Annotated in this window: 53 protein-coding genes and 1 riboswitch (2 of these 54 cut by a window edge); of the genes, 33 read left to right on the forward strand and 20 right to left on the reverse strand. The window is 61.9% G+C overall.

Annotation, left to right across the window (positions count from 1 at the left end):
• Positions 1-1,612: the 5' portion of a phosphomethylpyrimidine synthase ThiC gene (gene thiC, locus KKQ75_RS03030; RefSeq protein WP_250130981.1), read on the reverse strand. Its footprint begins 281 nt before the window's first position; the window shows 1,612 of its 1,893 coding nt (coding positions 1-1,612); it begins with the start codon at positions 1,610-1,612; the stop codon falls past the left edge of the window.
• Positions 1,613-1,684: 72 nt separating this feature from the next.
• Positions 1,685-1,798, reverse strand: a riboswitch (TPP riboswitch).
• Between the two features lie 144 nt (positions 1,799-1,942).
• Here thiC and thiS point away from each other — a divergent pair.
• The 3 genes from thiS (at position 1,943) to greB (ending at position 3,625) form a co-directional block, all read left to right on the forward strand.
• On the forward strand, positions 1,943-2,194 hold the full coding sequence (thiS, locus tag KKQ75_RS03035; RefSeq protein ID WP_213360184.1) for a sulfur carrier protein ThiS: 252 nt from the start codon (positions 1,943-1,945) through the stop codon (positions 2,192-2,194).
• A 4-nt stretch (positions 2,195-2,198) separates the two neighbouring features.
• Entirely contained in the window at positions 2,199-2,984 is a 786-nt protein-coding gene (locus KKQ75_RS03040) for a thiazole synthase (RefSeq protein WP_213360186.1), read from the forward strand.
• A gap of 86 nt (positions 2,985-3,070) precedes the next feature.
• Positions 3,071-3,625: a transcription elongation factor GreB gene (gene greB / locus KKQ75_RS03045; RefSeq protein ID WP_213360187.1), complete on the forward strand. Its 555-nt coding sequence runs from the start codon at positions 3,071-3,073 to the stop codon at positions 3,623-3,625.
• Positions 3,626-3,634: 9 nt separating this feature from the next.
• On the opposite strand, the gene KKQ75_RS03050 is transcribed toward greB, so the two are convergent.
• The 7 genes from KKQ75_RS03050 to KKQ75_RS03080 all read right to left on the reverse strand — a co-directional run bounded on the left by KKQ75_RS03050 (position 3,635) and on the right by KKQ75_RS03080 (position 9,628).
• Complete coding sequence (locus KKQ75_RS03050; RefSeq protein WP_213360188.1) at positions 3,635-4,033, reverse strand: nuclear transport factor 2 family protein; 399 nt, start codon at positions 4,031-4,033, stop codon at positions 3,635-3,637.
• A 110-nt stretch (positions 4,034-4,143) separates the two neighbouring features.
• A complete protein-coding gene (locus KKQ75_RS03055; protein WP_213360189.1) occupies positions 4,144-4,581 on the reverse strand; it encodes a CopD family protein in 438 nt (145 codons plus the stop codon).
• Positions 4,582-4,674: 93 nt separating this feature from the next.
• Positions 4,675-5,322, reverse strand: coding sequence for an FMN-binding negative transcriptional regulator (locus KKQ75_RS03060; protein WP_213360190.1), 648 nt, complete (start codon positions 5,320-5,322; stop codon positions 4,675-4,677).
• A gap of 65 nt (positions 5,323-5,387) precedes the next feature.
• Complete coding sequence (locus tag KKQ75_RS03065) at positions 5,388-7,601, reverse strand: RelA/SpoT family protein (RefSeq protein WP_250130982.1); 2,214 nt, start codon at positions 7,599-7,601, stop codon at positions 5,388-5,390.
• A gap of 184 nt (positions 7,602-7,785) precedes the next feature.
• Positions 7,786-7,989, reverse strand: a complete 204-nt coding sequence (gene rpoZ, locus KKQ75_RS03070) for a DNA-directed RNA polymerase subunit omega (RefSeq protein WP_213360194.1) — start codon at positions 7,987-7,989, stop codon at positions 7,786-7,788.
• Between the two features lie 21 nt (positions 7,990-8,010).
• Positions 8,011-8,649 carry a guanylate kinase gene (gene gmk, locus KKQ75_RS03075; protein WP_213360197.1) on the reverse strand — a complete coding sequence of 213 codons (639 nt, stop codon included), beginning with the start codon at positions 8,647-8,649 and terminating at the stop codon, positions 8,011-8,013.
• A gap of 19 nt (positions 8,650-8,668) precedes the next feature.
• Positions 8,669-9,628 carry a YicC/YloC family endoribonuclease gene (locus KKQ75_RS03080; RefSeq protein ID WP_213360199.1) on the reverse strand — a complete coding sequence of 320 codons (960 nt, stop codon included), beginning with the start codon at positions 9,626-9,628 and terminating at the stop codon, positions 8,669-8,671.
• Between the two features lie 210 nt (positions 9,629-9,838).
• On the opposite strand from KKQ75_RS03080, the gene rph reads away from it, so the two are divergent.
• The 4 genes from rph to KKQ75_RS03100 all read left to right on the forward strand — a co-directional run bounded on the left by rph (position 9,839) and on the right by KKQ75_RS03100 (position 13,513).
• Entirely contained in the window at positions 9,839-10,573 is a 735-nt protein-coding gene (gene rph / locus KKQ75_RS03085) for a ribonuclease PH (RefSeq protein ID WP_213360201.1), read from the forward strand.
• 9 nt (positions 10,574-10,582) lie between these two features.
• Positions 10,583-11,197: an RdgB/HAM1 family non-canonical purine NTP pyrophosphatase gene (rdgB, locus tag KKQ75_RS03090; protein ID WP_213360203.1), complete on the forward strand. Its 615-nt coding sequence runs from the start codon at positions 10,583-10,585 to the stop codon at positions 11,195-11,197.
• A gap of 12 nt (positions 11,198-11,209) precedes the next feature.
• A complete protein-coding gene (gene hemW / locus KKQ75_RS03095; RefSeq protein WP_213360205.1) occupies positions 11,210-12,412 on the forward strand; it encodes a radical SAM family heme chaperone HemW in 1,203 nt (400 codons plus the stop codon).
• 186 nt (positions 12,413-12,598) lie between these two features.
• Positions 12,599-13,513: a PP2C family protein-serine/threonine phosphatase gene (locus KKQ75_RS03100; RefSeq protein WP_213360207.1), complete on the forward strand. Its 915-nt coding sequence runs from the start codon at positions 12,599-12,601 to the stop codon at positions 13,511-13,513.
• Between the two features lie 24 nt (positions 13,514-13,537).
• Here the strand turns inward: KKQ75_RS03100 and KKQ75_RS03105 are convergent, their stop codons facing one another.
• The 7 genes from KKQ75_RS03105 to KKQ75_RS03135 form a co-directional block, all read right to left on the reverse strand.
• Positions 13,538-14,494 carry a hypothetical protein gene (locus tag KKQ75_RS03105; RefSeq protein ID WP_213360209.1) on the reverse strand — a complete coding sequence of 319 codons (957 nt, stop codon included), beginning with the start codon at positions 14,492-14,494 and terminating at the stop codon, positions 13,538-13,540.
• Entirely contained in the window at positions 14,495-16,795 is a 2,301-nt protein-coding gene (locus KKQ75_RS03110) for a DUF262 domain-containing protein (protein WP_213360212.1), read from the reverse strand.
• A 43-nt stretch (positions 16,796-16,838) separates the two neighbouring features.
• Positions 16,839-17,798 (reverse strand): helix-turn-helix transcriptional regulator, encoded by a 960-nt coding sequence (locus tag KKQ75_RS03115; protein ID WP_213360214.1) that lies wholly within the window; start codon positions 17,796-17,798, stop codon positions 16,839-16,841.
• On the reverse strand, positions 17,791-19,302 hold the full coding sequence (locus KKQ75_RS03120) for a DUF2779 domain-containing protein (protein ID WP_213360216.1): 1,512 nt from the start codon (positions 19,300-19,302) through the stop codon (positions 17,791-17,793). The genes KKQ75_RS03115 and KKQ75_RS03120 overlap by 8 nt, the downstream gene beginning before the upstream one ends.
• A 44-nt stretch (positions 19,303-19,346) precedes the next feature.
• On the reverse strand, positions 19,347-21,443 hold the full coding sequence (locus KKQ75_RS03125; RefSeq protein ID WP_213360218.1) for an AAA family ATPase: 2,097 nt from the start codon (positions 21,441-21,443) through the stop codon (positions 19,347-19,349).
• A gap of 128 nt (positions 21,444-21,571) precedes the next feature.
• Positions 21,572-22,063: a Fur family transcriptional regulator gene (locus KKQ75_RS03130; protein WP_213360221.1), complete on the reverse strand. Its 492-nt coding sequence runs from the start codon at positions 22,061-22,063 to the stop codon at positions 21,572-21,574.
• 101 nt (positions 22,064-22,164) lie between these two features.
• Complete coding sequence (locus tag KKQ75_RS03135; protein WP_213360223.1) at positions 22,165-23,532, reverse strand: GNAT family N-acetyltransferase; 1,368 nt, start codon at positions 23,530-23,532, stop codon at positions 22,165-22,167.
• A gap of 84 nt (positions 23,533-23,616) precedes the next feature.
• Between KKQ75_RS03135 and KKQ75_RS03140 the strand changes: the two genes are divergently transcribed.
• From KKQ75_RS03140 to KKQ75_RS03155, 4 genes are all read left to right on the forward strand, one after another.
• Entirely contained in the window at positions 23,617-25,080 is a 1,464-nt protein-coding gene (locus KKQ75_RS03140; protein ID WP_213360227.1) for a DUF2868 domain-containing protein, read from the forward strand.
• A complete protein-coding gene (locus KKQ75_RS03145) occupies positions 25,073-26,497 on the forward strand; it encodes a GTPase/DUF3482 domain-containing protein (RefSeq protein WP_213360230.1) in 1,425 nt (474 codons plus the stop codon). Before KKQ75_RS03140 ends, KKQ75_RS03145 begins: the two co-directional genes overlap by 8 nt.
• A gap of 163 nt (positions 26,498-26,660) precedes the next feature.
• Positions 26,661-28,379, forward strand: a complete 1,719-nt coding sequence (locus tag KKQ75_RS03150) for an NAD+ synthase (protein ID WP_213360232.1) — start codon at positions 26,661-26,663, stop codon at positions 28,377-28,379.
• Positions 28,380-28,453: 74 nt separating this feature from the next.
• On the forward strand, positions 28,454-28,792 hold the full coding sequence (locus tag KKQ75_RS03155; protein ID WP_213360234.1) for a P-II family nitrogen regulator: 339 nt from the start codon (positions 28,454-28,456) through the stop codon (positions 28,790-28,792).
• Between the two features lie 42 nt (positions 28,793-28,834).
• On the opposite strand, the gene KKQ75_RS03160 is transcribed toward KKQ75_RS03155, so the two are convergent.
• The 3 genes from KKQ75_RS03160 to KKQ75_RS03170 form a co-directional block, all read right to left on the reverse strand.
• Positions 28,835-29,404: a TIGR00730 family Rossman fold protein gene (locus tag KKQ75_RS03160; protein ID WP_213362650.1), complete on the reverse strand. Its 570-nt coding sequence runs from the start codon at positions 29,402-29,404 to the stop codon at positions 28,835-28,837.
• Between the two features lie 151 nt (positions 29,405-29,555).
• The gene (locus KKQ75_RS03165) at positions 29,556-29,984 is read right to left on the reverse strand and encodes a diacylglycerol kinase (protein ID WP_213360235.1); all 429 of its coding nucleotides are present in this window, start codon (positions 29,982-29,984) and stop codon (positions 29,556-29,558) included.
• Positions 29,969-30,541 carry an RDD family protein gene (locus tag KKQ75_RS03170; RefSeq protein WP_213360236.1) on the reverse strand — a complete coding sequence of 191 codons (573 nt, stop codon included), beginning with the start codon at positions 30,539-30,541 and terminating at the stop codon, positions 29,969-29,971. Before KKQ75_RS03170 ends, KKQ75_RS03165 begins: the two co-directional genes overlap by 16 nt.
• 480 nt (positions 30,542-31,021) lie before the next feature.
• Between KKQ75_RS03170 and KKQ75_RS03175 the strand changes: the two genes are divergently transcribed.
• The 6 genes from KKQ75_RS03175 (at position 31,022) to KKQ75_RS03200 (ending at position 38,087) form a co-directional block, all read left to right on the forward strand.
• Entirely contained in the window at positions 31,022-32,794 is a 1,773-nt protein-coding gene (locus tag KKQ75_RS03175) for an acetolactate synthase 3 catalytic subunit (protein WP_213360237.1), read from the forward strand.
• A gap of 155 nt (positions 32,795-32,949) precedes the next feature.
• On the forward strand, positions 32,950-33,441 hold the full coding sequence (ilvN, locus tag KKQ75_RS03180) for an acetolactate synthase small subunit (RefSeq protein ID WP_213360238.1): 492 nt from the start codon (positions 32,950-32,952) through the stop codon (positions 33,439-33,441).
• A 141-nt stretch (positions 33,442-33,582) separates the two neighbouring features.
• Positions 33,583-34,599 (forward strand): ketol-acid reductoisomerase, encoded by a 1,017-nt coding sequence (gene ilvC / locus KKQ75_RS03185; protein ID WP_213360240.1) that lies wholly within the window; start codon positions 33,583-33,585, stop codon positions 34,597-34,599.
• A gap of 157 nt (positions 34,600-34,756) precedes the next feature.
• Positions 34,757-35,401 (forward strand): phosphatidylserine decarboxylase, encoded by a 645-nt coding sequence (locus tag KKQ75_RS03190; RefSeq protein WP_213360243.1) that lies wholly within the window; start codon positions 34,757-34,759, stop codon positions 35,399-35,401.
• Between the two features lie 94 nt (positions 35,402-35,495).
• On the forward strand, positions 35,496-36,338 hold the full coding sequence (gene pssA, locus KKQ75_RS03195) for a CDP-diacylglycerol--serine O-phosphatidyltransferase (RefSeq protein WP_213362651.1): 843 nt from the start codon (positions 35,496-35,498) through the stop codon (positions 36,336-36,338).
• A gap of 207 nt (positions 36,339-36,545) precedes the next feature.
• Positions 36,546-38,087 (forward strand): 2-isopropylmalate synthase, encoded by a 1,542-nt coding sequence (locus KKQ75_RS03200; protein WP_213360246.1) that lies wholly within the window; start codon positions 36,546-36,548, stop codon positions 38,085-38,087.
• Between the two features lie 41 nt (positions 38,088-38,128).
• On the opposite strand, the gene KKQ75_RS03205 is transcribed toward KKQ75_RS03200, so the two are convergent.
• The gene (locus tag KKQ75_RS03205) at positions 38,129-38,884 is read right to left on the reverse strand and encodes a GntR family transcriptional regulator (protein WP_213360249.1); all 756 of its coding nucleotides are present in this window, start codon (positions 38,882-38,884) and stop codon (positions 38,129-38,131) included.
• Positions 38,885-38,901: 17 nt separating this feature from the next.
• Positions 38,902-40,656: a sigma-54-dependent Fis family transcriptional regulator gene (locus KKQ75_RS03210; RefSeq protein ID WP_213360251.1), complete on the reverse strand. Its 1,755-nt coding sequence runs from the start codon at positions 40,654-40,656 to the stop codon at positions 38,902-38,904.
• A 281-nt stretch (positions 40,657-40,937) separates the two neighbouring features.
• Between KKQ75_RS03210 and KKQ75_RS03215 the strand changes: the two genes are divergently transcribed.
• The 16 genes from KKQ75_RS03215 to KKQ75_RS13170 all read left to right on the forward strand — a co-directional run.
• Positions 40,938-41,225, forward strand: coding sequence for a phenol hydroxylase subunit (locus tag KKQ75_RS03215; RefSeq protein ID WP_213360253.1), 288 nt, complete (start codon positions 40,938-40,940; stop codon positions 41,223-41,225).
• Positions 41,226-41,256: 31 nt separating this feature from the next.
• Positions 41,257-42,249, forward strand: a complete 993-nt coding sequence (locus KKQ75_RS03220) for an aromatic/alkene monooxygenase hydroxylase subunit beta (protein WP_213360254.1) — start codon at positions 41,257-41,259, stop codon at positions 42,247-42,249.
• Between the two features lie 25 nt (positions 42,250-42,274).
• Positions 42,275-42,544, forward strand: a complete 270-nt coding sequence (locus KKQ75_RS03225; RefSeq protein WP_213360256.1) for an MmoB/DmpM family protein — start codon at positions 42,275-42,277, stop codon at positions 42,542-42,544.
• Positions 42,545-42,583: 39 nt separating this feature from the next.
• The gene (locus KKQ75_RS03230) at positions 42,584-44,131 is read left to right on the forward strand and encodes an aromatic/alkene/methane monooxygenase hydroxylase/oxygenase subunit alpha (protein ID WP_213360258.1); all 1,548 of its coding nucleotides are present in this window, start codon (positions 42,584-42,586) and stop codon (positions 44,129-44,131) included.
• A gap of 71 nt (positions 44,132-44,202) precedes the next feature.
• Positions 44,203-44,559 carry a phenol hydroxylase subunit P4 gene (locus tag KKQ75_RS03235; RefSeq protein WP_213360261.1) on the forward strand — a complete coding sequence of 119 codons (357 nt, stop codon included), beginning with the start codon at positions 44,203-44,205 and terminating at the stop codon, positions 44,557-44,559.
• 109 nt (positions 44,560-44,668) lie between these two features.
• Positions 44,669-45,730, forward strand: a complete 1,062-nt coding sequence (locus tag KKQ75_RS03240) for an NADH:ubiquinone reductase (Na(+)-transporting) subunit F (RefSeq protein WP_213360263.1) — start codon at positions 44,669-44,671, stop codon at positions 45,728-45,730.
• A 326-nt stretch (positions 45,731-46,056) separates the two neighbouring features.
• On the forward strand, positions 46,057-46,380 hold the full coding sequence (locus tag KKQ75_RS03245; protein ID WP_213360265.1) for a 2Fe-2S iron-sulfur cluster-binding protein: 324 nt from the start codon (positions 46,057-46,059) through the stop codon (positions 46,378-46,380).
• A gap of 45 nt (positions 46,381-46,425) precedes the next feature.
• Positions 46,426-47,352: a catechol 2,3-dioxygenase gene (locus KKQ75_RS03250; RefSeq protein ID WP_213360266.1), complete on the forward strand. Its 927-nt coding sequence runs from the start codon at positions 46,426-46,428 to the stop codon at positions 47,350-47,352.
• Positions 47,352-47,777 carry a GlcG/HbpS family heme-binding protein gene (locus KKQ75_RS03255; RefSeq protein WP_213360267.1) on the forward strand — a complete coding sequence of 142 codons (426 nt, stop codon included), beginning with the start codon at positions 47,352-47,354 and terminating at the stop codon, positions 47,775-47,777. Before KKQ75_RS03250 ends, KKQ75_RS03255 begins: the two co-directional genes overlap by 1 nt.
• Before the next feature lie 251 nt (positions 47,778-48,028).
• Positions 48,029-49,489, forward strand: a complete 1,461-nt coding sequence (locus KKQ75_RS03260) for a 2-hydroxymuconic semialdehyde dehydrogenase (protein ID WP_213360268.1) — start codon at positions 48,029-48,031, stop codon at positions 49,487-49,489.
• Between the two features lie 31 nt (positions 49,490-49,520).
• Complete coding sequence (gene dmpE / locus KKQ75_RS03265; protein WP_091816357.1) at positions 49,521-50,303, forward strand: 2-oxopent-4-enoate hydratase; 783 nt, start codon at positions 49,521-49,523, stop codon at positions 50,301-50,303.
• Between the two features lie 76 nt (positions 50,304-50,379).
• Positions 50,380-51,294 carry an acetaldehyde dehydrogenase (acetylating) gene (locus KKQ75_RS03270; protein WP_213360271.1) on the forward strand — a complete coding sequence of 305 codons (915 nt, stop codon included), beginning with the start codon at positions 50,380-50,382 and terminating at the stop codon, positions 51,292-51,294.
• Positions 51,295-51,316: 22 nt separating this feature from the next.
• Positions 51,317-52,354 carry a 4-hydroxy-2-oxovalerate aldolase gene (gene dmpG, locus KKQ75_RS03275; protein WP_213360272.1) on the forward strand — a complete coding sequence of 346 codons (1,038 nt, stop codon included), beginning with the start codon at positions 51,317-51,319 and terminating at the stop codon, positions 52,352-52,354.
• Entirely contained in the window at positions 52,351-53,139 is a 789-nt protein-coding gene (gene dmpH, locus KKQ75_RS03280) for a 2-oxo-3-hexenedioate decarboxylase (protein WP_213360274.1), read from the forward strand. Before dmpG ends, dmpH begins: the two co-directional genes overlap by 4 nt.
• Positions 53,140-53,152: 13 nt before the next feature.
• On the forward strand, positions 53,153-53,344 hold the full coding sequence (locus KKQ75_RS03285; RefSeq protein WP_091816366.1) for a 2-hydroxymuconate tautomerase: 192 nt from the start codon (positions 53,153-53,155) through the stop codon (positions 53,342-53,344).
• A 405-nt stretch (positions 53,345-53,749) separates the two neighbouring features.
• Positions 53,750-55,274 carry the 5' portion of a serine hydrolase gene (locus KKQ75_RS13170; protein ID WP_434087716.1) on the forward strand. 554 nt of this gene lie beyond the right edge of the window, so 1,525 of the gene's 2,079 nt are visible here — the first part of the coding sequence; its start codon is at positions 53,750-53,752; the stop codon falls past the right edge of the window.

The following is a 55,274-nucleotide window of genomic DNA, read 5'->3' on the forward strand; positions in this document are numbered from 1 at the left end:
TGCTGATGGCGGAATCGCGTGCGCGCGAACCGGGGTGGCCCTTGGCAATGTCTGCCGCGTGCGCCGCGATCTTGTAGGCAATGATGCCCTGCTTGACGTCGTTGCGGTCGGGCAGGCCCAGGTGCTCCTTGGGCGTCACGTAGCACAGCATGGCGGTGCCCATCCAGCCGATCATGGCAGCGCCGATGGCGCTACTGATATGGTCGTAGCCGGGGGCGATGTCGATGGTCAGCGGGCCCAGGGTGTAGAAGGGCGCCTCGTGGCAGTGCTTGAGCTGCTCGTCCATGTTGGCCTGGATCATGTGCATGGGCACGTGGCCGGGGCCTTCGATCATGGTCTGCACGTCGTGCTTCCAGGCGATCTGGGTCAACTCGCCCAGCGTGCGCAGTTCGGCGAACTGGGCTTCGTCGTTTGCGTCGTCGTTGGAGCCGGGGCGCAGGCCGTCGCCCAGGCTGAAGCTCACGTCATACGCCTTCATGATTTCGCAGATCTCTTCGAAGTGCGTGTACAGGAAGTTTTCCTTGTGGTGGGCGATGCACCACTTGGCCAGGATGGAGCCGCCACGGCTGACGATGCCGGTACGGCGATTCGCCGTCAGGTGGATGTAGGGCAGGCGCACACCGGCGTGGATGGTGAAGTAGTCCACGCCCTGTTCGGCCTGTTCGATCAGCACGTCACGGAAAATGTCCCAGGTCAGGTCTTCGGCAATGCCGCCCACCTTTTCCAGTGCCTGGTAGATCGGAACGGTACCGATCGGCACCGGGCTGTTGCGGATGATCCAGTCGCGTGTGGTGTGGATGTTCTTGCCGGTGGACAGGTCCATCACGGTGTCCGCACCCCAGCGGATCGACCACACCAGCTTCTCGACTTCTTCCTCGATGCTGGAAGTGACGGCCGAGTTGCCGATGTTGGCGTTGATCTTGGTGAGGAAGTTGCGGCCGATGATCATCGGCTCGATTTCCGGGTGGTTGATGTTGGCGGGGATGATGGCGCGGCCGCGGGCCACCTCGTCACGCACGAATTCGGGCGTGATGATCTTGGGGATGCTGGCGCCCAGGCCATTGCCCTTCAGGCGCATTTCGCGGTTCAGGTCGGACTGGTACTCGGCCATCCACTCACGCTTGCCGTTCTCGCGCAGGGCGATGTACTCCATTTCGGGCGTGATGATGCCCTGGCGTGCATAGTGCATCTGCGTGACGTTGCCGCCGGCCTTGGCGCGGCGCGGCTGGCGCTGCAGGGCAGCGGCTTCGCGGCGCAGCACTTCGATGCGTTCGGCATCGCGCTCGTCCAGCTTGCCGCCATCGTCCAGGATGTGGTGCAGACGGCCTTCGTAGGTTTCGCTGTCGCCACGTGCTTCGATCCACTGGCTGCGCACTGTAGGCAGGCCCTTGCGCACGTCGATCTCGGCCTTGGGATCGGTGTAGGGGCCCGAGGTGTCATACACGGTGACCTGCTCGCCGTTGGTCAGCGCGATCTCGCGCATGGGCACGGCCACGCCGGCCTGCTGGCCGGGCACGTAGACCTTGGTGGAGGCAGGCAGCGGATCGCGCGTGAGCGTGAGCAACTGGTTCAGGTCTGCGGGCGGGGCGGGGATATGGTCGGGCGCGTTCATGGGCTGTCTCCAGAAGAATCTCTATACAAGTGCTCCGGAGGCCTGATGCGCCAATGGCGGCCGCGAGGGCCGGGTAGGGCAGGCTGCTCTCCTTCCGCCGGTGTGAACCGGGTCAAGTTCGCGGGTTCGGCAAAAAGCCATCTCAGCCTGCGCGCCAATGCCGCGCAAACACCCCGGAGCATATGGACGCATTGTATGCAGATTCGGCAGGCCGTGGGGCTGGGTGCTGGTAATCCCGCGTTTCACCTGCATATGCGTTTGGACGGAACGCTGCAAGTGACATTGCTCTCGCAGCGCTATGATTCTGCTTTTGCACAAGGATGGATTCCCATGACTGGACAGACCGAGGCAGTCCCCGCGCCGGGCAGCGCAGGCGGACAGTTGCAGGTATCGCTCAATGGCGAGGCGTTGCAGATGCCGGCCGGCAGCATGCTGGAGGCGCTGCTAGAGGTGCGCGGGCTCGACCCGCTGACGCACGCCACCGCCGTCAACGGCCAGTTCGTGCCGCGTGATGCGCGTGCCGACCATGCGCTGCAGGACGGCGATACCGTGATGTGCTTCCAGGCGATTGTCGGAGGGTAAGGCGATGACGTGGCAGATTGCGGATGTGACGCTGGAGAGCCGTTTCTTTCTGGGCAGCGCGGGCTACCCTTCGCCCGAGGTGTTGCGCCAGGCCATCGTGGCCTCGGGCGCGCAGGTGGTGACGCTGGGCCTGCGCCGGCAACTGGGCATCGACAAGGGCTCCCAGTCCGACAACGGTTTTGTCGACGTAGTACGCAGCACCGGCGTGCGCCTGCTGCCCAACACCGCCGGCTGTCGCAGCGCGCGCGAGGCGGTTACGCTGGCCATGATGTCGCGCGAACTGCTGGGCACGCACTGGATCAAGCTGGAAGTGATTGGCGACGAGCAGACCCTGCAGCCCGATCCCTACGAGCTGGTACAGGCCGCGGAGGAGCTGGCGCGCAATGGCTTTGAGGTGTTCCCGTACTGCACCGATGATCTGGTGACCTGCCAGCGCCTGCTGGACGCGGGTTGCCGCATCCTGATGCCCTGGGGCGCGCCGATCGGCTCCGGGCAGGGGCTGCTCAATCCGTGGGCACTGCGCACGCTGCGTGCGCGCCTGCCGCAGGTGCCGCTGGTGGTGGATGCCGGGCTGGGCGCGCCTTCCCACGCGGCGCAGGCAATGGAGCTGGGCTTTGATGCCGTGCTGCTCAACTCGGCCGTGGCGCAGGCGCACGATCCGGTGAAGATGGCCGGCGCCTTCCGCGACGCCATCGCTGCGGGCCGCGCGGGTTTTGAGGCGGGCATCATCGCGCCTCAGGAAATGGCGGTGGCGAGCACGCCGGTGACGGGGCGACCTTTTATCCTGTAAAGGGCGCCGCTCGTTATGAGCTGCATGCGTGAGCAGGTAAATCGCCTTCGCCCGCGGGACTGCGGCTGGATGATGGAATGTGAGATATGAGCAAGGCATTCACCAAGGAAACCGACCACGAGGACGATGACGACGACGTCATGCCGTCCATGCCAACGGGAGTAAAGAACTACATCACGCCGCAGGGCTACGCGCGCCTGCGAAGCGAACTGATGCAGCTGATCGACGACGAACGCCCGCGCATCGTCGAAACCGTGCACTGGGCAGCCAGCAATGGCGATCGTTCAGAAAACGGCGACTATCTGTACGGCAAGAAGCGCCTGCGCGAAATCGACCGCCGCATCCGCTTTCTGACCAAACGGCTGGAAAAGGCCGAAGTGGCGGATCCCAGCGTGCACCATGGGGGCGACCAGGTCTTCTTCGGTGCCACCGTCACCTATGCCAATGAGGCCGGTGACGAAAAAACCATCACCATTCTCGGCGTCGATGAGGTGGACAACCTGCAGGGCCAGGTCAGTTGGATTGCGCCCATCAGTCGGGCGCTGCTGCGCTCGCGCGTGGGCGATGTGGTGCAACTGCAGACGCCGGGGGGCGTGGAAGAAATCGAAGTGATCGAGGTGAACTACCCGCAGCCCCAGTAAGCCGGCGCCTCAGTCGTTGTTATCCTCAGGCGCTTGGGGCTTGGGCGTTTCGGTGTGGGCCGATGCCAGCCAGCTGCCATTCTTCTTCACCCAGGTGGTGGTGTCGAAGGACGTCATCTGCTGCTGCTTGCCGTTCATCTCGAAGGTCTGATCGACGGTGTAGGTTGCGATCGCCACATCGGGAGTCGGAAACAGCACCTTCTCGTCGGCAAACTTGAAGCTGATCAGCTTCGCGCCGCCTTCTTCCGCCATCTTGCGATAGCTTTCGTGGTCAAAGTGGTGGATGCCGCGCATGCCCGCTACCGCGGCTTGCTCGTCGAGCATGGCGACAGCGCTGCCGATGTCTTCATCACACATGGCCTGCCAGAACTTCGCTTCCAGGGCCAGAATCTCGTCGGGATCCGTCATGGCTCGCTCCGTGGGTTGAGGTTGGGCCATCTTCCCATGCGGCTGGCGCGAGAGGTGTGACGGGGCGGTAACGGGGGTTACCGCCTGGTGGACGATTGCCCGACCTGATCTCAGAACCCGCCGCGAAACGCCACCCCGACAATCACGAAGCAGACAGAGACCACGGTCACCAGCGTCACCCGGCGCGCCATGGCGGGAAGCGTGGCGGCTGTGAGTCTGGGAATGATGCGCAGGCGTGCGTCGAGTGCCGTTGCCGCAGTCAGGGCCAGCAGTCCCAGCTTGAGCATTACCAGCCGGCTTTGCAGTGTTTCGCCGCTGAACCAGTCGGCATGCGAAGGCAGCAGCAGATGTGCCATCCACAGGCCGGTCACGATCTGGATCAGCAGGGCAGGCATGCCGATCTTTTCATAGCCGGACTCGAAGTTCAGCAAAATCCCCGGATCATGTGCCCGGAGTGCGCGCGGCAATACCGTCAGCGCCAGAACCAGATGGCCGCCGGTCCAGATAGTCGCGGCGAGGATGTGGGTGAGGAGGATGTAGCTGTACATGCCTCCATCATCCACGAAATCCCACAAATAAAACCAATTCTCATTATCAAAGAGTTGGCTGTGATCAAGGAATGGTCGAATTGCTGGCGTGGCTCAGTTGCCGCCATCAGGGAGATGACTGGCGACCAGGTCTGCCATCAGGCCCGCATCCGTGCTGCCCAGGGTTCTCAGTCCACGCACCACGCCCTCCTGATTGTGTCCCGGCTGATTCTGGCTGGTTTTCCATTTGCCCTGCAGGCGGGTGATGGAAATTTCGATGCCCACGATTGCATTCAGCATCCTCCCGACGTAATCCTCAGGCGCATCGGCAACTTGCCACGGCGTGGAAAAAGCGGCCTCCTGGGCATTCGTCAGTGCTTCCAGATGGTCGTGCAACCAGACAGGAGATTCGATGCAGCGCAGCCTCCCGTATGCGTGCACCGTCGTGTAATTCCAGGTGGGAACGGCTTTTCCTGTCTCTGCCTTGGTCGGATACCAGGAGGGAGTGATGTACGCTTGCGGTCCATGAAAAATCGCCAGTACATCCATGTCTGCATGCAGATCATTCCAGACCGGATTGACACGAGCGACATGGCCCCGCAACACGCCATAAGGGCCCGACTCAGGCGACAGATGCAAGGGGATGTGGTTGGCGTTCAGCCCATCAGCGCCCAGCGTGACAAGCGTGCTCAGCGGGTGACTACGCATCAAGGCATGCAGCGCGGCAACGTCTTCCTGATGGAAGTGCTTGGGAATATGCACGGGTGCTTGGGTTCCAGAATCAATGTGATGACAGGGTGGCTATCGGACGGCTATCGCCGCTATGTTTACCCGGCCGACTTCACCCGCGTAGCCCGAATCGCCGCCGGCACGCGCCGGATGCCACGCAGCACGTTCGCCAGATGCAGCCGGTCGCGCACCTGCAGGATCAGCCGCACATCCAGCACTTCCTGGTTCATGTCGTCCGACATGCTGATGTAGCCGATATTGGCGTTGGAGCGGGCAATGGCCGCCGTAATGCCCGCCACAGCACCGACGCGGTTGTGGATGGTGACGGTGACTGCGGTCGGGAAGCGCCGCGTCATGTGCTCGGCCCACTCCACTTCCATGAAGCGCTCGGCATCCTTGGCGCGCAGGCGCTTGGCCACGGTGCAGTCGGCCGTGTGCACGATCAGGCCTTCGCCGCGGCCCAGGTAGCCGATGATCTCGTCGCCTGGCAACGGGTGGCAGCAGGGCGAATACTTGATGGAGGATTTTTCGCTGCCGTCCAGCGCAATGATCTGGCGGTACTGCTGGGCTTCCTCGTTGAAGCGCTCCATGCTCAGCAGCACGGCGTCGGGCTTTTCGCCCAGTTCGGTCATCAGCGTGGCCAATTGTTTGGCAATTACCGTGGTGATGCGCTTGCCGTGGCCGATGTCCAGATACAGATCCTCCAGGCTCTTGCTGTTGGCAAAGCGCAGCAGCTTGTCCCAGACGGCCTTGTGTTCTTCGTCCTGTGGCGGAATGTGCTCCATGCCTTCGGCGCGGTAGGCCTGCAGGAACAGGCGCTGGCCCAGCACCAGCGCCTCCTCGTTGGATTGCACCTTCAAATGGTTGCGGATGCGCGAACGTGCCCGCGCCGTGCGCACAAAACTCAGCCAGGCCGGCTTGGGCGTGGAATCCGGATCGGTGATGACCTGCACCACGTCGCCGCTGGACAGTTCGGTGCGCAGCGGCGCTTCGCGGTTGTTGACCAGGCAGCCCACGGCGCGATCACCCACGTCGCTGTGGATGGCGTAGGCAAAGTCGACCACGGTGGCGCCGCGCGGCAGCGACATGATGCGGTTCTTGGGCGTGAACACGAACACGTCCTCGGGGAACAGGTTCAGGCGAACGTGGTCCAGAAACTCGTTGGCATCCAGCGTTTCCTTCTGGATATCGAGCAGGCTCTTGAGCCAGTTGGCCGGCTTGCCGCTCTTGTCGTCGGCCGCTGCCTGCTCGCCTTGCTGCTTGTACAGCCAGTGTGCCGCCACGCCGGATTCGGCCACCTGGTGCATGGCATCGGTGCGCATCTGGAATTCGACATGGATGCCTGCCGGGCCGATCAGCGTGGTGTGCAGCGACTGGTAGCCGTTGTCCTTGGGGATGGCGATGAAGTCCTTCAGGCGCTGCGACACCGGCTTGTAGAGCGAGTGCAGAATGCCCAGCGCGAGGTAACAGTCCGAGTTGCTCGGCACGATGATGCGGAAGCCGAAGATGTCGTAGAGCTGGGCAAAGCTCTGCTTCTTGCTGTCCATCTTGCGGTAGATGGAGAAGATGGTTTTTTCGCGTGCCTTGATGCGGGCCTTGAGGCCGGCGGCGGCAAAGGCATCTTCCACGTTCTTCTGCACCTCCTGCACCAGATGGCGACGCCGGCTGCGCGCGTGGCCGATGGCCTTGGTGAGTGTTTCGTAGCGCCAGGGGTGCAGGTACTTGAAGGAGAGGTCTTCCAGTTCGCGGTAGGTGCGGTTCAGGCCCAGGCGGTTGGCGATGGGTGCGTAGATTTCCAGCGTTTCGGTGGCGATGCGGCGCTGCGAGTCGGGCTTCATGTCCGACATGGTGCGCATGTTGTGCGTGCGGTCGGCCAGCTTGATCAGGATGACGCGCACGTCGTTGGCCATGGCCAGCAGCATCTTGCGGAAGGATTCGGCCTGGTTCTCCTGCCGGCTGCTGAATTGCAGCTTGTCCAGCTTGGTGAGGCCGTCGACCAGTTCGGCCACGGGGGTGCCGAATTTTTCCGTCAGCTCTGCCTTGGTGACGCCGCAATCCTCCATGGTGTCGTGCAGCAGCGCGGCCATCAGGGCCGGGGTGTCTAGCTTCCATTCCGCACACTGCGCCGCCACGGCAATCGGGTGCGTGATGTAGGGTTCGCCGCTCTTGCGCGTCTGTCCCAGGTGCGCCTGATCCGCCAGCTTGTAGGCCGCCCGCACGCTCGCGATCTCATTCTCGGCCAGATAGTCGAGTTTGTTGAGCAGGGCAGCAAAGCTGGCGGCAGAGGCGGTTTCGGCGGGGGACGGAGTCATGCGGCAATCCGTTCGGAGGACACGGCTGTAAGAGGAAGAAACAGGAGCTCTCATATTACCCGAGATGACAGGAATAAGACAGCGCCCAGGCCCTGTCATTTGCCTGCGATCGGGCATGAAAAAAGCACCCCGGAGGATGCTTCTTGCGATTGGCTGCGGGCCACTCAGGGCGCGGGGCGCAGAATCAGGTCGGGACCTTCTTCAGCATTTCCAGGCCGACCTTGCCGGCTGCGATTTCGCGCAGGGCGGTAACGGCGGGCTTGTTGCGGCTTTCGACCTTGGGCAGGTGGCCCTGGCTCAGCATGCGGGCGCGGTAGGTGGCAGCCAGAACCAGCTGGAAACGGTTGGGGATTTGTTCGAGGCAGTCCTCGACGGTGATGCGTGCCATGATGAAGCAGGTACTCCGGAATCAGATGATGTGCAGGGCGGAAAACACGGTTGCCCTGGAGCGGCTTTGCGCGGCGTATTTCAGGCGCTGGGCGTGCACGATGCTCTTGAGATCGAACAGTGCACGCTCGAATAACTCATTGATTATAACAAAATCGAATTTTGCTGCCTGTGCCATTTCCTGCTCGGCATTGACCAGGCGCTGCTCGATGGTCTCGGCGCTGTCCTCGCCGCGGCGCTCCAGGCGCGAGCGCAGCTCTTCCCAGCTCGGGGGCAGTACGAACACCAGCACCGCATGCGGGAAGATCTGCTTGATCTGCAGCGCGCCCTGGTAGTCGATTTCCAGCAGCACGTCGCCGCCTTCGGCCAGGCGCTGCTCTACTGCCTGGCGCGAGGTGCCGTAGCGGTTGCCGTGCACCTGGGCCCACTCCAGGAAATCCTGGTTGGCGATCATGGTGTCGAAGGTGGCGTTGTCGACGAAGAAGTATTCGCGGCCATCCACTTCCTGGCCCCGCGGGGCGCGCGTGGTGTGCGACACGGAGGCCTTGACGCCGGCGTCTACTTCCATCAGGGCTCTGACCAGGCTGGACTTGCCCGCGCCGCTGGGGGCGGCTACGACGTAGAGGTTGCCAGGGTATTCGGTGGGGGTGTTCTGCTGCATAGGTCGGAGCTTGGAAGATTTATTCGATATTTTGCACCTGCTCGCGCATCTGCTCGATCAGCACCTTCATGTCGACCGAAATGCGCGACGTATCCAGTGCGGCCGATTTGGAGCCCAGCGTGTTGGCTTCGCGGTGCAGTTCCTGGATCAGGAACTCCATGCGCTTGCCCAGCTCGCCGCCCTTGTTCAGCAGGTTCTCGATGGTGTCCAGGTGCGATTGCAGGCGGGTGATTTCCTCGGCCACATCGATGCGGATGGCGAAGGCGGTGGCTTCGGACAGCGCGCGCTCCTGGGCGGCTTCGGCCGACACAGGGTTTGCTGTGGACTGGGCGGATGCCTGCTGGAAGGCGTCATTCCACTTGTCCAGAAAGCGCTGGCGCTGCTGCTCTACCAGTTGCGGGATCAGCGGCTCGGCTTCCCTGGCCAGCGCGCGCAGGCCTTGCACGCGCTGCAGCAGGCTGTCGGCGAGTTGCCTACCTTCGGTTTCACGCGCATGCTGGAAACGCTCCAACAGCGTCCGCATGGATTGCAGCAGCCACTGCTGCATCTGCTCGGGCGGCAGCGCGAGGGAGGAAGGCGCGGTATTCAGGCGCAGCACGTCGGCCACCGACAGCGGCGCTGCCTGGGGCAGCCAGCTGCGCACGGCGTCCTGCGCGGCGGCCAGGCGCTGCAAGAGGGCGACGGAAGGGGCCTGCATCTGGTCAGGGGCGGAAGACTGGTGCTCCAGCGAAGCGCGCAGCTCTACCTTGCCGCGGCGCAGCTGCTTTTGCAGCAGTTCGCGCAGGGCGGCTTCATGCGGGCGCAGTTCTTCCGGCAGCTTGAAGGTCAGGTCGAGAAAGCGGCTGTTGACAGCGCGCAGTTCCAGGCTCAGGCGCCAGTCGTCCGGCAGGGCGGGATCGAAGCCCTGGTTGGCATCGGCCTGCATCTGGCCGGGGGTGGACTGCAGGCTGGCGTAGCCGGTCATGCTGTAAACTGGCATGCATTACCTCGGGAGGGGAAAAACGGTTGGCAGCAAGGGCTGCGGCGTGCCGGAAGTATAGACGCTCGCTTTGCCAGCCGCGTGCTGTACCGGCCAAAACAGGCGTCGATCCAGTCGGCATGATCGTGACTGATATTCCCGCTGCGTGCGTTTGTCAACCTGTCCGCATTTCTCTCTTCGGGCGTCTCATACTGAAGGATCCAGACCATCATGACCACGAACAGCTACGCGCGCCCGTCCGGCCGCGCCCACGACGAGCTGCGCCCGGTGCGCATCACCCGCAACTTCACCATCCACGCCGAAGGCTCGGTGCTGGTGGAGTTCGGCAACACCAAGGTGCTGTGCACCGCCAGCGTGGACGAGAAGGTGCCGCCGTTCCGCCGCGGCAGTGGCGAAGGCTGGGTCACGGCCGAATACGGCATGCTGCCGCGTTCCACCCACACCCGCAGTGATCGCGAGGCAGCCAGGGGCAAGCAGAGCGGCCGCACGCAGGAAATCCAGCGTCTGATCGGCCGCGCACTGCGTGCCGTGTTCGATCTGGAGGCGCTGGGCGAGCGCACCATCGTGCTCGATTGCGATGTGCTCCAGGCCGATGGCGGCACGCGCACCGCGGCCATCACGGGGGCTTTCGTCGCTGCGCAGGATGCCGTCAACGGCCTGCTGCGCGATTTCAAGGTCACGCGCAATCCGATCCGCGAGCCGGTGGCGGCCGTGTCCGTCGGCATGGTCGAAGGCACACCGCTGCTGGATCTGGAATATCTGGAAGACTCCGCCTGCGATACCGACATGAACGTGGTGATGACCGGTGCCGGCAAGTTCATCGAGGTGCAGGGTACGGCTGAAGGCCAGCCTTTCAGCCGCGAGCAGCTCGACACCATGCTGGAGCTGGCGCAAAAAGGCATTCTCGCCCTGCAGGACAAGCAGCGCGAGGCACTGGCGGGCTGAGGCATGACCATGAAAATCGTGCTCGCCTCCAACAACAAGGGCAAGCTGGCCGAGCTGCAGGCGCTGTTCGGCGAACTGGGCGTGGAACTGGTGCCGCAAGCGGCACTGGGGGTGCCCGAGGCCGAGGAGCCCTTTCACACTTTTCTGGAAAACGCCCTGACCAAGGCGCGCAACGCCAGCCGCCACAGCGGCCTGCCGGCCATTGCCGACGATGCCGGCCTGTGCGTGGATGCCTTTGGCGGCCAGCCCGGCGTGCAGACGGCGTACTACGCCACGCAGTTCGGTTATCCGAAAGGGGACGGCAACAATGTGATTGCCCTGCTTGAGCAGATGCAGGGCATCACCCAGCGCCGTGCGGCGCTGGTCAGCACGCTGGTGGCCGTGCGCTCGCCGGACGATCCGGAACCGCTGGTGGCGGTCGGCCGTGCGGTGGGGCAGATCACGCAGCAGCCCATCGGCGACAATGGCTTCGGCTTTGATCCGGTGATGTTCATTCCCGAACTGAATCAAACCTTTGCGCAGATGGACCCGGACGAAAAAAACCGCCGCAGCCATCGCGGCCAGTCGGCGCGCGAGATGGTGCGCCTGCTGCGCAATACCTGGCTGGCGCCCGACGCCGCCTGAGCGGAAATCAGCATGGCCAATGCTCCCGATGTGCTGGACCTGATGCGTCCCGGCAGCCTGCAACTGCCGGCGTTGCCTCCCCTGAGCCTGTACGTGCACCTGCCCTGGTGCCTGAAAAAATGCCCCTATTGCGACTTCAATTCGCATGCGGTGCAGGGTGGGGCGGGCGTGCCCGAGCAGGCCTATGTCGATGCGCTGATGGCCGATTTGCAGCAGGCCCTGCCGCTGGTGTGGGGCCGGCAGGTGCACAGCATCTTCCTGGGCGGCGGTACGCCCAGCCTGTTCTCGCCTGATGCCATCCACGGTCTGCTCAGCCAGATCCGCGCCTTGCTGCCATTGGCGCCCATGTGCGAAATCACGCTGGAGGCCAACCCCGGCACCTTCGAGCGTGAGCGCTTTGCGGCGTTCGCGCAGGCGGGCGTTACGCGCCTGTCGATCGGTGTACAGAGCTTCAACGATGCGCACCTGAAGGCGCTGGGTCGGGTGCACGATCGCGCCCAGGCGCTGGCCGCGGTGGAAGAGGCTGCGCACAGCTTCGATACTTTCAACCTGGACATCATGTACGCCCTGCCGGGGCAGGACATGGCCGACCTGCGCCAGGATCTGGACCAGGCGCTGCAGTTTGCGCCGCCCCACATCAGCATTTATCACCTGACGATCGAGCCCAATACCTACTTTGCCAAGTATCCGCCCAAGGCCTTGCCGGACGAGGACAGCGCCTATGGCATGCTGGACCTGATCACGGAGCGCACGGCGGCGGCCGGCATGGAACGCTACGAGGTGTCGGCCTACGCGCGTCCGGGCCATGCCTGCGTGCACAACCAGAACTACTGGGGGTTTGGCGACTATCTGGGCATCGGGGCGGGGGCGCATGGCAAGCTGAGCTTCCCGCACCGCATCGTGCGTCAGGTCAAGGTGCGCGAGCCGCAACGCTACATGGAACTGGCCTTGCGCGGCGAAGCGCTGGCGCAGCAGCACGAGGTGGCGCGCGAGGACTTGCCGTTCGAGTTCATGCTCAATGCGCTGCGGCTGCGCAATGGCTTTGCGCTGGCGGATTTCGGCGACCGGACCGGCTTGCCGATCACGGTAATCCAGCGCCCGCTGGAAGAGGCCGAGCGGCGCGGCTGGATTGCGCGCGACTTTGCGCGTGTGTGGCCGACGGAGCAGGGATTTGATTTTTTGAGTGACTTGCAGGCGCTGTTCTTGCCAGACTAAACACGTGTCGCCGGGCTCATACATGCAAGCCGCTGCACGAAAGACGCGTAGCGTCACGATTTGACGCAGGGGCTTCGTACACTGGCAGGATGAAGACCCAGCAAGACTTGATCATTCGTGTGGCCCACTTGATAAGCCGCTTCATCCGCACAAGTGCGTTTCCAAGCGAGAAGGGTGGATATGGTTTTGAATGACATCCCAACTGGTTTTCGCATAGCAGCGTACCAGCATGCCATCTACCAGCGCCATAGCACCAACGGTAAGCGCTTGCGTATGCAGGATGCACTTGCCTTGCAGGCGGATAGCCACGATTTCATCTGGCAAGCGCAATCACGCGCACTTCCATCGACCCTCTTGACTGGCGGCTCCGTTTGGGCATCTGTGGCTGATGGTGTCTCCAGCAGCCCTTGCGCAGCTCTTGCGAGTTTGAGCTTTTTGGAGGTGCTTCACCATGTTGTTGAAGAGGCAGCGTTAAAGGGCTTGCCTGAAACCTTGCCTCAACGCGTGCGTACCGCGGTACAGGAATGGCAATTCCGATATCGAAACGAGCGAACTGAAGGTGCGTCCACTACTCTGGCCAGTATCCATATCGTTCACGATCAGGTTTGTGCTGTGAACTGCGGTGATTCGAGAGTTTGGCGTCTGCGCAGGCAGCGAAGCGGTGAAATCGAATGGCTTCAGCTCAGTCTGGATCACACGGTGTGGCAGCAAATTCTTCAGGAGGAATTGGAGCCGGAAGAAGCAGGCATGGAGCATGCCTCCATCTACGATGGACTTTTGCACTGCCTGACACTCGGTGAAAGCACGGATCCCGAGCCGATATGGGACGCTGGTCTGACGCAGCATACTGGTGCTTCGGAAGAGTGGTTGCATGTTTGGCGTGGCCGTGTTGCGCAAGGTGATGTCTATTTGCTTGCCACAGACGGCTTGCATGGCACAGTTGGTGATGCACGGCTGTCCACGCTTTGGCGAGGCGAAGCCTCACTTGACGAAAATATATCTCATTTGAAGCAGGCATATCTCTATGCAGGACGCTTGGATGACTGTTCAATGATCGCAATTGAAATAATCGGACCTTTAAGCGCTTCCTGCGGGTGCTGAGGACTGCATGGCCTCCCCGGAATGTTAATCCGCGACGCTGGCAGCTTCCAGGATTTTTACGTAGTCTAGGAACTTGTTGCCAGCGATCCAGTTGTTCGGCAATTTTTTGCCGTTACCGCCCATAGCATGATCCCATTTGTATATGCGCTGCTGAAGCTGTTTGAGATCGGCTCTCATCAGTGCAGTTTCCCCCCCCCAAGTGAAACCTACCACGATCTGTGCACCAAGCTTGCTGCAAAGCGTCTTAATTTCATCGAAGCTGGCTCGTGCCTTAAAATTGATGTGCCCACTTTCTGGCTGGGGCGATGAATCAAACTGCTCTGGATTGCTGTCGAGCGGTAGCAGGAGTGCTTTTCTAATTGTTGCCCACTCCCGATTGAACCGGTGAAGTTCTGTCGACAGATCGTCGAATGACAAGGTCTTGTTCATCTTGCGCAATTCTTCTTCGCTCTCTTTCAATTGTGCTGGCACCAGGTAAATCACATGCAGATGGCGACATTTTTTCATGGTTTCCAAGTCTCTGTGGAAACGATTGAAACCATTGACTAGCAGCGATTTGAGCGTGTCGTATTTGCCTGACTCGGACGAATGCGTCTGGATGTTGTCCAGATCTTTGAGCAGGTAAGATGCTCCCTCTTTCCTGACCCTGATTCTCGATATGCGATATCTTCTGGCCTGATTGCTGTCAAAGCTGCTGCTTGTAGTCTTGAGTTCCAGAAAAACCAATGCTTGCCGATCTTCGTTGTACAGCAGAAAGTCGATATTGGTCGATTGACGATTGTTCTCTTTGATCAAGGGGAATTCAGGGCAAAGCATCCGGTAGCGTCCACTCAAGAATTCATCGTCTTTCAGGGTTGCAGTCAGCACGTCTTCGAGGAAAAATCCCAGAATTGGTCCCACCGAGCGTTCAACCTGAACCTTGGGTAGTTGGCGACCCTGGAGCAAGTGCTCCATCAATTGGCGTAAGAAATCTTCGGTCATTTATGTATTTTGTCTGTTGCTTGTGTTCAGCGGTAATTGATGAATGAAAAGATCAGTGTAGAACTTGGAATATAGATCGAAGGCCCGGGTCTCCACTGCTTTCTGAAAGTCCAGTGCACGATGAATATCCCACCAGCGGGGCTTTTCATCCTCGCCGCCAGCAGAGAGCCAAAGCATTTCGAATTCATCTTCGATAAGGGAATTGTCCCTAAAGCCAGGCTTGCCAAACTTGATTTTTACCGGAGTATCACCAAAGGAACGATTTTCCTGGCTGGATAGAATATGAATATTTCCAATGCTGTCTCCAATGGACCAATGTCCTGTTTGGTCCACGTTGCCACTATTGTCCTTGGCGCGAAAATCCATCAAACGATTGCCCGAGCTTGCCCCGGTCCAATAAGACCACTGAGAGCGGGGCAGGATGTGGTCGTAATCGAACGGTGTTTCATCACCTAGGCCTGGCAAGGCGGGTTGCTCTTCGAAATTTTTGAACACATAGTCACGCTGCAGCCATAGTAATATGGGGTGTATATGCCGTCTGTTTCTATTCCACCAGCGATTGTAAAATGTAACGTATTGTTTTTCTAGATCATTGAGGTTCTTTGTATCGAATCGGGTCCAGCCTCTTATGCCACGAACTTCGTCGGGAGAAAGTGTTAAACCATGAATTGATTGCAGTGCGTCCGGGCTTGGCAAGGGGAGAGCAAGGTGCTTCTGCTTTTCCGATTCAAGCTCCATCATTAAAGCTTGGTCCGGGAATATCTCATTGTCTGACGACGACATGTTTTTTTTCAGAAACTCGATGGCCACTTCGCTGGCACTAGCAAAGTCGTAGATGCAAAGGTGCCCCTGCAATATAAAACGAACTAGAGAGTGCCTGTAATTCTTGATTGCCTCATCGGAGGGGTTTTTCAGTTTGTGCCATGCCAAGATCACTTCCAATAATGGTATGGGTATCAAGGATAAGGCATGTTTTGGGAGACCGATGCGAAAGTCTTTATCGTAACTGATTGCTTTCAGAATGTTTTCCAGTGTGGGCTGAAAAGACCCGCTTGGCAGAATTTCATCTCTGAGGTTGTTGATGAATCCAGGGTGTTTGCGAATTAAGCGCGCAAAAGAGGTCTTGTCCATTCTTGCTGAGTCCCTGATTTTTGACTCCTTGTTATCTTGTGATAGCAGAGTCCAGCGGACTGCGGTCATTGCCAGTGTCGTAGGGGTGTATATGGCGCTGGTTCGGGGATCTTCGAGCAAGGTCTCTATGGTTTCATGCGCCTCTTTCATGTGATGCTTGATGATGGAATATATGTAATCAGCGTCGCTCAATGTCTCTCCGCTCGTGCCCACCCTTTTGAATAGAATGGCCAGCGGTGGGTCAACATTGGAGTTTTCATCGTCATCCTGTGGTTCCTTGTCATTCAGTATATCCTCGCGGACGCGGAGTATCGGAAGCTGGCATGTGTTGATATTCTGAAGTGCTGCTTGAATTGTAGGGATGCGCTTGATGATTTCCTCTGCAGAAGGGAGGGAGTTGTATTTTGACTCCAGATATTTTATGGCGGCATCGCTGTTGGGGTTTGCTTCTGTGTTTTTACTGGATTTAATGGCATCTATCTTTTGATTTAATGCGGATCTGTAACTGTCCAGCCGACTTGTAAGGAAGTTTGATAATTCGTTGGAGTTTTCCATCAACTCAGTGATGGGTACGGAAAAATTGGCATCCCAAGGCATGAAATCAGGAGATTTCCAAAGCGCCTTTTCGTCCTTTATTTCCTCTGGTTTCCAGATTGCGTTCGCTACACGCAACTTGCTGTGCTCCAGTTTGCTAATTGCATTCCCGCCCCTTGTCGCTCTGGCATAGCCAAAAGGCTGGGACGTGGTTGTGACCAATAGGCGAAAAATGTATTCTTCTTGTGGTGCGTCGATCAAATCCAGCCAGATTACCACCGGTCGCATCGAGTCTTTCAAGCCGCTAGGTGGCCAGCCCGCCATGATTGCCAATGTGCGTTGCTGGCCGTCGATCAAGTCAATGTCGCCTTCTGCAGATTCACGTGTTTGGATTTCGCCCAGTATCTTTACCGTGCTTCCTTGCGGGGAATTGCGCGCCATCAGTGCGCCCATGGGCATTCCCCTTAACAAGGTATCCCACAAGTCCAGTATTTTGTGCGGAGCCCAGACCGATCCACGTTGAATCATTGGCAACACAACACGGTGGGCTACATCCGCCTGGTTGGATGCCCACGCCATCCATTCTGGCAGGGTTACAATTTTTGCGCTTTCTGTATCAAAGAATGATGTATGCATTTTATTTGTGAAAAATTTTAATTGGAATTACGGGGGCATGTTATTATTTTATTTTCAGTTTTTTTATATCCAGGATTGAGTCTCCGAACCCTCGCAGCCACCAATCAAGCATGTCTGAATCAACTACAGTGGCATGGATTTCATAGTCATCTTCGTGCTCAATCACTTTTTGATCGACTGATAGTGGTGTTTCCAGAAGATGGAGACCTTCTGGCTTGGCTATCCTAAACTGCAAATGGATGCACTCACCATCACCAAATCCGAAGCGTCCATCGTCATCATATTTCTTCAGATTAAATTCAGCAGGGCGGTCAAACGTGCACATTGACACTTCTGCTGCCAAAATTCTGTGCAGCGCAAGGCTGCGCTCGTTGTCATAGTCGCGATAGCGGCCCACCAGATACAGGCGTAGGCCTTGCTGTGCAAGTCCCAGGGGCATCACGTCCGCTTCATGGCGCTTGCCCGCAGCATTCCGGTAGTCCACCCGCAACCAGTGGTTGGCATACAGCGCTTCGCTTACGGCTTCAAATACGCCGGGCCGGATTTTGGGCGGCAATAGTGGTTGACTGGTTGAAACGACCCGAATTTTTTGCGGCCATTCGCGTTCCAGCGTTGCATTGCTGGCAGGACCCAGATTACGCCTAGCCTGAGTGAAAAAGCCATTCATCGACCTCATCACATGGGTTGGAAGCAGGTTGCGCAACTGTTCTTCCGCCAGTTGCAGGAGCAGCGATTCCTGCGCCGTCAGGCTGGGCACAGCCAAGGGTTTGGCCCTTTCCTGCCAACTGTAGCCGTATGGTTTGCTGCGGTCATCCCGCTCGATCTCGAAGTGCTCGCTCAGCATTTCGAGCTGGCGCTGGATGGTGCGCAGTTCACGCTCGATGCCGGCGTCCTTGAGCTCTTCCCAAAGTTCTGATGCCGTGATTTTTCGGTTGCGTGGAATGCGACGCAACAATTCCAGCGCCAGGATCACGGTTTCCAGGGTGTCCGGTCGTTTAGGCATCGGTTTGGCCTGCTGCTGTGTAATTGGTGAACAGGCTCCAGAGCTTCAACATGGCATAGGTATCCAGGCCGCAGTAGGCCAGCAACTGGCGTTCGAGTTCAGCCTTGCGGGCCGGCTCCGTCTCGGGGGCCAAGGCTTGCAAAAATGCATCCTGCGCCATTCCACCATCCTGTACGCCGTCCAGATTGTCGTAACTCAGTTCCGGGCAGGCTGCAGGCAGCACGGCCTTGATGCTCCAGCTGCCTTGTTGGCTAGGGTGGTAGTAGTGCGTGCGGGCCACCGGCAGCAGGTCCACTACCCGTGCTATCAACGCATCGAGACCTTCGGCATATTGCGGGAAGCGTTGCGCCAGGTCGCGCATGCGGGAGTTTTCAAAGCCGGCGTTATAGACATAGATCGGGCCTGTGACCCCGCATGCGGCCAACAAGGCGCGGCAAAATGGCTCTGACGGATCTTCGCCGGAAAGCTCAAGAAATGCGTGCTCCTTCAAACGTCCGTCGGGATTGAGCTGTTGCACGCTGAACTGGAACGGGATTTGCTGATAGGGGCGGGTGCCTTTCCAGATCGGCACGGCAAACTGGATCGTCTCGAAATCCATGAAATAGGCGGGTAGGGCGTTAGGCGCCAGGGCCTGGCTGGCCGCAGTCTGATCAAAGTGCACCTCTCCAGACAGCGTCACCGTTTTGACACGTCGTTGCTTGTCGCTGAGCATGTCATCGGGAGCATCTGCCATTTCAATGATTTCGGTCAGGGCAATATGTTCCCGCAATGCTGAACTGATCTGGCCTGGCAGCCAGGCAATGGGATATTCGGCTACTGGTTCCTGCCGGGTGCAATACGCGCTGAAGCCACAGGCATAGGGGGAGGTGCATTGTGAGCCAGTGCCAACTTCGGGTTCTGTCGGCGACTCTGCGATCTGTTGCGCCTGCTGAATCCATTCCCGAACCTCGGCTCCCCGTGCAAAGGCTTCGTCGGTCAGGTCTTCCTCCACCAGCAGGCGACGATAATCCTGGTTGCCGGGATAAGTCCAACTGCTGTCGATATGCGCCAGTGCAATGGCGGTGAGCGGTACACCTGCGGCACGGGCGATAAATGACTGGATGGCGGCGTCATCACGGTAGTAGTCCTTGACGCTGGTGGAAGATTTGACCTCCACCATTCGCCAGCCCTTTCGCCCCACATCATCGACAGGTAACAGGACATCGGCAAATGCCATTGCCCCCGCTGCTTTGAAGCCCGCTTCAAAAATGGGATGGAACGACTGAAGCAGGGATTGGGTGCGAGCAAACGCAGCATCGAATCCTTCCAATTGCAAGTCGATCAGGGCTCCCTTGCCATCCGGGTCGTACAAGCTGCGTGCCTTGTCACCCACCTCATGGCCGGTTGCAAAGGTGGCCTGTGTGGCGGCCGAATCCTCCCGCAGTTCAGGCCGATGGATTTCGAGCCACAGGCGCTTGGGGCACTGCCGATAAGCGAGCAACTTCGACTTCGAAAGCGTACGCATATGTTGTTCTCCTTGGAGGCATCTTATGTTATTTTGTTACACATTCAGAGGAAACCGATGGGGCCTCGTCCTCCCTGCTTCAAGCCACAGTCGGATTCCAGAGCAGCGACGAGATGGCTGGCAGAGGTGAAGGGGCGGAATCGATGCTGACGCACAACCGCGGCAAAATCGCCCGGGGTCAGTGAGCGCAGTCCGTGCAAGCGAAATTGCAGCGCTTCGGAGGGCAGGGGCAAGCCCAGCGAATCGCAGTGGCGCAGCAGCAATTCCCAGGCTTGCTCAGGGCGCAGATAGTCCAGTTTCACCTTGAGGTCGAAGCGCCGCAACGCCGCTTGGTCAAGCCCTTCCACCAGATTGGTGGAGGCAATGAAGATCCCTGAGAAGGATTCCATCTGGGTCAGCATTTCGTTCACTTCGGTGACTTCCCAACTGCGCACGGCACCTCGACGATCCTGCAGGAAACTGTCGATTTCGTCGATCAGCAATACCGCGCCTTCCTGTTCGGCCTGACGGAACGCAGCCGCAATGTTTTTTTCGCTCCCGCCTACATACATCGACAGCAGATCAGAGGCACGTTTCACCAGTAAAGGCATCTGCAATTGCTCGGCCAGCCAGCGGCCAAACGCGGTCTTTCCAGTTCCTGGCGGGCCATAAAGGCACAAGCGACCGAACTTGGCCTGGACAAGGCCTGCCGCAACGGAAGCCAGATCGCTATCTGCATGAATGAATGCGGGATCGTAGATCTCGGAAAGCCGCGAGCTATCGTCGCGCTTGATCGGCTTGTGCTGTTGCGCCTGCAGGGTATTGTTGATCAGCAGCTCGAGCGCCTGACCGGCGCGCTGTTCACCAATCTCGCCGCGAATGCTTTGCACGACCGCACTGGCCTTGGTCACCACGGCCGGTGCCAGACGTTCGCTTTCGGCTATGCGCGCAATGTTGCGCGCATCCAGCAGATTGCCGCAGGCCTGTGTCAGGATGCGTGCGCGTTGTTTCTTGGGAGGGATCGGCAACTCAAAAAGCATGTCATAGCGACGCACATAGGCTGGATCAAGCCTCCGGATCGAATTCGACAGCCAGATGGTGGGAATCGGGTTTTCTTCCAGCGCGCGGTTGATCCAGGCCTTGCGGGCATGGGCGGAATGCTGGCGATCAAAGGGAAATTCGTCACCATTGAAGACATCTTCGACTTCATCAAACAGGATGAGTGCGCGGCGCTGCCCCAGGAAGCACTGTGCGGCACGATAGGCACGCAAACGGTCAAGCCCGCCGATGGGGTCGCCGTCGCTGTCCTCGCTGGCTACTTCAAATAGCTCACAGCCGAGTTCTTGTGCCAATACCCGGGCCAATTGTGTTTTTCCGGTTCCGGGCGAACCGTGAATGAAAATGTTGACTCCTGGCCGTGCTGTGGTGACGCTGTGCGCCAGGTAAGCGCGCAACACGGTGAGCGTTTCTTGGATGTGCCCATAGTCGTCCAGCTGCAGGGTTGGCTTCTTGCTTGGAGCAATGGTGTCTTTCAGCAAGTTGATCGGGTCGGAATCGGAGCTGAGGATGCGATCCGAAAACGAGTCCGAAAGGAGTTGCAGTTTGGAGCGAAGGTGTGCGGTGCCATGGCGGTCCAGGTTCACCAGACCGGATTTCACCAGAACCCCGTCCATGTTCAGTGCCTGCTTGATGTCAGCGACCGGCTTGTCCAGCAGCACGGAAAGCACGTGATAGACCTTGGTGGTTGACAAGGTTTCGAGCCAGTCAGCAGTGTCGTCAAGCAGACGTTCATTGTTGATCAGTACGGCGAATTCCAGAATGCGGCAGTCGACTTCAGATAGACCGACCAAGTTGGCAAGACGCTCAATATTCCGTGTCAGACAGTCAGGGGCCTTTGCATCCTTGCATCGGATTTCTGCTTCGGCATGCAGTTTACGAACTGCCTGTCGCGCCTTGCCCGGATCAATGTCCGCTTCCAGGTCGATATGCGCGTTCAGCCCAATGGCTTCGGAGAGCGTATCTGAACAAAATCCATGACGGGTGATGTATTCCTTCTGGGCTCCGAGCGGAACCAATAGCCGCAGCAGCCACAATTGGATGAGCGGGCCAACCTGGGCAGATAGGAAATTTGAAATCGGGCGACTGCGTTTTCTGACAACCATGCTGACCTCCTATTGTTCCAATAGAAGGTTATTGTGGTCATGCATGCGTCAAGATGTGACGCAGCGTTCGCCAGTTGCCATCTTCAATCGGTACGGGCTGAATTGCAATTCCGTTCCGAGCTCAGATGTCAGCGCTTGTCAGCAGCGGGTGCCTCTTCGCAATCGGCACACACGCCATGCACCGACAGCGTGATGTCGGTGCTATTCAGCCCCTGCTGATGCAGGCGGGCATTGAGTTGCTCCAGCAGAGCCGGAAGCTGCGGATCTTCGGGCAGGGCGGTGAGTGCGTGGCATTGCTCGCATTCGAAAAAGCCGGTGCTGCCGCTTTGGGCCAGCGCAAAATGAAAGGTGCGCTCGCTGTCCTGCGTGCGCACCACCAGCCCGGCTTGCACCAGGCGGTCCAACACGCGGTAAAGGGTCACCCGGTCAATGTCCCGGCCGGAGGCATCGGCCAGCAGGCCGCGCATCAGGCCTTCGTGGCTGAGCGGGACGCTGGAGGATTCGAGCACGTCCAGCACCCGCAGTACGTCGCGCGTGGCGCGCAGGCCCTTGGCGCGCACCACTTCGGCCCAGCGGTTGCCGGTAGCTTCGGTGGAGGGAGGATGGACTGCTTGGATCATGGCGGAAGGCAGGGTGCTAGAGACAGCCTGCGGGGAAATTATCGCAGTTTTGCTGTTGGCCTACCGTAACTGAATCAGGTGCTGCCGCTCGCGATGTTTTTTCAGTCGGCGTCTGTCGCGGGAGGCCGCAGAGCAACGCGAAAAGGGCTGCGCTGCTGCAAGTCATCCTGATAGGCCGCCACGCCGTCCTTCTCGCGGTCCAGAAAGCGCTCCACCGCCTTGGCAAATCCTGGATGTGCCAGCCAGTGCGCACTCCAGGTGGCCGAGGGCACCAGGGCCCGCGCCATCTTGTGTTCTCCCTGTGCACCGCCTTCGAAACGCTGCACGCCATGGGCGATGCACCACTGCAGCGGCTGGTAGTAGCAGGCGTCGAAATGCAGGCAATCCACGCGCTCCAGCGCGCCCCAGTAGCGGCCGTAGGCGACTTGCGGCCGGCCCCCGTCGTCCAGATGCAGGCCGATCAGGCTGCAGGCGATGGGCTCACCATCCCGCTCGGCAATGAACAGCAGCCAGTTTTCCGCCATGGCGTCTGCCATTCGGGCAAAGAAGGCAGGGGTCAGATAGGGCGCATTGCCGTGTTCCAGATAGGTGCGCCTGTAGCAGCGGTAGAAGAATGCCCAGTCCCCGGCTGGAATTTCCCTGCCTTGCGCCCAGCGAAAGCGCACGCCGGCTTCCCGCACCTTGCGCTGCTCGGCGCGGATTTTCTTGCGCTTGTCCTGGCGCAGGCTGGCGAGGAAGTCGTCGAAGCTTTTCCAGTCGGTGGCATTCGGCTGCAACTGCGAACGGTTCTGCCAGTGAAACTGCACGCCATCGCGCAGCATCAGCCCATGCTCCCGCGCTGCGGCCTGGTCGGCGTCGTCTCCCAGCAGCAGATGCAGGCTGGAGAGCCCGTAATCCACGCACAGCGCATGCACCACCTCCAGCAGCGCCAGCCGCCAGTGCGCCGATTGCGCCAGCAGGCGGCTGCCGGGAACCGGCGTGAATGGCACCGCGATCAGCGCCTTGGGATAGTAGTCCAGCCCATGTTCGGCATAGGCGCGCGCCCAGGCCCAATCGAACACATATTCGCCATAGGAATGCGACTTGACATAGAGCGGGCAGGCAGCGAGCAGCTTGCGGCCTTGCGCACCCTGCAGCCAGAGCAGGGGAAACAGCGCCTGCCAGCCGGTTTCGGCCGTGGCACTGCCACTCTCCTGCAGCGCGTGCAGATAGGCATGCTGCATGAATGGGGTGGGCGACTGCTGCACGGCGAGCAGACCATCCCAGGCCACGGCCTCGATGTCTGCCGGATCAAGCACCAGTTGCAACTCCAGACGGCCTCCGGATTCTGCGGCGACCACGCCCTGCAGACGCTCCAGGACGCGCCGGGTTTGTGCGCCATAATGGATCGCATCCGGACGCTCCGGAGCCTGCGCCGTGCTTGCGTCAGCCCCGGAAGTGTCGTCGATGTGTAGTCGCCCATTCGTCATGCCACGCATTATCCGCACCCTGTTTCCTGTCCGAGACCACTGGGGTTTTTTCGCACTGGCCCTGCCTCAAGGAGTGTCTTGCGCATGGTGACGAGTGTGCAGCCCTCCGCATCGCCGCTCGCCCGCCACGGCGTGGCTTATGCCATCCAGGCGATCGAATCCGATGGTCCTTTGGACGACAGCGCCATCCTGCCGGCTGCTCATGCCGCGCGCAGCGATCGCATGGAACGTGTGCTCGAGCGCGCCTGGCTGCTGGGCCAGCGTCTGGGACTGCCCGCCGAATGGGAGCGCTGGCGCCATCTGGGTCTGTGGGTCATGCTGGGTCTGGCCGGAGCGATGGCGCTGTCGGCCTGGGGGCTGGCACAGACCGTGATGGGCGAAGGGCGCTCCATCAATGCCATGGCCGCGTTCGTGACCGTGCTGGGGCCGCATGCGTTGATGCTGGTGTTGTGGGTGTGGGGCGTGATCTGGACCTATGCCGGATCGGGCAGTGCGGTGGGCTCGGGCTGGTCGCTGGGTGCGCTGGCCTTGCGACTTACCGCCAGAATGCCGCTGGACCGCGGCCCGCATGCGGCGGCATTGCTGCAGGGCGTAAGGCGTGTGCTGCAGCGTTTCCGGCTGGCGCCCTGGGCCTTTGGCCTGCTCAGCCACGCCATCTGGGCGCTGGCATTCGGGCTGATTCTGCTGGCGCTGTGGTTCGGCTTCTCCTTCCATGCCTACCGCCTGAGCTGGGAAACCACCATCCTCAGTCCGGCATTCTTCGAGCAGTTTGTGCACGTCACCGGCTGGCTGCCGGCGCAACTGGGTTTCCCTGTCCCCGATGCGGCCGCCGTGCGCGCGGCCGGCGGCGGTCTGGAAAGCGACCAACGGGCCTGGGCCTGGTGGCTGATGGGCTGCGTGTTCTGTTATGGCCTGCTGCCGCGCTTGTTGCTGGTGCTGCTGTGCTGGCTGGCCTGGAAGGCCGGGCAGCGACGCCTGGCGCTGGACAGCTCCGATCCTTATGTGCGCCGCCTGCTGGCCCGTTTCGATGCACTCGACGCGGCCGTGGTGGTAGATCCGGAGCGAGCCGGCTCCGGCCACGCAGCGCACGTCCTGCCCCCCGTGACGCAGCCCGGCGCCCCCGCGCTGGTGGGCTTCGAACTGCCGCCGGAGCAGCCCTGGCCACCGGAGCGCTGGCAGCCCGCCTGGCATCCCGCCGTGCAATGGCTGGAACGCATCGCCGGCAGCAGCCTCGAGCGCACAGCCGTGGTCCAGCGCCTGCTCGAGCAGCGCCCCCATGCCCTGCTGATCGCCACCTGGGGCGCCAGCAGCCCGGATCGCGGCACGGCCCGCTTCCTGCGCGAGGCCGCCGCCACTGCCAGCCGCACCGCCATCCTGCTGACCGGCACCGGCACCGGCACCGGCACCGGCACCGGCAGCGCCGAGCGCTGGCAAGCCTGGCTCCAAGCCAGCGGATTCCCGCAGATTCCGGTATTTGTCGACACTGCCGCCGCCGATGCCTGGCTGGCGGGCGCGCATTCCGGTGAAGATAATCCCCACCATGACTGATCCCATCCGCATCGCCGTAGTGGGCCACACCAACGCCGGCAAGACCTCGCTGCTGCGCACGCTGACGCGCAACGTGGACTTTGGCGAAGTGTCCGATCGCCCCGGCACCACGCGCCACGCCGAAAGCATCGACCTGCGCATGCATGGCCAGACCGCGGTGCGCTTCTTCGATACGCCGGGCCTGGAAGACTCCATCGCCTTGCTCGACTACCTCAACAGCCTGCCCGGCGGCACGCGCCCCGAACGCGTGCGCGCCTTCCTGGCCGGTCCCGAGGCGCGCGGCGTGTTCGAGCAGGAGGCCAAGGTGCTGCGCGCGCTGCTCGACGAAGCCGACGCCGCCATGTGCGTGATCGACAGCCGCGAAGCCGTGCTGCCCAAGTACCGGGCCGAATTCGAGATTCTCACCTACTGCGCCCGCCCGGTCATGCCGGTGCTGAACTTCGTCGCCGCAGCCAACAGCCGGCAGGCAGAATGGCGCCAGGCGCTGCTGGATGCCAACCTGCACGCCCAGGTCGAGTTCGATGCCGTGGCGCCTTTCATCGGCGCCGAGCGCATGCTCTATGGCGATCTGGCGACGTTGCTGCGCCCGCGCCGAGAGCAACTCAACGAGATTGTCCACTGGCTTGCCCAGGAGCAGGCCGAGCGCCGCCAGGCCGCCTGCCGCAGCGTCGCCGGCGCGCTGGTTGATCTGGCCGCCATGCGGCGCGAACTCGATGCAGAGGCCTTTTCCGATCCGGTGCAGCAGGCGGCTTTCGTGCGCGCCTTCCAGGCAGATGTGCTCAAGCGCGGCCGCAAGGCCGTGGATGAACTGCTGGCCGTCTTCGCCTTCCGCCCCGATGATGCCGAACTGGAAAGCCTGCCCGGCCTGCAGGGCCGCTGGGAGGATGACCTGTTCAACCCTGAAGTGCTGATGGAGGCGGGCAAGAAGCTGGGCTTGGGCGCCATGGTCGGGGCTGGCCTGGGCGTGGTCGCCGATGTGGCCCTGGCCGGTCTGTCGTTCGGCGCTGCCACCACGCTGGGCGCGACCCTGGGCGGCCTGGCCAGCCAGGGCTGGCGCCCCCTGTGGCGCAAGCTCGAAAACCGCATGCAGGGCGTGCAGGAACTCACCCTGGAAGACACCGTGCTGGTCGTGCTTGCCGACCAGCTGCTGCTGCTATTGCAGGCGCTCGAACATCGCGGCCATGCCGCCATGGACAAGGTGCACTACCTCGATCAGCCAGATACGGAACATGACCGCTCGCTGGCCGAAAGCCTGTTCCCGGTGCTGCGCGCACTCACTCCCGCACGCGGGCATCCCGAATGGGAGGGCAGCAGCCGCGGCTGGCGCAACGCCTGGCAAGGGCAGGGCGACCGCGAGGAATGCCTGGCCGACACGGCGCGCGCCTTGCAGGATGTGCTGCCGCGGCTGGAATCCTGAGCCATGTATCGAGCCCGCCAGTCCGCCGTGTGCCAAACCGGGGGCCAGCTATCCCGTCTGCTCCGGCAGCGATTCCTGCACGGATGCCCGGTACTCCCTAAGCCATAATCGTCAAAACGCTGCCACCCTGCGCAGCTCCTTCCTTTCTCGAAGAAGAATCACCATGTCCCTGACTGTCTGTGTAGCCCAGCTCAACCCCGTCGTGGGCGACTTGTCCGGCAACGCGCGTGCCATCGTTGATGCCGCACGCGCAGCCTACGCCCAGGGTGCACGCCTGGTGCTGACGGCAGAAATGTCCGTCTGCGGCTATTCTGCCGGCGACCTGTGGCAGCGTCCTGCCTTCATCCAGGCCTGCGAAAAAACGGTGGACGAAATCGCTGCCCAACTGGCGGACCTTCCTGATCTGACGGTGGTTGTGGGCCACCCCACTGGCAACGCCGACTACCGCACGCGCTGCGTGAGCCTACCGCAGCACACCAACCGCGTTACCGCTCTGCGCGCCGGCCAGCGCATTGCCAGCGTGGCCAAGCAGAAGCTGCCCAACTACCAGGTATTCGATGAACTGCGCTACTTCACGCCGGGTACCGAGCCCTGTGTGCTGGAGGTGGAAGGCGTGAGCATCGGCCTGCTGGTGTGCGAGGACGGCTGGTTCGACGAGCCGGCCCAGGCTGCCTTGGCTGCGGGCGCGCAGGTGATTGCGATCATGAATGCATCTCCCTATCACATGGGCAAAGCGCGCGATCGGGAGAAACGTCAGTCTGCACTAAGCCAGAAAATAAGCACCCCCATCATCTACGCCCATATGGTCGGCGGCCATGACGAAGTTGTGTTCGATGGCGGCTCCTTTGCCATGCAGGCAGACGGTCGCCTGGCCGGCCGCGCCCGCAGCTTCGTCGAGCAGAACTGGATGCTCACGCTCGAGCCGCAGGCCGGTGCCGCCGTTCGCCTGCAGGGCGAGACTACGCCCGAGGCCGAACGCGACGGCCTGATCGGCCTGCCGCCGTACCAGTACGCCTACAGCAGTGCCGAGGTCTGGCAGGCGCTGGTGCTGGGTACGCGCGACTATGTGCGCAAGAGCGGGTTCAAGCAGGTGGTGCTCGGTCTTTCCGGCGGCATGGATTCGGCGCTGGTGCTGGCGATTGCCGTCGATGCGCTGGGCGCCGACAATGTGCGCGCCGTGATGATGCCGTCACCCTACACGGCTGATATCTCCCTGATCGACGCGCGCGACATGGCCGGACGCATGGGCGTGCGCTACGACGAAATCGCCATCCTGCCCCCATTCGAGGCCTTCAAGTCCGCACTGGCGCCGCTGTTCGAGGGCCGCCCGGAAGACACCACAGAAGAAAATATCCAGGCCCGTATCCGCGGCACGCTGCTGATGGCGATTTCCAACAAGATGGGCTCGCTGGTGCTGATCACCGGCAACAAGAGCGAGATGGCCACGGGCTACAGCACGCTCTACGGCGACATGGCTGGCGGTTTCGGCCCGATCAAGGACGTGCTCAAGACCCAGGTGTTTGCGCTGGCGCGCTGGCGCAACGCCAACGACCCCTTCGGCACCGGCAGTAACCCGATTCCCGAGCGCATCATCACGCGTCCGCCCAGCGCCGAACTGCGTCCCGACCAGACTGACCAGGACAGCCTGCCGCCCTACGAAGTGCTGGACGCCATCGTCATGCGCTACATGGAAAATGACGTGCCGCTGGCCGACATCGTGGCCCAGGGGCTGGACCAGGCCGCCGTCGAGAAGGTCACGCGCCTGATCCGCATCAACGAGTACAAGCGCCAGCAGGCGCCGATCGGCATTCGCATCACGCACCGCAGCTTCGGCAAGGACTGGCGCTATCCGCTGATCAACGGCTTCCGTGAAACGCCCTGAGCTGTTCGAGGGCTGCCGTTTTATTGCACAATGCCAGTTGCGGCTTGCTGCCGCACTTCGAGGAGCATTTTTTCATGAGACAGATCACCGCCATCATCAAGCCGTTCAAGCTGGAAGAAGTCCGCGAGGCACTGGCTGAATGCGGTGTCAACGGCCTCACCGTGACCGAGGTGAAGGGTTTCGGCCGCCAGAAGGGCCATACCGAGCTGTACCGCGGCGCCGAATATGTGGTCGACTTTCTGCCCAAGGTGAAGATCGAGGTGGTGGTCAAGGCTGAAGATGTCGATGCCTGCGTCGATGCCATCGTTGGCGCGGCGCGTACCGGCAAGATTGGTGACGGCAAGATCTTCGTCACGCCGGTCGAGCGCATCATCCGCATCCGTACCGGCGAGCAGGACGAAACCGCCGTCTGAGCGTTGATGCTGGCAGCAGGGCTACGCGTTCCAGCGGCCTGATCAGGCCGCAGCCCCGCCAGCCAGGTAGCGCAGCGTCGGCTCCACCTCGGTGCCGACGTGGATCATGTCCATCTGGTGGTCGCGCATGAAGCCGTGGCGGATTGCTCCGCCCAGAAACTTCAGCAGATCGTCGTAATAGCCCCCGGTGTTGAGAATCGCCACCGGCTTGTTGTGATAGCCCAGCTGCTTCCAGGTCCAGGCTTCGAACAGCTCCTCGAAGGTGCCGATGCCGCCCGCCAGCGCCAGGAAAGCGGTGCAGCGCTCGGCCATCATGTGCTTGCGCTGGTGCATGGTCTCGACGATGTGCAGTTCGGTGCAGCCCTCGTGTGCCCACTCGCGCTCCACCAGCGCCTTCGGAATCACGCCCACCACGCGGCCGCCGGCCTGCAGAGCGCCATCGGCCACGATGCCCATCAGCCCCGTATGGCCGCCGCCGTACACCAGCTGGCCGCCATTGCGCGCGATCCAGCTGCCTACTTCGCGCGCCGTGGTGCGGAACGCCTCATTCTCGCCCGGCTGCGAGGCGCAATACACGCACACCGAAAACCGCGGTTCCGGATCGGCAAACATGGAGCGCACGCCGGCGGACTGGGCAGGAGCGGGTGCACTGGGAGAGGACGGATGCATGATTTTTCTCGCAGGAAAATGGAATGGCGCAAGGAGGCAGACTGTTCAGCACTGCAGGTCGGCGGTGGGGCAATCCATGACAAGTCACCCCGCATCAGAACTGCGCATGCAGCCGGATCGCCACCATCGACAGCCACACGATGCCACAAAACACGCTGCCCAGAAACACCGCAGCGCTGCCGAAATCCTTGGCGCGCTTGGCCAGCGGGTGCAGTTCGTAGCCGATGCGGTCGATTGCATCCTCGATGCCGCTGTTGAGCAGTTCGATTACCAGCAGAGCCACCAGCGAGCCGGAGAGAATCACCATCTCGACCCAGGTGCGTCCCACCAGGAACGAGAGCGGAATGCCGAAGGCTGCGAGCGTCAGCTCCATGCGGAAGGCCGAGCATTCGCGGATGGCGGCCTTCAGCCCGTCGATGGAGTAGAGCGTGGCATGCCACAGCCGCGACAGGCCGCGGCGCGACTTCTGCGGGTGCTGGCGTGGATCGGGCTTGGGAATTTTCTCGATCACAGCTGCCACCATTTGCGCGTCTGCTCGGCCTTGGGCGGCGGAGCCTGGTGGATCAGGTAGGTGCCGGCCAGCACGTCGTGCAGGAACTGGCGCTGCGGCAGTACGCGGCTGAGCAGGGCCCAGAACACCACCCAGAGCATGAAGGCAGCGGTAGCCAGGCCGGGCGATTCCTGCCAGTGGCGCGTCACCGACAGCACGCCCAGTGGCGGCAGCACCCAGAGCCAGCTCAGCAGGTAGCGCGCCAGGGCACGCAGCTTGCTGATGGGCTGGCCCAGGCGGTCGACGATGCGGATGTGCCAGGTCTTCATGGCCAGGGTGTGGCCCTTGCTCCAGAACCAGACGAAATAGGCGCCCAGCACCAGAAACAGGAAGATCTGATGGCCATGCCGGTTCTGCAGGGCATGGCGCGTCTGCGTGAGCGCGCTGAACAGGTAGCCGGCCAGGAACACCACGCCGAACAGCAGCATGCCTTCATACAGCCAGCAGGACAGACGGCGCCACAGCGGCGGAGCCTGCAGCGAGAGCGGGGGAGCCGGCTGGCCGGCGGCGGGAAGGGAGGAGGCGTTCATTCAGGTTCAGGCGCTGGCGCGATGGGCACAAGCTGCGCCAGCGGGCACAAAACAGGCTGGGCAGAGGACTCGCGCGAGTATAGCGGCACCCGGTGAAACTGCCAGACGATCGGGCGATTGCGGGAATGTTTCCTGCCGGGGCGGTTTGCGATCCGTGCGTTTCGATGCCCACCCAGGTGCGCACGACGCCCGCACGGCGCAGGTGATCGGGCAGCCCGGCATGCAGACCCATGTCGCATCTGCGCATCGCAAGCCGGAGGGCAGCTTGCCCAAGCTCCTGATTTGTAAAAATTTTTCACTTTTGCATTGCAGCAATGCCATAATGACGCTCTGCACAACTCATTCGGCAAACGGGTCACTGTCCGGCGCGTTACAAGAAGCGCCCATGGCTTTGGCCTTAAGTCTCGAAGCCATCTCACAAGGATGCCGCCGAGAGGCACCCAAGGTTTTTCTGTATAGAAAATCACAAAGGTTCATCACATGGATATCCAACAGAATACGGCTGCAGCAGCCAAGTCTTCCTCTTCCCGCGCTCCCATGCTCATGGGCGCCGAAATCCTCATCAAGTGCCTCGAGGCCGAGAACGTCAAGCATCTCTGGGGTTACCCCGGCGGCGCCGTGCTCTACATCTACGACGCCCTGTACAAGCAGGAAACCATCCAGCACGTGCTGGTGCGTCACGAGCAGGCAGCCGTGCACGCGGCCGACGGTTTTGCCCGTGCCACCGGTGAAGTGGGCGTGGCGCTGGTCACTTCCGGCCCCGGTCTGACCAACGCTGTCACCGGCATTGCCACCGCCTACATGGACAGCATTCCGCTGGTGGTGATCGCCGGCCAGGTGCCGACCGGCGCCATCGGCCAGGACGCCTTCCAGGAATGCGACACCGTGGGCATCACGCGCCCGGTGGTCAAGCACAACTTCCTGGTGAAGGATCCCAAGGACATCCCGAGCGTCGTCAAGCGCGCCTTCCACATCGCGCGCACCGGCCGTCCCGGCCCGGTCGTGATCGATGTGCCCAAGGACGTGTCCTTCCAGAAAGTGGCCTGGCACGGCTACCCCGAGACGGTTGCCATGCGCTCCTACAACCCGGTGCGCAAGGGCCACGGCGGCCAGATTCGCAAGGCGCTGCAATTGCTGCTGAACGCCAAGCGTCCCTACATCTACACCGGTGGCGGCGTGCTGCTGGGCAACGCCTGCGACGAACTGCGCACCCTGGTCGATACCCTGGGCGCACCCTGCACCAGCACGCTGATGGGCCTGGGCGCCTATCCGGCCAGCGATCCGAAATTCCTGGGCATGCTGGGCATGCACGGCACGGTGCAGGCCAACAACGCCATGCAGCACTGCGACGTGCTGCTGGCCGTGGGCGCCCGTTTCGACGACCGCGTGATCGGCAACCCCAAGCACTTCGCGCAGAATGAGCGCAAGATCATCCATATCGACATCGATCCGTCTGTCATCTCCAAGCGCGTCAAGGTCGACGTGCCGATCGTGGGTGACGTGAAGGATGTGCTGGTCGAGCTGCTCAACGCCATCAACGAATCCGAAGTCAAGCCCAACCCCGAGGCGGTGGCTCCCTGGTGGGAAACCGTCAACAAGTGGCGCAAGACCGACTGCCTGAAGTACGACCGCGACAACAAGGACGTGATCAAGCCGCAGAAAGTGGTCGAGACGCTGTACGAGATGACCAGGGACGACGATTGCTACATCACGTCCGACGTGGGTCAGCACCAGATGTTCGCGGCGCAGTTCTACCCGTTCAACCGTCCGCGCCGCTGGATCAACTCCGGCGGTCTGGGCACCATGGGCGTGGGCATTCCCTACGCCATGGGCATCAAGCTGGCCAAGCCGCAGGCCGATGTGTACTGCGTGACGGGCGAAGGCTCGGTGCAGATGAACATCCAGGAACTGTCCACCTGCCTGCAGTACGAAACGCCGATCAAGATCGTGGCGCTGAACAACCGCTACCTGGGCATGGTGCGCCAGTGGCAGGAAATCGAATATTCCGGCCGCTACAGCCACAGCTACATGGACGCGCTGCCCAACTTCGTCAAGCTGGCCGAGGCCTATGGCCACGTGGGCCTGCTGATCGAGGATCCGAAGGATGTGGAACCGGCGCTGCGCGAAGCCAAGAAGCTGAAGGACCGCACCGTGTTCCTCGACTTCCGCACCGATCCCACCGAGAACGTGTTCCCGATGGTGCAGGCCGGCAAGGGCATCACCGAGATGCTGCTGGGCTCGGAAGAGCTGTAAGCCATTTGCCGCCGGGCGCTGCCTGTGCGGGCTGCACGCTCAGCCCGTTCCGGCCCGCCCGGTTGCCCCGAATTTATTTGTCCGAGTGAATCTATTGCCTGCCAAGCCCGCCGCTTACCGGCTGCGGGGGAGGGCAGCGAAAAGAGGAAACCATCATGAAACACATCATTGCCATCCTGCTGGAGAACGAAGCCGGCGCGCTGTCGCGCGTGGTGGGCCTGTTCTCTGCCCGCGGCTACAACATCGAGAGCCTGACCGTGGCGCCGACCGAGGACGAGAGCCTGTCGCGCATGACCATCGAAACCTCCGGCTCCGATGACGTGATCGAGCAGATCACCAAGCATCTGAACCGCCTGATCGAAGTCGTGAAGGTCGTCGACCTGACCGAAGGCGCTTACATCGAGCGCGAGCTGATGATGGTGAAGGTGCGCGCCGTCGGCAAGGAGCGCGAGGAGATGAAGCGCATGGCCGACATCTTCCGTGGCCGCATCATCGACGTCACCGACAAGAGCTACACCATCGAGGTGACCGGCGACAAGAGCAAGAACGATGCCTTCCTGAACGCCATCGAACGCAGCGCCATTCTGGAAACCGTGCGTACCGGCTCCAGTGGCCTGGGCCGCGGCGAGCGCATCCTGCGCGTCTGAGCGTCCTACAATAGACAAGTTTGGCTGTCTGCGCCTCGGTGGGCTCAGCGCAGACGGCTTCTATCGGCGAAAGCATCGATTGTTCGCCCTGAGCCTTCCGAAGGGCGTTTCGCCACCTTATTCTGATTTTTGGAGATAGCGATGAAAGTTTTCTACGACAAGGACTGTGACCTGAGCCTGATCAAGGGCAAGACCGTTGCCATCATCGGCTACGGCTCGCAAGGCCACGCCCACGCCCAGAACCTGAACGACAGCGGCGTGAAAGTGGTGGTCGGCCTGCGCAAGGGCGGTGCTTCCTGGGACAAGGTCGCCAAGGCCGGCCTGACCGTGATGGAAGTCAACGACGCCGTCAAGGCCGCCGATCTGGTCATGATCCTGCTGCCGGACGAGAACATCCCCGAGGTGTACAAGAACAACGTCGAGCCCAACATCAAGCAGGGCGCCACGCTGGCTTTTGCCCACGGCTTCAACGTGCACTACAACCAGGTCGTGCCGCGCGCTGACCTGGACGTGATCATGGTCGCTCCCAAGGGCCCCGGCCACACCGTGCGTTCCGAATACCTGAAGGGCGGCGGCGTGCCGTCCCTGATCGCCATCTACCAGGACAAGTCCGGCAAGGCCCGTGACCTGGCCCTGTCCTATGCCATGGCCAACGGCGGCGGCAAGGGCGGCATCATCGAAACCAACTTCAAGGAAGAGACCGAGACCGACCTGTTCGGCGAGCAGGCCGTGCTGTGCGGCGGCGCCGTCGAGTTGGTGAAGATGGGCTTCGAAACCCTGACAGAAGCCGGCTACGCTCCGGAAATGGCCTACTTCGAGTGCCTGCACGAACTGAAGCTGATCGTCGACCTGATGTACGAAGGCGGCATCGCCAACATGAACTACTCCATCTCCAACAACGCGGAGTATGGCGAGTACGTGACCGGCCCCGAGGTAATCAACGAAGAGTCCCGCAAGGCCATGCGCGCTGCGCTCAAGCGCATCCAGGACGGCGAATACGCCAAGATGTTCATCAACGAAGGCCGCCTGAACTACCCCAGCATGACGGCCCGCCGCCGCCAGAACGCCGAGCACCAGATCGAGATCGTTGGCAACCAGCTGCGCGGCATGATGCCCTGGATCGCCAAGAACAAGCTGGTGGACCAGAGCAAGAACTGATTGGTTCCTGCGTTGCACGGTCTGCAGATCGTGCACAATACCCATCCTCTGCGGCCCGTGCCGCGGTCGGATGGGCAGCAAAAGCCACTTCGGTGGCTTTTCGCGTTTCTGCAGCCTCCCTCTGGTGGGGCAGGCACTTTCATGGGATCATTGCACAATGAGCAACAACAACTATCCTCACCCCATTCTGGCGCGCGAAGGCTGGCCCTACATCGGTGGCAGCCTGGTCGTGGCGCTGCTGGTGCATGCCGTATTTGGCGGTGGCGCGGCGCTGCCGTTCTGGCTGATCGCCGCTTTCGTGATCCAGTTCTTCCGCGATCCCGCGCGTCCGATCCCGCAGGATGCCAATGCCGTGCTGTCGCCGGCCGATGGCCGCATCGTCAAGGTCGAGAAGGTGCGCGATCCCTACGCCGACCGTGATGCGCTGCTGATCAGCGTGTTCATGAACGTGTTCAACGTTCACAGCAACCGTGCGTCGGTCGACGGCACCGTGACCAAGGTGCAGTATTTCCCCGGTGCCTTTGTCAACGCCGATCTGGACAAGGCGTCGACCGAGAACGAACGCAATGCGGTGGTGATCGACAGCAATGGCACGACCATCACGCTGGTGCAGGTGGCCGGCCTGATTGCCCGCCGCATCCTGTGCTACGTCAAGCCCGGCGACGTGCTGACGCGCGGCCAGCGCTACGGTTTCATCCGTTTCGGTTCGCGCGTGGACGTGTACCTGCCGCTCACGGCACAGCCCAAGGTGGCGCCCGGTGACAAGGTGTCCGCCACGACCACGATCCTGGCCGTCCTGTAAGATGCAGGTTCGCTGATGCCCTTTCGGGGCATCGTCTGCCGACAACCTCAGGAGCAGCATGGATTTCTCACCCATCGACCCGGAACAGGAAGCAATGCACGGCCAACCGGTGCGCAAGCGCCGCAAGGGCATTTACGTGCTGCCCAACCTGTTCACGCTGGCAGCGCTGTTCGGCGGTTTTTATGCCGTCGTGATGGCCATGAACGGCCGCTTCGACTTGGCCACCATCGGCGTATTTGCCGCCATGGTGCTCGACAGCCTGGACGGGCGCGTGGCGCGCCTCACGCATACGCAGAGCGCCTTCGGCGAGCAGATGGATTCGCTTTCCGACATGGTGAGCTTCGGTGCCGCGCCGGCGCTGATCGCCTACGAATGGGCACTGCGCCCGCTGGGCCGCTGGGGCTGGATTGCCGCCTTTGTCTATTGCGCCTGTGCGGCCTTGCGTCTCGCGCGCTTCAACGTCAACACCGGCGTGGTGGACAAGCGCTACTTCCAGGGTCTGCCTTCTCCTGCGGCCGCGGCGCTGGTGACCGGCTTCATCTGGCTGACCAACGAGATCATCACCGCCCACCGTGACGTGCCCTGGTTCAAGAACTTCATCGAGCTGTTCACCGGCGGCGGCATCGTGCGTACCGACCTGTCCTGGTTCATGTTCGCCATCACGCTGCTGGCCGGACTGACCATGGTGACCAATGTGCCGTACTACAGCTTCAAGGATTTCGGTGGCAAGCGCAGCGTGCCGTTTGCGCTGCTGATCGGTGTGGTGCTGCTGATGGCCGTGATCAGCATCGAGCCGCCGACCATGCTGTTCCTGCTGTTCGTGCTGTATGCGCTGAGCGGCTATGTGCTGTATGTGTGGCGCAAGGCGACGGGGCAGTATGTGAGCATCGTTGCCACATCCACCGATGAGCCTGACGAAAAAGGCCTGCACGATTGATGCGGCGCCATAAAAACTGTGCTACATTGAATCTCATGAAGGTTTTTGCACTATCCCTGCTACTGGCTGACGTCCGACGGGCGGGGTAAGTAGCGCGCGCAAAAACCTCTCACACGAAGCCCGTTTGCACCTGCAGCGGGCTTTTTGTTTTTTGCATCGTGGCAGGTGGCAGCGGACCACCAAACTTCATCACCCAAGGGGCTTTCCATGACCGACCAACTCATCATTTTCGATACCACCTTGCGCGATGGCGAGCAGTCGCCCGGCGCTTCCATGACGCGCGACGAGAAGATCCGCATCGCCCGTCAGCTGGAGCGTCTGCGCGTGGACGTGATCGAGGCCGGTTTTGCGGCCAGCTCCAACGGCGACTTCGAGTGCGTGCAGGCGATTGCCAACGCCATCAAGGATTCGACCGTGTGCTCGCTGTCGCGCGCCAATGACCGCGACATCAGCCGCGCGGCCGAGGCGCTGAAGAACGCCAACCGTGGCCGCATCCACACCTTCATCGCGACCAGCCCGCTGCACATGGAGAAGAAGCTGCGCATGTCGCCCGAAGAGGTACTGGAGCAGGCCCGCCGTTCGGTGCGCTTTGCGCGCAACCTGATGGCCGATATCGAGTTCAGCGCCGAGGATGGCTACCGCAGCGACCTGGATTTTCTGGCGCGCGTGTGCGAGGCGGTGATCAACGAGGGTGCCACCACCATCAACATTCCCGACACCGTGGGCTATGCCGTGCCCGAGCTGTACGGCAATTTCATCAAGAGCCTGCGCGAAAAGGTGCCGAACAGTGACAAGGCGATCTGGAGCGTGCACTGCCACAACGACCTCGGCATGGCCGTGGCGAACAGCCTGGCCGGCGTGACCATTGGCGGCGCGCGCCAGGTGGAATGCACCATCAACGGCCTGGGCGAGCGCGCCGGCAACTGCTCGCTCGAGGAGGTGGTGATGGCGGTGAAGACGCGCCGCGACTATTTCGGCCTGAACGTCAACATCGACACGCAGCAGATCGTTGCGGCCAGCCGCATGGTGAGCCAGATCACCGGTTTCGTGGTGCAGCCGAACAAGGCGGTGGTGGGCGCCAACGCCTTTGCCCATGCCAGCGGCATTCACCAGGATGGCGTGCTGAAGGCGCGCGACACCTACGAGATCATGCGTGCCGAGGACGTGGGCTGGAGCGCCAACAAGATCGTGCTGGGCAAGCTCAGCGGCCGCAATGCCTTCAAGCAGCGCCTGCAGGAGCTGGGCATCGAGCTCGAGAGCGAGGTCGAAATCAACGCCGCCTTTGCCCGCTTCAAGGAACTGGCCGACCGCAAGAGCGAGATTTTCGACGAGGACATCATCGCGCTGGTGGGCGACGAGAGCGTGACTGCGGAGAAGGAGCAATATGGCCTCGTGTCTCTGGCTCAGCACAGCGAGACCGGCGAGCAGCCGAGCGCGAGCGTGGTGTTCACCGTGGAAGGCAAGGAAGTGAAGGGCGAGGCGACCGGCAACGGTCCGGTCGATGCCTCACTCAAGGCCATCGAGTCGCACGTGAAGAGCGGTGCCGAGATGATCCTGTATTCGGTGAACGCCATCAGCGGCAACACCGAAAGCCAGGGCGAGGTGACGGTGCGGCTGCAGCAGGCCGGCCGCATCGTGAACGGCGTTGGCGCTGATCCGGATATCGTGGTGGCTTCGGCCAAGGCCTACCTCAGCGCGCTGAACAAGCTGCACAGCAAGGTCGAGCGCGTGCACGCGCAGGGCGTCTGATTTGACGCGGCCTCCGCTTCGACAGCGGGGGCCGTGTTGATTCATTCCCTGGCGAGCAGCTGGGTTTTCGCGTCCTCGAACCCCGGCAGTGCTTGGCTGCGCGCCACCTGGCGGATCAGGTCGCAGGTGGTGCGGACATGGGTTTCCAGCGCCAGCGCGGCGCGGGCATCCTGGCGGGCGATGGCGGCGCGGAAGATGATTTCGTGTTCCTCGTCCACATTGCGCTCGATGGTGTGCTCGGCCACCAGTTGCAGCGTCATGTAGCGGTAGCGCTCGGAGTGGCGGTTGAGCAGGCCGAGCAGGTACTTGGTCCACGGCGAGTGGTAGCCGGCAATCAGCGCCTCGTGGAAACGCTTGTTGCATTGCTCGAATTGCTGGGTATCTATATGGCCGCTGCTGTCACGCAGGCTTGTCATCGCATCGTAGGAGTCACGCAGCTCGGCTTCCCAGCGCGCATCGCCGTGCCGGATGGACTGGCGCAGGGCTTCCGTTTCGAGCAGCACGCGCTGGTTGGTCAGGTCTTCCAGGTCGTCGAGCGAGATCGGACTGACGCGGAAGCCGCGCTGGCCTTCAGCATAGACCAGGGCATCGGACACCAGCAGCGACAGCGCCTCGCGCAGCGTACCGGCGCCGACGTCGTAGTCTTCCTTGAGATGCTCCACGCGCAGCTTGTAGCCCGGTGGCAGGCGGCCCTCGATGATGTCGGCGCGCATGGCTCGGTAGGCTTTTTCGACCAGGGTGCGCGGTGCGGGAGCTTCGGTCTGGGTCAGGTAATGCTGGGAGGCAACGAAAGTCATGGTGAGGCTCGCTGGCTTCAGGAAGAGGGATTCTGGGCGCTGCGTTGCAGCCGATAGGCCAGTTGCGGGCGCGTCAGGCCAAGCTGGCGCGCGGCTGCGGCCAGATTGCCCCGTGATTGTTGCACGGCAAACTCGAGCAACTGGGATTCGATGTCGGGCAGGGTGACGCCGCTGGAAAGCAGGGTGGCGCACAGCTCGCCCGGCAGCCGGCGCACATCGACTTCGGTCAGGCTTCCGTGGCGGGTAAGGGCGGTGTGCGGATGCTCGGGCATGAGCGGGAACAGGTGGCGCGTGTCGATCATGTCCTGACCGCCGGTGAGCAGCACGGCGCGCTCGAGCACGCGGCCCAGCTCGGACAGGTTGCCGGCCCAGGGCTGGTGCATCAGCGTCTGCAGCGCATGCTCGCTCAGGGAAGGGGGCAGTGCCTTGTACTTGGCGGCATACTGCATGAGCAGGGTTTCGGCCAGTACCGGCAGCTGGTGCATGCGCTCGCGCAGGGGAGGCAGCGTAACCTGCACGGTCTGCAGCCGCAGCAGCAGTTCGCGGCGGAACTGGCCTTGCTGGGCCAGCTGCTCCAGATTGGCGGAGCTGGCAGCGATCAGCTGGCAGTGGGCTGCCACGGGCATCTGGCCCTGATGGCGCAGGAATTCGCCGTGGCGCAGGAAATCGAGCAGTTTGTCCTGCAGCAACAGCGGCAGGTGTTCGATGTTGTGCAGGTAGAGCATGCCGCCTTCGGCCTGCTCGATGCGGCCGGTGCGCCCGGTGGTGCCGGCCAGTGCATGGGTGGCGGCGTGCATGGTGCTGCCCAGGTCGCTGCGCATCTTCTCGCCGAACAGCTGGATGTCGAGTGCATCAGGATCCAGGCCCTGGCAGTCCAGCATGACGAAGGGCCTGCCGCTGGCCGCGAGCTTGTGCAGGCGGCGCGCCAGCGTCTGTTTGCCGGTGCCGAATTCGCCCTGCAGCAGCAGCGGGATGCCGGCGTGGGCGGCGCGCTCCAGCATGGTGAGCTGGGCTGGCAGCAGGCCGTATTCGCCCATGGTCTGCGACAGGTCGGCCGCGGGATCGATCACGGTGGTGGTCGGGCCGCTGTCCATGGGCTGGTGCAGGCCTGGGGTGAGCGGATCGGCCATGCGGCGGCCGCTGGCCTGCAGCAGCGATTCGAGCTGCTCCACGTCGTAGAGCTGGAACACCTGCGCCCCTTCGTCCCACAGCTCCGCCGACTTGCCCAGGATGTGGCAATGCGGCGCCCCGGTGGCAGCGCAGCCGGTTTCCTGGAACAGCACCAGCCGGCCCATGAAGCCACTGGTATAGCCGCTGGCGTAGCCCAGCAGCAGCCAGCAGACCGGCTCGTCGGAGCGTCCCATCATCTGCAGGTGGGCATAGGCTTCCCAGGAATGGTGCCAGGTGAATTCGCCCACGAACTGGCCACTGTCCCTGTCGATCTCCTGCCTGACCGGGCGCACCTGGGCGGCGCCTTCGATCATGTGCAGCTGGGGACCGACCAGGAAGATGTCGTCGCCCGACTGGCCGCCACGCAGTTGACGGGCGAATTCGGCGTCGCGCAGGCCGGAGCTGAAGCCGGTGCTGAGCAGCATGCTGCGTGCTTCGTCGCGGCCGAGGCGGGCCAGCAGGGCCTTGCGCAGCCGGCCCAGGGATTCGGCATGCACCAGCACCATGCGGCGCGAGCCGAGCCAGATGCTGCCCTCGTCTAGCGAGAAGCGCAGCAGCTGGCGCAGGTCGTGGTCGGGCGGGAGCTTGGGAGGTGAGGCCATGAAAGGCATTGTCTCCGAATATCGAGATATGAAGGGCTATGGCAATCCCCTGCAGGCCCGGGAAGAAATCACGGGTGCGTCCTGTTTGCCTGAATTTTAAGCGATTTGCGCGAAAAAATTGATTATTTGATCAACTGATGCTGATGTGCTGGCCGAAATCATCAGCCGCAATTGTCGTCATATTGCCGATCAATGAAGTGAAGCCAGCTCCGCTTAGGGACTTTCCCCTGAATATCGAGATTAAAAGGTCTTCCGCAGCCCCCATTCCTAGAATTTGCGGCATGGAACAGACAAACACCACCCCCGATTCCTTCGACACCCGCAAGCGCTATGTGCGCATCAGGGAAGAGCATGCCAACGGCATGGTCGAGTTCGAGTTTGCGGTGGGCGAGCCGCACCTGTACGTGGAAATGGTGATGGCGCGCGCCGAGTTCGAGCAGTTCTGCACCGACCAGGGCGTGACGCCCACGGTGGGCGGACTGGAGGACGCGGAGCAGGGCAGCCAGGAGCACGAATGGGACTGGAACCTGCGCGCGGCGCGCGATCGTCATTTCCGTCACGAGCCTTGATTTTCACGAAAGCAACCAGGAGACAACGCACATGCAGATCGATCTTCGCACCGTCAGCATCACGCCGCTGCGGCAGACCTTCAACAACATCGCGGCGCGCCAGGGTGCAGACAAGCCCGCGTCGCGCTATCTGGAAGCGACGATGGACGTGCAGCCCTCGGCCAGCTTCCACTACCGCCCGACCTGGGCGCCCGAGTATGAGCTGTTCGACGCCAGCCGCACCGCCATCGTGATGAAGGACTGGTATGCGCTGAAGGATCCGCGCCAGCTCTACTACGGCACCTACACCCAGGCGCGTGCCCGCATGCAGGAAACCGCCGAGGCCGATTTCGAGTTCGTCGAGACGCGCGGCCTGGCCGATACCTACAACGATGACGCCCGCAAGCTGGCACTCGATTTTTACCTGCCGCTGCGCCACGTGGCCTGGGGCGCCAACATGAACGGTTCTGCCATCTGCGCCTACGGTTTCGGCACCGCCATCACCCAGCCCTGCCTGTATTCCGGCATGGACCAGCTCGGCATTGCCCAGTACCTGACGCGCCTAGGCCTGCTGCTCGGCCACCAGGGTGAACTGGAAGCGGCCAAGAAGGCCTGGCTGGAAGCGCCCGAGTGGCAGGAGCTGCGCCGCTATGTGGAAGACACGCTGGTGCTGAAAGACTGGTTCGAACTGTTCGTGGCCCAGAACGTGGTGCTGGACGGCATGCTGTTTGCGCTGGCCTACAAGGAAGTCGACAAGGCGCTGACCGCCAAGGCCGGCCCGGTGGTGTCCATGCTGACGCGCTTCCAGGCCGAGTGGTTCGACGACACCAACAAGTGGGTCGACGCCGTGATGAAGGTGAGCGCTGCCGAAAGCGATGCCAACAAGGCGCAACTGCGCGAGTGGCTGGCCAAGTGGCATGCCCGCGCCCGTACCGCGCTGGAGCCCGTGGCACGCATCGCCCTGGGCGAGCAGGGCGGTGCAGCCCTCGACAACGTGGGCGCTGCCCTGAATGCGCGCATGGCCAAGGCCGGCATTCCTGCCTGATCAACCTCTTACCGGAAGCAAACCCATGTCCAACGTATTCATCGCCCTGCAGAAAAACGAGGAAACCCGCGCCATCGTCGACGCCATCATGGCCGACAACCCGGACGCCATCCTCAACGAACAGCCCGCCATGGTGAAGGTGGACTGCCCCAACCGCCTGGTCATCAAGCGCGAAAGCATTGAGCAGGAAATGGGCCGCGATTTCGACCTGCAGGAACTGCACGTCAACCTGATCACGCTCAGCGGCCACATCGACGAAGACGAAGACCAGTTCGCCCTGAGCTGGGGCAACTGAGCCGCAACCGCCTCACCCTATTAGAACGGAGACATTCCCATGGACATGATTGTCAAGAAAAAGCTGAGCCTGAAGGAACGCTACAACCTGATGACGCGCGATCTGGACTGGACCCCCACCTACCAGAAGCCGGAAGACGTGTTCCCGTACCTGACGTACGAAGGCATCAAGATCCACGACTGGAGCAAGTTCGAGGATCCCTTCCGCATGACGATGGATGCATACTGGAAGTACCAGGCCGAGAAGGAGCGCAAGCTCTACGCCATCATCGATGCGTTCAACCAGAACAATGGCCACCTGGGCGTAACGGATGCGCGATACATCAACTCGCTGAAATTATTCCTGACCGGGGTTTCCCCGCTGGAATACATGGCGCACCGCGGCTTTGCCCACGTCGGCCGCCAGTTTGCCGGCGCCGGCCCGCGCGTGGCCTGCCAGATGCAGGCGGTGGACGAGATCCGCCACTTCCAGACGCAGGTGCATTCGCTCTCCAACTACAACAAGCACTACAACGGCTTCCAGAACTGGCGCCACCAGCACGACCGCGTGTGGTACCTGTCGGTGCCCAAGAGCTTCTTTGATGATGCCGTCTCTGCCGGCCCGTTCGAGTTCATGGTTGCCATCGGCTTCGCGTTCGAGTACGTGCTGACCAACCTTTTGTTCGTGCCCTTCATTTCCGGGGCCGCCTACAACGGCGACATGGGCGCCATGGCCTTCGGCTTCTCGGCCCAGTCCGACGAATCCCGCCACATGACGCTGGGCCTGGAGATGATCAAGTTCATCCTGGAACAGGATCCGGACAACCTCCCTATCGTGCAGAAGTGGATGGACAAGTGGTTCTGGCGCGGCTATCGCGTGCTGACGCTGGTCGCCATGATGATGGATTACATGCTGCCCAAGCGCGTGATGAGCTGGAAAGAGGCATGGGAAGTGTATGCCGAGCAAAATGGCGGCGCGCTGTTCAACGACCTGGCACGCTACGGCGTCAAGGTGCCGAAGGGCTGGGAGCAGGCCTGCAAGGACAAGGACCACCTGAGCCACCAGGCCTGGAACGTGTTCTACAACTATGGTGCAGCCGCTCCGTTCCACACCTGGGTGCCGAGCAAGGAAGACATGGACTGGTTGTCCGCCAAGTACCCCGACACCTTCGACAAGTACTACCGCCCGCTGTGGGAGCACTACACCGAAGAGCAGAAGGCCGGCCGCCGCTTCTACAACACCACGCTGCCGATGCTGTGCCAGACCTGCCAGATCCCGATGTTCTTTACGGAGCCGGACGATCCGACCAAGATCGCCTACCGCGAGAGCACCTACCACGGCATGAGGTATCACTTCTGTTCGGACGGCTGCAAGACCATCTTCGACGACGAGCCGGAGAAGTACAGCCAGAGCTGGCTGCCGGTGCACCAGATCTACCAGGGCAACTGCTTCGAGCCTGATGCAGACCCGACCAAGCCCGATTTCAACCCGCTGGCCGAGGTGCTGCGCTGGTACCGCATGGAGCAGGGCCGCGACAACATGGATTACGCCGATTCCGAAGACAAGAGGAACTTCGAGATGTGGCGCGAGATGGCCACCAAGAACTGATGGCCTGCGGACTGCCTGCCTTGCGGCGGCAGTCCGCACCGAGACCAACTGTTGAATTCCGGAGAAAGACCATGGCCGTTGCTGCCCTTACCACCTATGAGTTTCCCGCCAAGGATACGGCGGACAAGTTTCCCGCACCGCTGCTCTACATCGGCTGGGAAGACCACAAGATGTTCTGCGCGCCGTTCTGCGTGCCGGTGCCGCCCGACATGAAGTTCGGCGACCTGGTGAAGAACATGCTGCCCGGCATGTACAGCGCGCATCCCGACTTCGCCAGGATCGACTGGACCACCACCGAGTGGTTCAAGTCTGGCCAGCCGTGGAAGCCCGAGAACGACAAGTCCATGGCCGAGAACGGCCTGGGCCACAAGGACGTGATCCGCTTCCGCACTCCGGGCCTGACCGGCCTGGGCGGTTCCTGCTTCTGACATTTTTCTCGCCAGAGGGCCTGTCAGGCAGGGCGGCCGTCAGACGCAGCCCTGCCTCTTTTTATTTCCGCGGCCGCCCAGCGTCCGTGCTGTTTGCCAGTCTTGCATCATGAGCTATCAACTCACCATCGAACCCATCGGTCAGACCCTTGACGTGGAAGAGGGTCAGACCATCCTGGATGCCGCGCTGCGTGCCGGCCTGTACATTCCCCACGCCTGCTGTCACGGCCTGTGCGCCACCTGCAAGATCCAGGTGACGGATGGCGAGATCGACCATGGCGAAGCCAGCAACTTTGCCCTGATGGACTACGAGCGTGAGGAAGGCAAATGCCTGGCCTGCTGCGCGACGCTGCAATCGGACGTGACGATCGAGGCCGAGATCGAGGAAGAGGTCGATGCGCAGAACCTGCCGGTGCACGACTACACCGCCACCGTCTCGCGCATCGAAAACCTCACGCCCACCATCAAGGGCGTGTGGCTCAAGCTGCCGGAAGGGCGGAACATCCAGTTCCAGGCCGGCCAGTACATCAATCTGAACATTCCGGGCGAGACCGCTTCGCGCGCCTTCTCGATTGCCAGTGCACCGCAGGACGGTAACGAGATCGAACTCAACATCCGCCAGGTGGTGGGGGGCAAGGGGACAGCGTGGGTGCACGAGCAACTCAAGCAGGGCGACACGGTGACATTCTCCGGCCCCTACGGACGCTTCTTCGTGCGCAAGAGCGAGAACCAGCCCAGCCTGTTCCTGGCCGGCGGCTCCGGCCTGTCCAGCCCGCGTTCCATGATTCTCGACCTGCTGGCCGAGAACAGCGAGCTGCCCATCGTGCTGGTGAACGGCGCGCGCGACCAGTCCGAGCTGTATCACGATGCCGAGTTTCGCGCACTGGCCGAGCGCCATCCGCACTTCACCTATGTGCCGGTGCTGAGCAATGAGCCGGATGGCAGCGGCTGGCAGGGGGCACGCGGCTTCGTGCACGAGGCGGCCAAGGCGCACTTCGAGAACGACTTCCGTGGCCGCAAGGCCTATCTGTGCGGCCCGCCAATGATGATCGAGGCCTGCATTGCCACGCTGATGCAGGGGCGCCTGTTCGAGCGCGACATCTACACCGAGAAGTTCATCTCTGCGGCCGATGCGCAGCAGGTGCGCAGCCCGCTGTTCCGCAAGCTGTAGAGCATTAAATATCGAGATTTCATGCAAACCTCTCATAAGACCTTGCAGAAAAGCTCGAAAATCTGTTTTACATAGGGGTCAAACGTTATCAATTAATAAAAAACACCATTTTTTATTTATCAAATAATAAACAAAAGCCTGAAGAGCACTGCTCGCTTTCCTCTGTAATCCATCGAACACTAGGGGCTTTCCCTTGAATATCGAGATTTTTGAATGGAATGCATGTGCTGCTTCTAGAATTGCTTCCATCGACCCGAGTCAATAGGCAAGGGCATGCAAGAGACAACACAAGAGGCCGGACGGATCCGGCCCGAAAGCAGAGAGACATGGCCACGTATTACCAGGTCACGATTGCCGAAACCGGCGAAACCTTCCGCTGCCTCGAGAGCCGCACCTTGCTGGAAGGCATGGAGGCCTTGGGCAAGAGGGGGATTCCGGTGGGGTGCCGCAATGGGGGCTGCGGGGTGTGCAAGGTGCACATTTCCGAAGGAAGCTTCACCAAGCGCGTGATGAGCCGGGAATACGTGACCGAGGAAGAGGAACAGCAGGGTTGCCTGCTGTCCTGCCGCGTCAAGCCCACCAGCGACCTCACGCTGTCGGTGGTGGGCAAGATGAAGAAGAACGTGTGCCGCCAGCCCGGCGGCGCGTGATTGACAACCGTTTTAACTATCACTAAAGCCAACAGGAGACAAATCATGGCAATGACTGGTGTGCTGCGTCCGGGCCATGCCCAGATTCGCGTTCTCGACATGGACGAATCCGTCAAGTTCTATACCGAGGTGATGGGCCTTGTGGAAACCGGGCGCGACAGCTCGGGCCGCGTCTACTTCAAGACGCGCCAGGAGCGTGATCACAACAGCGTGATCCTGCGTCAGGCCGATCGTGCCGGCATCGACTTCTTCGCCTTCAAGGTGCTCGACAAGGCTACGCTGGACGACCTCGACCAAAAGCTGCAGGCCCATGGCGTGAAGACCGAGCGCATTCCTGCCGGCGAGATGCTGGAAACCGGAGAGCGCGTGCGCTTCCAGCTGCCCACCGGCCACACCCTCGAGCTGTATGCCGAGAAGAAGGACGTCGGCAACGGCCACGGCTACACCGATCCGGAAGTGGAAGTGATCGAGTACAAGGGCATCAGCCCGATTCGCATGGACCACGCGCTGATCTACGGTGGCGACATCGACGGCAACCGCGAACTGTTCGAAAAGGTGCTGGGCTTCACGCTGGTCGAGCGCGTCAAGCTGGAAGACGGCCAGACCGACCTGGCCACCTGGCTGACCTGCAGCGCCAAGGCGCACGACATCGCCATGGTGCGCCACGGCGAAGACGGCAAGCTGCATCATGTGTCCTTCCTGCTGGAAAGCTGGGAGCAGGTGCTGCGCGCGGCCGACATCATGAGCCGCAACCGCGTCTCCATCGACATCGGCCCGACCCGCCACGGCATTACCCAGGGCACGACGATCTACTTCTTCGACCCGTCCGGCAACCGCCTGGAAGTGTTCTGCGGTGGTTACGACCACTATCCCGACATGCACCCGGTTACCTGGACTTGGGAAGAAGTCGGCCGCGGCATCTTCTACCATGATCGCAAGCTGAACGACGCCTTCCTGAGCGTGGTGACCTGATGCAGGTGGCTGTGCAGCAATTCGTGTTGACGGCCGAGGCCGCGGCAACTGCCCTGCATGCTGCCGTGGCCCATGCCGAATCGCTGGGTATCCGCATCAACGTGGCGCTGGCAGACAGCAGCGGCGTGCAGGCAGGCTTTCTGCGCATGCCGGGGGCTTTCCTGCACTCCATCGAGATCGCCATCGACAAGGCCTATACGGCGGCGAGCTTCGGCTTTCCGACCTCCCAATGGCCGGCCATCTTTGCGGAGGACGAAGCGCTGCGCACCATTGCGCACCGCCCGCGCCTGGTGGCCTTTGGTGGTGGCGTGCCGATCCGTCAGGGCGGTGTGCTGATCGGTGGCATCGGCGTGTCGGGCGGCTCTGCTGAACAGGACGAAGCCTGTGCCAGGGCAGGTTTACGCGCAATCGGGATGGAAGCTTGATCCAACGAGAGTTTGATCCCGATCCGGCAGGGATGCGGTGCACGCCTTGATCAACACGACCTGGGTGGCTCGCCCGCCGAGCCCGTCCAGGCAAGCCCCCTGTTAGGGAGCTTGCCTTGACGCAGAGGAATCGCCTGCACAGCGGATTCCACGAGCTTCGGCACATCCGCGGTGGCTCGGTGCTTCGACGCATCAGGACTGCTTAGGCAGTTGAGGCGAACATGTTTTTTGCATTCAAGTCGAGAGGGTATATGAAAGAATTCCTGAACTTCATCAATGGCGAATACGTCAAGAACGTCAGCGGCAAGATGTTTGACGACATCAACCCGGTCAACGGCCAGGTGATCGGCAAGATCTACGAAGCCGGCCGTCCGGAAGTGGACGCTGCCGTGGCTGCCGCCAAGTCTGCCCTCAAGGGCGACTGGGGCCGCATGTCCGTGGTCGAGCGCAGCAAGCTGCTCGATGCCGTGGCCGGTGAAATCAACCGCCGCTTCGACGACTTCCTGCAAGCCGAGATTGCCGACACCGGCAAGCCCGCCACGCTGGCTTCGCACATCGACATCCCGCGCGGTGCGGCCAACTTCCAGATCTTCATCGACACCATCAAGAGCACGGCGACCGAGTCGTTCAACATGCGCACGCCCGACGGCAAGACAGCACTGAGCTACGGCGTGCGCGTGCCGCGCGGTGTGATTGCCGTGGTCTGCCCCTGGAACCTGCCGCTGCTGCTGATGACCTGGAAAGTCGGCCCGGCCCTGGCCTGCGGCAACACCGTGGTGGTCAAGCCCTCCGAAGAAACTCCCGCTACCGCCACGCTGCTGGGCGAAGTGATGAATGCCGTCGGCATGCCCAAGGGCGTGTACAACGTGGTGCACGGCTTCGGCCCGGATTCCGCTGGCGCCTTCCTGACCAGCCATCCCGATGTGAACGGCATCACCTTTACCGGCGAAACCCGTACCGGCTCCGCCATCATGAAGGCTGCTGCCGACGGCGTGCGCCCCGTGTCGCTGGAAATGGGTGGCAAGAACGCCGCCGTCGTGTTCGCCGACTGTGACTTCCAGGTGACCATCGACACGCTGACCCGTTCCTGCTTCGAGAACGCCGGCCAGGTCTGTCTGGGCACCGAGCGCGTCTACGTCGAGCGTCCGATCTTCGAAAAGGTGGTTGCCGCCCTGAAGGAGCGCGCCGAGAGCATGAAGCCCGGCCTGCCGTTCGAGAAGGACACCAAGATCGGCCCGGTGATCAGCAAGGAACACCAGGAAAAGGTGCTGGGCCTGTACAAGTCCGCCAAGGACGAAGGCGCCACCATCGTGACCGGCGGCGGCGTGCCCGACATGCCGGAAGAGCTGAAGGGCGGCTCTTGGGTGCAGCCCACCATCTGGACCGGCCTGCCCGAAACTGCCACCGTGGTGACGGAAGAAATCTTCGGCCCCTGCTGCCACATCAGCCCCTTCGACAGCGAAGAGGAAGTGCTGGGCAAGGTCAACGCCAACCGCTACGGTCTGGCCACCGCCATCTTCACGCAGGACATCAGCCGCGCCAACCGTCTGGCGCACCAGATCGAAGTCGGCCTGTGCTGGATCAACGCCTGGTTCCTGCGCGACCTGCGCACGCCCTTCGGCGGCTCCAAGCAGTCCGGCATCGGCCGCGAAGGTGGTGTGCACTCGCTCGAGTTCTACACCGAGCTGCGCAACGTGATGGTCAAGTTCTGATCGCAGTACAACCAGAAGGAAAGACAAGCACATGGATTCCAACATCATCCAGACGCTGGGCGACAGCCTGTACCAGGCGCTGCGCAGCAACAGCGTGATCGATCCGATCACCAACCAGTATCCCGACATGACGATCGAGGATGCCTACGCGGTGCAGAAGCGCATGATCGACCGCCGCGTGCAGGACGGTGAAGTCATCGTCGGCAAGAAGATCGGCGTGACCTCGCGCGCCGTGATGAACATGCTGGGCGTGTACCAGCCCGACTTCGGCTACATGATGGACCGCATGATCGTGAACGAAGGCGAATCCATCGCCATGAGCACGCTGATCCAGCCCAAGGCCGAAGGCGAGATCGCCTTCCTGCTCAAGAAGGACCTGATGGGCCCCGGCCTGAGCAACGCCGACATCCTGGCGGCCACCGAGTGCGTGATTCCCTGCTTCGAGATCGTCGATTCCCGCATCCGCGACTGGAAGATCAAGATCCAGGACACCGTGGCCGACAACGCTTCCTGCGGCGTGTTCGTGCTCGGCGATAGTGCCGTGAGCCCGCGCAAGGTGGACCTGTCCACCTGCGGCATGGTGCTGGAGAAGAACGGCGAGATCATCGCCACCGGCTCCGGCGCAGCTGCCATGGGTTCCCCGGTCAACGCCATCACCTGGCTGGCCAACACCCTGGGCCGCCTGGGCGTGCCGCTGAAGGCGGGTGAAGTGGTGCTGTCCGGTGCGCTGGCAGCCATGTTCCCCTGCGCCGCTGGCGACAACTTCCGCGTGAGCATCGGCGGCATCGGCGCCTGCTCGGTCCGCTTCGAATGATCCGGCTGCCGGCCGCTGCGCGCTCCTGGCGCGTGGACGGCAGGTGCCCCGCAAAGACAAACTTCAAGGAAATGCCATGACCCAGAAAATCAAGTGCGCCCTGATCGGCCCCGGCAACATCGGCACCGATCTGCTGGCCAAGCTCAAGCGCAGCCCCGTGCTGGAACCCGTGTGGATGGTGGGTATCGACCCCGAATCCGACGGCCTCAAGCGTGCCCGTGAAATGGGCATCAAGACCACCGCCGAAGGCGTGGACGGCCTGATCCCCCAAATGAAGGCCGACGGCGTGCAGATCGTGTTCGACGCCACCAGCGCCTACGTGCATGCAGAGAACAGCCGCAAGGTCAACGCCGAAGGCGCGCTGATGATCGATCTGACGCCCGCCGCCATCGGCCCGTTCTGCGTGCCGCCGGTCAACCTGGTCGAGCATGTCGGCAAGCGTGAAATGAACGTGAACATGGTCACCTGCGGCGGCCAGGCCACCATCCCCATGGTAGCGGCCATCTCCCGCGTGCAGCCTGTTGCCTACGGCGAGATCGTGGCCACTGTGTCCAGCAAGTCCGCCGGCCCCGGCACACGCAAGAACATCGACGAGTTCACCCGCACGACCGCCGGTGCCATCGAGAAGGTGGGCGGCGCCAAGAAGGGCAAGGCCATCATCATCATCAACCCGGCCGAGCCGCCGCTGATCATGCGTGATACCGTGCACTGCCTGACGGAAGAAGAGCCCGATCAGGAAAAAATCACCGCTTCGATCCATGACATGATCAAGGAAGTGCAGAAATACGTGCCGGGCTACAAGCTGGTCAACGGCCCCGTGTTCGACGGCAACCGTGTCTCCGTCTTCCTGGAAGTGGAAGGCCTGGGCGACTACCTGCCCAAGTACGCCGGCAACCTGGACATCATGACCGCCGCCGCCGCCCGCACCGCCGAAATGTTTGCCGAGGAAATCCTGGCGGGCAAGCTCACGCTCGAACCCGTGGCTGCCTGAGCCCGATCAAGGAGAAATACAGATGGAACAACTCAAAGGCAAGAAAGTCACCCTGCATGACATGACGCTGCGCGATGGCATGCACCCCAAGCGTCACCTGATGTCGCTGGAGCAGATGAAGGACATCGCCACCGGTCTGGACGAAGCCGGCATTCCGCTGATCGAAGTGACGCACGGCGACGGCCTGGGTGGCAGCTCGGTCAACTACGGTTTCCCCGCCCACACCGATGAGGAATACCTGAGCGCCGTGATCCCGCTGATGAAGCAGGCCAAGGTTTCCGCGCTGCTGCTGCCCGGCATCGGCACCGTCGACCACCTGAAAATGGCGCGTGAGCTGGGCGTGCACACCATCCGCGTGGCCACCCACTGCACCGAGGCCGACGTGAGCGAACAGCACATCACGATGGCCCGCAAGATGGACATGGACACCGTCGGCTTCCTGATGATGGCCCACATGGCCGACTCCGCCAAGCTGATCCAGCAGGCCAAGCTGATGGAAGGTTACGGTGCCAACTGCATCTACGTGACCGACTCGGCCGGCTATCTGCTGCCGCACCAGGTCAAGGAGCGCATCGCCGCCGTGCGTGCCGCGCTCAAGCCCGAGACCGAACTGGGCTTCCACGGCCACCACAACCTGGCCATGGGCGTTGCCAACTCCATCGCTGCCATCGAAGCCGGTGCCAACCGCATCGACGCCGCTGCTGCCGGCCTGGGCGCCGGTGCCGGCAACACCCCGATGGAAGTGCTGGTGGCCGTGTGCGACCGCATGGGCATCGAAACCGGCGTGGACGTGGCCAAGATCCAGGACGTGGCCGAAGACCGCGTGTTCCCGATCATGGACTTCCCGATCCGCATCGATCGCGATGCCCTGACGCTGGGCTACGCCGGCGTGTACGGCTCCTTCCTGCTGTTCGCCAAGCGCGCCAGCCAGAAATACGGCATTCCCGCCCGCGACATCCTGGTCGAACTCGGCCGCAAGGGCATGGTCGGCGGCCAGGAAGACATGATCGAAGACACCGCCATGACCATGGCACGCCAGCGCAAGGAGGCCCAGGCATGAAGCTCGACCAGAACACCATCAAGCAACTCGCCGAGCACCTGGACAACTGCCAGCTCAACCAGCAGGACACGCTGAAGATCACCGAGCAGCATCCCGACATGGACTGGGATGATGCCTACGCGATCCAGGACGAGATCCGCGCGCGCAAGCTGGCCCGCGGCCTCAAGGTCGTCGGCCTGAAAGCCGGCCTGACCAGCTTCGCCAAAATGAAGCAGATGGGCGTGGAAGTGCCCGTGTTCGGATTCATGACCGACGACTACACCGTGCAGGACGGAGGTGAAGTCAAGGTGTCTGAACTGATCCATCCCAAGGTCGAGCCCGAAATCGCCTTCGTCACCAAGGCCCCGCTGAAAGGCCCCGGCTGCCATATCGGCGCCGTGCTGGCTGCCACCGATTTCGTCATGCCCGGCATCGAGGTGATCGACAGCCGCTACCGCGACTTCAAGTTCGACCTGAAGAGCGTGATCGCCGACAACACCTCGGCCTCCCGCTTCGTCGTCGGCGGCCAGCCGGTTGGCGTGGAAGGGCTGGACCTGCGCACCACCGGCATCGTGCTGGAGGTGAACGGCGTGCCCATGGCCTTCGGCGCCGGCGCTGCCGTGCTGGGCCACCCGGCCGCAGCCATTGCCATGCTGGCCAACCATCTGGGCGCACGCGGCGAGGAAATTCCTGCCGGCACCATGATCCTGTCCGGTGGCATCACCGAAGCCGTGGCCGTCAAGGCCGGCGACAATGTGACGCTGCGCGTGCAGGGCATGGGCTCCTGCAGCCTGCGTTTCGTCTGACAAGGAGAACCTTATGCCGTTCGCACAGATTTACATGATTGAAGGCCGCACCGAAGAGCAGAAGAAAGCCGTGATCGAGAAAGTCACGCAGGCTCTGGTGGAAGCGGTGGGTGCACCCCAGCAGAACGTGCGCGTCTGGATTCACGACGTGCCCAAGGAAAACTGGGGCATCGCCGGAGTCAGCGCCAAGGATCTGGGCCGCTGACAAGCACCTGCACAGGGCAATCTGCAGCATGGCTTGTCCGCCATGCTTTTCACTCCGCATGACAGGCTTTGCCTGCATGCGGATTTTTTTGTCGTTCCGGTACTTTCACGAGGGTGATGCGGTGCAGTAAAAACAAGTACTTACACCCCGCTTGTAAAGTGCTGCCGGAATGGCTTTTCTTCTTTGTCTGCCAGCAGTTGTCAGCGTTTTGCAAGAAGATGGTGGCTTTTTATTACAAAATAAAGGGGAAATTAAGTAGTCCCACCAAGTCGTTGATATTGTGCGGATTTTCCAGGGGTGTAAACTTACGGCATTCGCGTGATTATCAAAGAGCAGGACTTCGCCATGTCTACACCAACAGAATTTGTGACCAGAGGTATTTCGAAATACTTGTCACAGAGCGCCATGTTCGTTGGAGCCGCGTGCGTTGCCGTGGCCCTGCCGGTAGAGGCAAAAACCGAGCGCCCGGCGCCGGCCAAGGTGGCTGTCAAGCAGGTCAAGACCAAGGCCAGCCGTGAAGACGAAACCCGGGCAGCAGTGCTCAAGCGCGCCGCCGCCAAGGACAAGTCGGTGTTGCAGGTCAAGCACGTCAAGGGCCTGGCCAAGCCGCTGGATGACGAGGAAGAAGCCTCGCCCCGCGGCAAGAAACTCAAGCTGGCCAATGCCAAGGCCGGCCGCAACGCCAAGGCTGAAGTGGAAGAGGCTGCACCCGCCGGCCGCAAGGGCAAGGCTGCCAAGCTGGCCAAGGCCGCCGATGACGAAACGAGATCTTCCAGGGCCGCCAACAAGATCGCCGGCAAGCTCAAGGGCACTGCCGATGAAGAGCTCGGTCCCAAGGGCCGCAAGCTGACCAAGGCCGAGCGCATCAAGGCAGAACGCCAGGCGCGTCTGGATGCCGAGGAGGAAGCCCGCCAGAAGCGCATCGACTCCACCCGCGACAAGCGCCTGCAGGCGCAACGCAAGGCAAAAGAAGAAGCAGCCGAGCAGGCCCGCCTGGAGCAGATCGCCCGCGAAAAGCGCCAGCAGGAAATCGCCCGGCAGGAGCGCCAGCAGGAGTTGGCGCGCCAGAAGCGCATGGCTGCAGCGCGCGACGCCCGCGAGCGCGCCCTCGAGGAAGACCGTATTGCCACGCTGGCCGCCGAACGCAGTGCCGGCGTGCGCGTGATGACTCCCGCTGCCGTGGCTGGTACAACTGCAGTTGCCGCGGCCGCTGCAGTTCCTGCCGTGGCTGCCACCCCGGCTACCGTTCAGAGCAGCCTCACCCCCGCTCCCGTGAGTTATGTGCCATCCACTCCGGTGGCTGCGCCAGCCATGACCACGCCGGTTGCGGCTGCCCCGGCACCGGTTCGTAGCGCGGCTCCAGTGCGCAAGACCAGCACAGTCAGCGCCTCGTCGCCCGTGGCCGCAGCCCTGATCGGCAGCGAGGTGGAAAGCGCTCCCAACCGTCCCTACGTGTATACGCCCAACCCCGACTCTCCGGTCGCGGCGGCGCTGATTGCACCGCAAGCCACCCCCGCACGTGCGCCGGTCACGCGCTCCTATGTGGCGCAGAGCAGCTCCCCGGTAGCCGCTTCGCTGATCGCAAGCGCTGCGCCCGTGCAGCGTGTGGCGCCGGTCGACCGCTCCAACTTCGTGCGCGTCTCCGTCCCCGCCAACAACACGCTGGGCCAGATCCGCGGCATGAGCACCGCCGGCTCGCCGCTGGCACTCAACTCGGCCGTGGCCCTCGTCATGGACCAGAACACCGGCGAAGTGCTGCTGAACAAGAACGGTGGCCAGGTGTCTCCCATTGCCTCCATCACCAAGCTGATGACGGCGCTGGTCACCATGGATGCCGCACTGCCCATGGATGAGCGCATCACCATCACCTATGACGATGTCGACCAGCTCAAGGGCAGCAGTTCGCGTCTGTCGGTGGGCAGCAGTTTCA

This window comes from Brachymonas denitrificans (assembly GCF_907163135.1).
GTDB classification, from domain to species: Bacteria; Pseudomonadota; Gammaproteobacteria; order Burkholderiales; family Burkholderiaceae_C; genus Brachymonas; species Brachymonas denitrificans_A.

What these genes read in the sequence shown, in the direction of transcription:
- thiS (WP_213360184.1), top strand. Translation starts at nt 1,943, where the DNA reads ATGACTGGACAGACCGAGGCAGTCCCCGCGCCGGGCAGCGCAGGCGGA.
- KKQ75_RS03040 (WP_213360186.1), top strand. Translation starts at nt 2,199, where the DNA reads ATGACGTGGCAGATTGCGGATGTGACGCTGGAGAGCCGTTTCTTTCTG.
- greB (WP_213360187.1), top strand. Translation starts at nt 3,071, where the DNA reads ATGAGCAAGGCATTCACCAAGGAAACCGACCACGAGGACGATGACGAC.
- KKQ75_RS03050 (WP_213360188.1), bottom strand. Translation starts at nt 4,033, where the DNA reads ATGACGGATCCCGACGAGATTCTGGCCCTGGAAGCGAAGTTCTGGCAG.
- KKQ75_RS03055 (WP_213360189.1), bottom strand. Translation starts at nt 4,581, where the DNA reads ATGTACAGCTACATCCTCCTCACCCACATCCTCGCCGCGACTATCTGG.
- KKQ75_RS03065 (WP_250130982.1), bottom strand. Translation starts at nt 7,601, where the DNA reads ATGACTCCGTCCCCCGCCGAAACCGCCTCTGCCGCCAGCTTTGCTGCC.
- rpoZ (WP_213360194.1), bottom strand. Translation starts at nt 7,989, where the DNA reads ATGGCACGCATCACCGTCGAGGACTGCCTCGAACAAATCCCCAACCGT.
- gmk (WP_213360197.1), bottom strand. Translation starts at nt 8,649, where the DNA reads ATGCAGCAGAACACCCCCACCGAATACCCTGGCAACCTCTACGTCGTA.
- KKQ75_RS03080 (WP_213360199.1), bottom strand. Translation starts at nt 9,628, where the DNA reads ATGCCAGTTTACAGCATGACCGGCTACGCCAGCCTGCAGTCCACCCCC.
- rph (WP_213360201.1), top strand. Translation starts at nt 9,839, where the DNA reads ATGACCACGAACAGCTACGCGCGCCCGTCCGGCCGCGCCCACGACGAG.
- rdgB (WP_213360203.1), top strand. Translation starts at nt 10,583, where the DNA reads ATGAAAATCGTGCTCGCCTCCAACAACAAGGGCAAGCTGGCCGAGCTG.
- hemW (WP_213360205.1), top strand. Translation starts at nt 11,210, where the DNA reads ATGGCCAATGCTCCCGATGTGCTGGACCTGATGCGTCCCGGCAGCCTG.
- KKQ75_RS03105 (WP_213360209.1), bottom strand. Translation starts at nt 14,494, where the DNA reads ATGACCGAAGATTTCTTACGCCAATTGATGGAGCACTTGCTCCAGGGT.
- KKQ75_RS03110 (WP_213360212.1), bottom strand. Translation starts at nt 16,795, where the DNA reads ATGCATACATCATTCTTTGATACAGAAAGCGCAAAAATTGTAACCCTG.
- KKQ75_RS03115 (WP_213360214.1), bottom strand. Translation starts at nt 17,798, where the DNA reads ATGCCTAAACGACCGGACACCCTGGAAACCGTGATCCTGGCGCTGGAA.
- KKQ75_RS03120 (WP_213360216.1), bottom strand. Translation starts at nt 19,302, where the DNA reads ATGCGTACGCTTTCGAAGTCGAAGTTGCTCGCTTATCGGCAGTGCCCC.
- KKQ75_RS03125 (WP_213360218.1), bottom strand. Translation starts at nt 21,443, where the DNA reads ATGGTTGTCAGAAAACGCAGTCGCCCGATTTCAAATTTCCTATCTGCC.
- KKQ75_RS03130 (WP_213360221.1), bottom strand. Translation starts at nt 22,063, where the DNA reads ATGATCCAAGCAGTCCATCCTCCCTCCACCGAAGCTACCGGCAACCGC.
- KKQ75_RS03135 (WP_213360223.1), bottom strand. Translation starts at nt 23,532, where the DNA reads ATGACGAATGGGCGACTACACATCGACGACACTTCCGGGGCTGACGCA.
- KKQ75_RS03140 (WP_213360227.1), top strand. Translation starts at nt 23,617, where the DNA reads ATGGTGACGAGTGTGCAGCCCTCCGCATCGCCGCTCGCCCGCCACGGC.
- KKQ75_RS03145 (WP_213360230.1), top strand. Translation starts at nt 25,073, where the DNA reads ATGACTGATCCCATCCGCATCGCCGTAGTGGGCCACACCAACGCCGGC.
- KKQ75_RS03150 (WP_213360232.1), top strand. Translation starts at nt 26,661, where the DNA reads ATGTCCCTGACTGTCTGTGTAGCCCAGCTCAACCCCGTCGTGGGCGAC.
- KKQ75_RS03155 (WP_213360234.1), top strand. Translation starts at nt 28,454, where the DNA reads ATGAGACAGATCACCGCCATCATCAAGCCGTTCAAGCTGGAAGAAGTC.
- KKQ75_RS03160 (WP_213362650.1), bottom strand. Translation starts at nt 29,404, where the DNA reads ATGTTTGCCGATCCGGAACCGCGGTTTTCGGTGTGCGTGTATTGCGCC.
- KKQ75_RS03165 (WP_213360235.1), bottom strand. Translation starts at nt 29,984, where the DNA reads ATGGTGGCAGCTGTGATCGAGAAAATTCCCAAGCCCGATCCACGCCAG.
- KKQ75_RS03170 (WP_213360236.1), bottom strand. Translation starts at nt 30,541, where the DNA reads ATGAACGCCTCCTCCCTTCCCGCCGCCGGCCAGCCGGCTCCCCCGCTC.
- KKQ75_RS03175 (WP_213360237.1), top strand. Translation starts at nt 31,022, where the DNA reads ATGGATATCCAACAGAATACGGCTGCAGCAGCCAAGTCTTCCTCTTCC.
- ilvN (WP_213360238.1), top strand. Translation starts at nt 32,950, where the DNA reads ATGAAACACATCATTGCCATCCTGCTGGAGAACGAAGCCGGCGCGCTG.
- ilvC (WP_213360240.1), top strand. Translation starts at nt 33,583, where the DNA reads ATGAAAGTTTTCTACGACAAGGACTGTGACCTGAGCCTGATCAAGGGC.
- KKQ75_RS03190 (WP_213360243.1), top strand. Translation starts at nt 34,757, where the DNA reads ATGAGCAACAACAACTATCCTCACCCCATTCTGGCGCGCGAAGGCTGG.
- pssA (WP_213362651.1), top strand. Translation starts at nt 35,496, where the DNA reads ATGCACGGCCAACCGGTGCGCAAGCGCCGCAAGGGCATTTACGTGCTG.
- KKQ75_RS03200 (WP_213360246.1), top strand. Translation starts at nt 36,546, where the DNA reads ATGACCGACCAACTCATCATTTTCGATACCACCTTGCGCGATGGCGAG.
- KKQ75_RS03205 (WP_213360249.1), bottom strand. Translation starts at nt 38,884, where the DNA reads ATGACTTTCGTTGCCTCCCAGCATTACCTGACCCAGACCGAAGCTCCC.
- KKQ75_RS03210 (WP_213360251.1), bottom strand. Translation starts at nt 40,656, where the DNA reads ATGGCCTCACCTCCCAAGCTCCCGCCCGACCACGACCTGCGCCAGCTG.
- KKQ75_RS03215 (WP_213360253.1), top strand. Translation starts at nt 40,938, where the DNA reads ATGGAACAGACAAACACCACCCCCGATTCCTTCGACACCCGCAAGCGC.
- KKQ75_RS03220 (WP_213360254.1), top strand. Translation starts at nt 41,257, where the DNA reads ATGCAGATCGATCTTCGCACCGTCAGCATCACGCCGCTGCGGCAGACC.
- KKQ75_RS03225 (WP_213360256.1), top strand. Translation starts at nt 42,275, where the DNA reads ATGTCCAACGTATTCATCGCCCTGCAGAAAAACGAGGAAACCCGCGCC.
- KKQ75_RS03230 (WP_213360258.1), top strand. Translation starts at nt 42,584, where the DNA reads ATGGACATGATTGTCAAGAAAAAGCTGAGCCTGAAGGAACGCTACAAC.
- KKQ75_RS03235 (WP_213360261.1), top strand. Translation starts at nt 44,203, where the DNA reads ATGGCCGTTGCTGCCCTTACCACCTATGAGTTTCCCGCCAAGGATACG.
- KKQ75_RS03240 (WP_213360263.1), top strand. Translation starts at nt 44,669, where the DNA reads ATGAGCTATCAACTCACCATCGAACCCATCGGTCAGACCCTTGACGTG.
- KKQ75_RS03245 (WP_213360265.1), top strand. Translation starts at nt 46,057, where the DNA reads ATGGCCACGTATTACCAGGTCACGATTGCCGAAACCGGCGAAACCTTC.
- KKQ75_RS03250 (WP_213360266.1), top strand. Translation starts at nt 46,426, where the DNA reads ATGGCAATGACTGGTGTGCTGCGTCCGGGCCATGCCCAGATTCGCGTT.
- KKQ75_RS03255 (WP_213360267.1), top strand. Translation starts at nt 47,352, where the DNA reads ATGCAGGTGGCTGTGCAGCAATTCGTGTTGACGGCCGAGGCCGCGGCA.
- KKQ75_RS03260 (WP_213360268.1), top strand. Translation starts at nt 48,029, where the DNA reads ATGAAAGAATTCCTGAACTTCATCAATGGCGAATACGTCAAGAACGTC.
- dmpE (WP_091816357.1), top strand. Translation starts at nt 49,521, where the DNA reads ATGGATTCCAACATCATCCAGACGCTGGGCGACAGCCTGTACCAGGCG.
- KKQ75_RS03270 (WP_213360271.1), top strand. Translation starts at nt 50,380, where the DNA reads ATGACCCAGAAAATCAAGTGCGCCCTGATCGGCCCCGGCAACATCGGC.
- dmpG (WP_213360272.1), top strand. Translation starts at nt 51,317, where the DNA reads ATGGAACAACTCAAAGGCAAGAAAGTCACCCTGCATGACATGACGCTG.
- dmpH (WP_213360274.1), top strand. Translation starts at nt 52,351, where the DNA reads ATGAAGCTCGACCAGAACACCATCAAGCAACTCGCCGAGCACCTGGAC.
- KKQ75_RS03285 (WP_091816366.1), top strand. Translation starts at nt 53,153, where the DNA reads ATGCCGTTCGCACAGATTTACATGATTGAAGGCCGCACCGAAGAGCAG.